The sequence below is a fragment of the Nannocystis exedens genome (assembly GCF_002343915.1).
Classification (GTDB): Bacteria; Myxococcota_A; Polyangia; order Nannocystales; family Nannocystaceae; genus Nannocystis; species Nannocystis exedens.
This window is the reverse complement of the sequence record NZ_NETK01000001.1, coordinates 9009782-9067452: the sequence shown is the minus strand read 5'-3', so window position 1 is coordinate 9067452 and position 57671 is coordinate 9009782. Positions and strand designations below refer to the sequence as shown.

Genomic DNA, 57671 nt, shown 5'->3' with positions numbered 1-57671 from the left:
CGGCCCTTCGCCCTTCAGCACGGGCCGCCCCCCGCACAGATCCGAGCGTGCAGAACTACCGCACTCCGCTCCTGCCTCGGGTTCGATCGTCGAAGCGGTCCCAGGGATATGGATGAAGCGCGCGCAGCGGCGGGATCCATCGGCTCGCCAGCTGGTTCATGCGATCCCAGGTCATCCGTATTCGCTGGCTCCGTCGCCGCAAGGCGAAGTGCCAGGACCGGATCACCTGGGTGCGGAAGCTGTCGAGGCGCTTGATGTTCGTGGGGACGGCATGATACGCGAAATAGCCGCTGACGACGCTCCTGAGCCATCGCCCTTGCACGGGCACGGGCAGGTGGCGCCGTTGGTGGAGAGTCTCGCGCACCGTTTTGAGCTTCGCTCGCATCCGCTTCCTCGAGATTCGTCGGAGCAGCAGGAATTTCCCCGCCCTCGACTTCCCGCAGATATGCGTGAAGCCGAGGAAGTCGAAGGTCTCCGGCTTCCCCTCCCCGCGTTCCTGATGGTTCGCCGCGGCATGTTTGCCGAAGCGGAACAACCGAGTCTTGTCGGGGTGGACTTCGAGTCCGAAGCGACCGAGACGCCGCTCGAGGTCGGTCCGGAACCGGACCGCGTCGGCCTCGTGCTGGAACCCCAGCACGAAGTCGTCCGCATAGCGCACGACGATGACCTCGCCCCACGCCACACGTCCTCGCCATTGCTGTACCCACAGGTCGAGCACATAATGCAGGTACACGTTCGCCAGGAGCGGCGAGATCGTCGCTCCCTGCGCTGCCCGGCTGAAAACGCCAGAAGTTTGGAGCGGATTCGCACCCGGGGTACTTGTGCAGGCGGAAGACCACCATGGCACGGACGGCTTCCAGGATCCTCGTCTCCGAACGACAGCGGCGCATCCTCGACAAGCTCGAGCGGAGCCACAAGACCCCGCAGCAACTGGTCCCGAGGGTGCAGATCGTGAAGTTGTCCGGGCAAGGCGTTCCGAACAACGAGCAGGCGGTGGAACTCGACATGGGACCCGAGGCGATCGGCCGATGGCGACACCGGTGGCGGAGTCGCCAAGCTGAACTGGCCGCTGCGGAGGAGAGCGGCGTCAGCGACCTCGAGCTCGCGCGCTTGATCCTCAAGGTACTTGCGGACGGACCGCGGACGGGCGCGCCGCCCCGATTCGAAGCACATCAGGTGGCACAGATCTTCGCGTTGGCGTGCGAGCCCCCGGAGAAGAGCGGCGTTCCCTTCAGCCACTGGACGCCGGGAGCGCTCGCACAAGAGCTGGTGAAACGAGGGATCGTCGACTCGGCTTCCGCCGCCAGGTCGGCCGATTTTTAAAGGGAGGCCGACATCCGGCCGCACAGGGTCAAGTACTGGCTGCGAAACACGCCCGCGGACCCGGAGCGCTTCGCCGGGGAGGTCCGGGCCATCTGCGAGCTCTACGAGCAGGCGACTGTATTGGCTCAGCGTGAATGCAACCGAGGGAGGTGCGGCTTACGGACTTGCGGGTGGGCAGGTCTGGTTGGGATGATGGTGGGTTTGGTGTCGGCGAGCAAGTTCTCGGCGTTGACGGCGGAGCTCTCGAGCGGCCTCGAGTTTGCGGTCGCGTTCGACGAAGATCGCAGCTTCGCGGCCGGCGAGCTTGTCGACCGGCGCAATGTAGCCGATGGCACTGTGGAGGCGGCGGGCGTTGTAGTGCTCGACGAAGTCGGCGGTGACGCGACGGGCCTCGTCGATCGTCGATGGCGCTGCGGGCCGTAAGGCCGTGGACTTGAAGGTTTTGTGCCAGCGTTCGAGCTTGCCGTTGGACTGCGGGTAGCCGGGTGAGATCCGGACGTGGGTCATGCCGGCGACGCGGATGAACTCCTTGAAATCGCGGGCGATGAACTGGGGGCCGTTGTCGGTGACGATGCGGGGCCGCGCCCCGGGGAACAGCTCCCGGGCGCGCTGCAGGATGCACTCGACGTCTCGTTCGGTCATCGACTCGCGGAGATCCCAGTGGACGATGTAACGGCTGTAGCCGTCGAGCACGCTGCACAGGTAGTAGAACGTGCCGGCGAGGTTGATGTAGGCGATGTCGACGTGCCAGTGGCGGTGCGGGCCGTCAGGCTGCTGGAAGCCAGTGCCCTTCTTCGAAGGACCGCGCTGCCAGCGATCGAGGCGGCCAGCGGCGCTCAGGACTCGGTAGACGGTCGCCGGGCTGACGGCGACGATGTCCTGGTCGAGCATCATGTAGGTCAGCCGTCGGTAGCCCTCGAGTGGGTGCTTGTCGAAGAAGTCGAGGATCGCCTGGCGCTCGGCGTCGAGGATCCAGTGGTCGCGCGGGATCTTCCCGTTGTGCTCGTTGGCCTTGCCGTACCGCTCGCGCCAGCGCGTCAGCTGCGACCGCTGGATCCCCAGCCACCCCGCGAAGCGGGCCGGCGCCAGCTCGGTCTTCTCCGACCAGTCGGTGACGAAGTCGATCACCTCGTCCCGCGTCTCATGGGGCACCCAGCGGCCGTTCAGAGCTCCCCAAGCTCTTTTTTTAGGTCAACCAGCGCCTCCGACAGCTCGGCGATCACCGCGTCCTTCTTGACCAGCTTCGCCTCGAGGTGCTCCACCTTCTCGCCGAGCTCGCGCTTGACCGTCTCCGCCGGCGTCGTGCGAGATTCGACGAACACCTGCGGCGCGCGCTCAAATAGCGCCCGCTGCCAGCCGTAGAACACGCTGGGCTGCAGCTTGTACTTCTCGCACAGGTCCGACACGGGCACCTTGTCGAGGTGGTGCTCTCGCAGGATCTTGGATTTCTGCTCGGGGGTGAAGTGTCGGCGTTCTTGCTTCTTCATGCGGGCCTCCTGGCCACGCCTCTCCTCTACCAAAACTCAGGCCCGTTGCGGGCCAGCCGAGGCAGTACACGACGACTCTCCACGAGCAGGGCGTCCATCTCATCAGCTGTGACGAGAAGACCGGCATCCAGGCGCGCGAGCACGCTCAGCCTGCGCTCCCGGTGCGGCCCGGAAGGATCGAGCGCATCGAGTACGAGGACGTCCGGCACGGCACGCTCTGCCTGACGACGAATCTGGAGATCGCCACCGGGCACATCGTGAGCCCGACGATCGGCCCGCGCCGTACCGAGCAAGACTTCGTCGACCACATCGCGCGCACGGTCGACGGCGATCCCGACGCACGCTGGATCTTCGTTCTCGATAATCTTAACACCCACAGCTCGGAGGCCCTGGTACGATTCGTCGCCTCCCGCTGCGGCCTCGACGTGCCCCTCGGCGCCAAGGGCGAGAGCGGTGTTCTGCGCACGATGGAGACGCGCGCGGCGTTCTTGTCGGACCCGTCGCATCGAATCCGGTTCGTCTACACGCCGAAGCACTGCTCCTGGCTGAACCCTCACAGAACACCGAATTGGGCCAGGATACGCGGGGGCCGGGGTTCGGGGGTGTTCTGCGAGGGGCTTAGGAGATTCCCTCTTCGAATCACTTAAGCGCGCGCGCGGCGCCGCCGGATTGTCCCCTGGGACTTTTGAGAATTGTCCCCGGGGGACATCGCTCGCTTCCGGGGCCGCGCCGGCCCGTCACGCGCTCGTCTCGCTGGCACGTGGCCTGCAACCCCAGGCTGCGGAGCCCACAGAATGATGTACACACTGCGATTCGGTCACCCGAGAGTCTCGCTATTGTTGCTGTCCACCTTCGCAGTCGCCGGGTGCCCCGACCCGACGGCGACGACCGAGCCGGCCACCGCGGGTGATGACACCGTGGGGAGCGATTCGACCACGGACGAGCCCACGCCGGGGACCGACGGTCTCGCCTCGAACACCGCCGACACGCCGACCTCGACCAGCGCGCCCTCGACGAGCGCTCCGGTCGACAGCTCGAGCGGGACCAGCGAGGACTCGACGAGCACGACCGCGACGGCTTCGACCGCGAGCGGCTCGACCACGAGCGCCTCGACGTCGACCGGCGACAGCACGACCGGCGACAGCACGACCGGCGAGGCGAGCACGACCGGCGAGGAGAGCACGACGGGCGAGGAGGGCACGACCGGGGGGATCGTCATCGACGTCGAGGAGACCCACTGCTCCTTGCAGGACGGGATGCCGAACTTCGGCTTCTGGCTCGGCATGAAGGCAGTCGTCGCGGCGGACCTCGATGGCGACGGCGACGACGACATCGCCGTGCGCGCTGGGCCGACCGGAGTCGCCCCCTTCAGCGGCATCGTCGTGCTGGGAAACCTCGGCGGCGGCGAGTACGCCCAGCCGGAGACGTACAAGGGCGCGTCGAGCTCCTCCGGGACCTCGTACAGCGATTGGTCGCTGGTCGCGGCCGACTTCGACGGCGACGACCGGCCCGAGCTCGCCGTCGCCAACGGCATGGACAACTCGATCGTCGTGTTCCCGAACCTCGGCGACGGCAGCTTCGGCGAACCGACCTTCTACTGGGGACCGGCGTGGCCGGAGTCGCTGGCCGTCGGCGACTTCGACGGCGATGCGGTGCTCGACCTCGCGGTGCTCGGCTGGGATCACAACGTCACAGTGCTGTACAACCAGGGCGACGCCACCTTCGTCGCCGGCGCGCCGGCGCTGACCGGCACCAACGTTGGCATCAGCTACTCGTTCGCGGTTGCCGACTTCGACGGCGACGGCAGGTCCGACGTCGCCGTGACGAGCAAGATCGAGAGCACCCTCGTCGTCATGCGCAACCTCGGCGGCGACCAGTTCGACACCACCACGATCCCGACAGCGGCAGAGCCGACAGTGGTGATCGCCGGCGAATTCGGCGGCGACGACCGGCCCGACCTCGCGGTGGCCGACGGCGACGGCGACGGCGTCGGCGTCCTGCTCAACCAGGGCGACGGCACGTTCGGCCCCGAGGTGCGATGGTCGCTCGGCTCGCCCACGGACCCGCAGATCTTGAGCGCGGCCGATCTCGACGACGACGGCCTGCAGGACCTGGTCGTCGGCCAGAACCGCCGGGTTCGCACCCTCTACAATCAAGGCGGGGGCCAGTTCCTGCTCGACGGCTCGTACTACGGAGGTACGGGGCTCAACAGCCTCGCCACCCTCGACATCGACGGCGACGGCCGACGCGACATCCTGGCGTCGAACAGGGACGAGCGGTCGCTGCAGCCGCTGCTGCAGCAGCAGGACGGGAGCTTCGAGCGGCTGCCGACCACGTTCCCGCTCGGCCTCGGCCTGTTCGGCCTGCCGCACTTCGCCATCGCCGACCTCGACGCCGACGGCGACGCCGACATCGCCGTAACCGGCGACGAGCAGCACACCCTGCTCAACCAGGGCGCGGGGCAGTTCGAGCTCGCCAGCAGCAACGAGCTGGGCGGCAAGCGCCCGCAGGTCGGCGACGTCGACGGCGACGGCCGGCCCGACCTCGTGCTGTGCAGCGACAAGACAAAGTCGGTCCGGGTGCTGCGCAACCTGGGCGACGGCAGCTTCGCCGGCGCGGCGTATCCGGTGCCGGTGGGCACGTACTGCCAGCTCTTCGCCCTGGCGAACCTCGACGGCGACGCCGCGCTCGACGTGATCGTCGATGCGGACAACAGCGTCGTCGTCCTGCGCAACAAGGGCGACGGCACGTTCGCCCCCGCGGTCCAGAGCGTCAACTACAAGGCGCGCGACTGGAGCATCGTGGACCTGAACGGCGACGGCCGGCGCGACCTCGTCACCGTCGAGTACGTCAACGAGGATATGGCCGTCACGCTCGCGCGCAACATCGGCGGCGGCAAGTTCATCAAGGAGGCGCTGTTCACCCCTGACGAGACGCTCTCGAGCCTGGTCGTCTTCGACCTCGAGGACGACGGCGATCCGGACGTGGTCGCCGGCGGGGAGAACGTGGCGCACGTGCTGCGCAACGACGGCGCCGGCAACCTCGAGCTGCAGGACACCCTCGGCGTCGGGCTCCCGCCCAGCGCGTTGATGACCGCGGACCTCGACGGCGACGGCCGGCTCGACGTGGTCGCCGCGGCCTCGCGCCAGGCCTACGGCGTGCTGCTCAACCTCGGCGAGGGCGAGCTCGCGCCGGTGAAGCGCTACCCGGCCAACGGGTTCGGCCTCGGCTCGCCGCTGCCTCCCAGGTTCACGACCGCCGACGTCGACGGCGACGGCGCGCTCGACGTGGCCTTCGGCGGCACCGCCCTCGGCTACGCGCTGAACAAGGGCGACGCCAAATTCGGCTCGTCCGCGACCTACACCACCCCGGACATGCATCAATTCGCCGCTCAGGATCTCGACGGCGACGCCAAGGCCGACTTCGTCTACACCACGGAGCGCGGCGTCCACGTGGTCCTCAGCACCTGCCGCTGACGGCGGCAGGTGGCCAGGGCGCGGCGCCCGTGTGGAATGCATGGACGGTCACAGCGCGACGAAGCTCCAGTCACATGTCTCCAAGACCAGGTCGACGAAGGCGCGGACCTTGGCCGAGACCAGGCGGGCGCTCGGGTAGACGAGGTGGATCGGCTGCGGCGGCGGTTCGAACTCGACCAGGACGACCTCGAGCTCGGCGTGGGCGATCGTCGCGTCGGTGCTGTTGGTGGCCAGGACCGGGCGCAGCGCGACGGGGTGCGGGCGGCCGGCGACGATGAAGCGCCGAGCTCCCTTTCGAGATCGACGGAACATCATCAGGACGGGGATGGATGATGCGACGGATGCGTTGGATCGGAGGGTGGAGTTCAAGATTGTGGGATGTTGAGGATCATGCAATTTCTGCGGGCGCGCACGTGGGTCGGGGTTCGTTTTCCGGGCAGGGCACACGGGTCCATGCCGCACCGTCGTACTTCAGCAGGTCGTACTCGCCGACCGACCACAACCGGCCCGCGCCGGTGCGCAGCCGGTGTGTCGTCGCCTTGCCCGGCATGCCGTGCCGACCGGCACCCATCCATGGAGTGACGACTCGAGCAAGCCCGTCGGCGACCGGGTCGCCGCGAGGAACAATCGGCCCGCGTACTCGGCCACATCCCACAGATTGCCGGTCACGGCCGGATCGCCTCGGTTCGACCACCCATCCCTGTGCCCTTGCAGAATGGTCCCCTCGGCCCCGACGATCACGATCTCGCCGTTGGACAGGCAGGCGGTCGAAAACAGGTTGAGGTTGGTGGTCGAGTCGACGACGCTCTAGTCCGGATTTCTCACCACGGGAAGGAATTCCGGCCGCACTTCCCGAGTTCGAGCGGGTGTGAAACGATTGCTGACCACCCAGGGGTACGGCCGGAACACGACAAGGTGTATCCGCACCGAGTTCGATTTTCAACCGGCCGGGCGGAGGCGTGTCGAGGCCGCCTTTGACGGCGGACGGGTCAGCTCGGACGGGGGCCTGCTGTTGCTGCGGGAGCTGACCAAGAGTTCAGGTGTGTTTCGGGACTTCGCGGCCTGCTTCCGGGACCACCGCGACCCGAGCCGCATCGAGCACACCGTCGAGGAACTGCTCGCGCAGCGCGTGCTGGGCCTGCTGTGTGGTTACGAGGACCTGAACGACCACGACGTGCTCCGCGACGATGCCTTGCTCGCGCTGGCGATAGGCAAGGCCGATCCGACCGGCGAGCAGCGCAAGCGGGTGCGCGACCGGGGCCATGCGCTGGCGGGCAAGAGCACGCTGAACCGCCTGGAGCTGGCGAAGCCCACGGTGGCCGGCGACGAGCGCTACAAGAAGATCAGCTACGACGACCACGGCATCCAGCGCCTCTTCGTCGACACCTTCCTGGCCGCGCACGATCGGCCGCCCGCCGAGATCGTCCTCGATCTCGACGCGACGGACGACCCCGTACACGGCAAGCAGGAGGGTCGCTTCTTCCACGGCTTCTACGACAGCTACTGCTACCTGCCGCTGTACGTCTTCTGCGGCGACTTCATCCTTGGCGCCGCGCTGAACACCGCCGACAAGCAGCCAGTCAGCGGCGCGGTCGAGGAGCTCGAGAGGATCGTCAGTCAGATCCTCGCTCGCTGGCCGGCCGTCCGGATCATCGTGCGCGGCGATTCCGGCTTCTGCCGCGACGAGGTCATGCGCTGGTGCGAGGACAACGGCCTCTTCTTCGTCCTCGGCCTGCAGAAGAACTCGCGCCTGATCGCCGAGCTCGAGGACGAGATGAAGCAGGCCCGCGCCATCTCCGAGCAGACCGGCAAGGATGCGCGCGTTTTCAAGGACTTTCGCTACGAGACCAACAGGACGTGGTCGCGAGAGCGCCGGGTGGTCGGCAAGGCCGAGTACACGACGGACAAGGAGAACCCGCGCTTCGTCGCCACCAACCTCTCGCATGACGAGTACGACGCGCGCTCGCTCTACGAGGACCTCTACTGCGCTCGTGGGGACATGGAGAACCGGATCAAGGAGCAGCAACTCGGCCTCTTCGCCGACCGCACCAGCGCCCACACGCTGCGCGCCAACCAGCTCCGCCTGTGGCTGTCGTCCGTCGCCTACATGATTCTCAACGAGCTCCGCCGGATCGCCCTCGCCGGCACCGAGCTCGCCCACGCCCAGGTCTCCACGATCCGCACGCGGCTGCTCAAGATCGGCGCCATCGTCACCGCCTCGGTCCGCAGGCTCCGCGTCTCCCTAAGCTCGGTCTTCCCGCTCCAGCACGTGTGGTGGCGCGTCCTCGAGAACCTTTACCGTCATCACGTCATGAGACGCTGACGGCCTCGACATCCGTCACTCAAAGGGCGCGCCGCGCTGCGCGCCGGGGCTCGTCTGTCCTTATGCGCAGGTCACCCCAAACGCGCAGCCGGCTTTGTAATCCATCTAACAGCTCGATCTCGCGCCAGCAGTGGGACGTAACGAGCGCACCTCCCGGCTCACGTCGACGGCGTCCAACACCCTTCCACCAAGCCCCCTGACAGGCGCTTGGCGGGCCCCCACCCATCCGTGGTGAGAAATCCGGACTAGCGCCTTCCCGTCGAAGTGCGCTATGACGCCGTCCATCCCGATCGCATGCAAATCGTCCTCGGCCGGGCCGTTGATGTCGAGGAAGCCGTGCCGAGCACCCGGCACCAATCCTTGTTCGAATGGAACCCACTCGTCGCCCGTCAGCTTGTAGATCTGGGAGCCCCAGCCGCAAGCGAATACGCTGTCGCAGATAGCTCGGATGCGCGACATCACACCGCGATCGCTGGCCCCGAGGATCTCCACGTCAGTGTACTCGCCGCAGATCGAATCGAATTCGAAACTTACTCCGGCTCCGCCCGAAGAGCGGACCCAACCGTTTCGTCCCAGCCCGAACACTTGGTTGCGGGCCATCGAGAAGGCGAGGCAAACGACGAAGTCGTGCTCGACATCATCGGACGCCCATCCATCATCGAACCGCCAGAGGACCCGCGACGTGGCCACATCCGGCGCGTCGACAAAGCCAGCCGCGAACGCCGCCGTCGATTCGTCGATCACAACGCCGTCAGCGAAGAACACGACCTGCTCGAAGGCCGGTTTCGCCGTGTCGAAGTTTGCAGGGTTGCTCATGTGCTTGTCACTTTCGTTTCCTGCTTCTGGACTCGGAATCGGAAGGTCCCGTGTAGCGGCTTTGCTCGCTCGCCTGGCAGGTCGGCTCGTCGGGAGGAATGTTGGCGCCCTTCTCGTGGTAGTTGTCGACCTGCTTCTTGATGCATTCCTCATCACGCGAGCCGAGCTCAGCCCGGCCTGGCACGCACCCACGCGTCGAGCGCGTCGAGCGTCCGCGCCGTCCGCTCGCCGGCCGTCGCGAGCGGCGGGCGAGCGAGGCGCGCCAGTTCCCACGCGCGCGTGCGGTCGCGGCCCTGGCCGTCCGGGCTGTCCCACAGCGCGCGGGCGAGGGTGAAGCGCAGCTCGGCGAGGTCTACGGGGTCGCCCTCGCGGGCGCCGCGGATCGCCAGCGCCCGCTCGAGCAGTGGCACCGCCGCGACCGGCTTGCCCTCCCCGATTAGCGCCTTGCCGAGGGGCAGCAGCGCGGCCGCGATGTCCGGGTGATCCGGGGCCAGCGTGCCCTCGTACACGGCCAGCGCGCGCTCGAGGCCGGCGCGGGCCTCGTCGTGGTGCCCCTCGGACGTTGCGACGTGGCCGAGCCGGACCTGGACGTCGGCGACACGGCGGCTGTCGGGGCCCCTGCTCTTCTCCCAGATGGGCAGCGCGCGTGCGAAGTACCCGCGCGCCTCGGCGAACTTCCCCTCGGCGAACGCGACATCGCCCAGGCCGAGCAGCGGGATCACCACGTGCTCGGAGCCCGTTGCCTTCTCCATGATGGCGAGCGCGCGCTCATGGTACTGCCGCGCCTCCGCGAATTTCCCCTCGAGCGTCGCCATGTTGCCGAGGTAACAGAGCGAGTCGGCGAACTTGCTGTGCTCGGGGCCCAGCCCTTTCTCCGTGATGGCGAACGCGCGCTCATGGTACCCGCGCGCCTCCGCGTAATGGCCTATCGCCGCCGTGATCTCGCCGAGATTGTGGAGGATGGTCGCCACGCTCGCTTGATCGCGCCCGAGCGAGCGCTCCTGGTTGGCGAGCGCGCGCTCGTAGTAATCGCGGGATTCGTCGAGCTTCCCCTCGGCAGACGCGAGTACGCCGAGGTGCAGCAGCGCGTTGCCGACGTCGGGGTGGTCGGGGCCGAATGCCGCCTCGGAGACGGCGAGCGCGCGCTCCAGGTGACGGTGCGACGCCGCATACGATTCGGTGGCGATGCCGAGCCCGACCAGGCTCCTGGCGACGTCGGGGTGGTTCGGGCCGAGCGCCCGCTCCTTGATTGCCAGCGAGCGCTCGTGGAACACTCGCGCCGCGTCGCGGTCGCCTGTCGCCAGGGACAAGTTGCCGAGGTTGGCGAGCGTCGTCGACGTGTCGGGGTGATCGGGGCCGAGGACCTTTTCGCGCAGCGCGAGCGCGCGGTCCAGCAACTCGCGCGCCTCCACGTACTTGCCGTCCTGCCACGCCAGGGTGCCTGCGTGGTGGAAGTACAGCCCCCGGAGCTCGTCCGACGCCGCCGCGCGGGTCAGCGAGTCGGCGTGCTCGCCCCAGCGCCGGCCGTCCTGGAAGCGAGCGAGACGGACGCCCACGACTTCGACCAGCCGCGCGGCCGCAAGCGCGGCCTGCGAGGTCATGCGCGAGGCGATCGCCGCGTGGAACGCCTCCGCGAGCCGTTCCTCCGCGTTCTTGAAGTCCCCGTCGCGCGCGAGCAGCGAGCCCCGGCGCAGCAGCGCCCGCGCGCGCAGCGGCTCGTACGCGAGAGTTTCGGCGGACAACGCCACCTGCTCGGCGACCACGAGGCCGTCGCCGATCTTGCCGGCCCGCTCCATCGCCTCGGCCTCAACCAGGCGCTGGTCCAGCGCCGCCACCTTCAGCGCCGTCACCGGGTCCTCCGGCGGCCGCACCTCGGCCGTCAGCGCTTCCTTGTCAGCGCACCGCTCGAGGCGCGGCAGGCCGAGCACCACCGACACCGCCTGCTTGACCACCGTCGCGTCCGCGGCCGCGAGCTGATCGAGCGTCGTGCGCACGTGGGCGAGCCGATCGTCGAAGCAGGCCATGCGCAGGTCGAGCAGCTCGCCCGACTGTTCGCCGCGGCGGGTCGCCTCGCACGCCTCGGTCCGCATCGCCACCCAGCGCTCCGTGTAGTCGTCCAGCAGCGAGCCGACGCGCTCCCAGGTGTCTTGCGCGTAGCTGACGTTCTTGCCGACGATCGCGCGCTCGATCGCGGCGCGGCGGTCCATGTCCCAGATCCCGATCAGCCTGTCCGCCATCCCAGCGCAGGCGCGGCCGTCGGCCTGCATCGCCGCGAACCCGCTGTACACGCCGAAGCCGAGCAGCACTGCCGTGACCCCGCCGAGCGCCCGCCGGCGCCGGCCCGGCAACGGGTCGTCGGCCAGTGCCGCCAGCAACGCCGGCATCGCCGGCCAGCGCCGCTCTCGCTCGGCGGCGAGCCCGCGGACCACCGCGGCGCGCAGCCAGCCTGGCACGCTCCCTGCGCGCGACGGCGCGCGCAGGCGCCCGTGCGCGACCGCGGCCGCCAGCTCCGCCAGGCTGTCGCCCGCGAACGGCCGCTCGCCGTACAGCGCCTCGTACAGCGCGACACAGAAGCTGAACTGGTCGGAGTGCGCGGTCGCCTGCTCGCCACGCAGTTGCTCGGGGGACATATACGCCGGGGTCCCGAGCAGCGTGCCGGTGTGGGTCAGCGGCGCCGCGAGCACGCCGTTGCTCGCCACGAGCGCGTCGTTGGGCGCCGTGCGCCCGTCGTCGGGATCGCCGTCGTCGGTGCGCGCTATCCCAAAGTCCATCACGCGCACCCGGCCGTCGGCGCCAATCATCAGGTTGTCCGGCTTGAAGTCGCGGTGCACGAGTCCCTTCTCGTGCGCGTGCGCCAGCCCGCGCCCGGCCTGCTCGAACACCCGCACGATCTCGCGCCAGCCGCGGGTCTCCGCGCGCAACCAAGCGCCGAGCGTCCGCCCCTCGACGAACTCCATCGCCACGAACACACGGTCGCGATGGATCCCGACGTCGTGCACCGCGACGATGTTGCCGTGGTTGAGCCGCGCGAGCGCCAACGCCTCGCGGTGCAGGCGGATCGACGCGTGCATCAGATCGGCGCCCGCGTGGGCGCGCGGCCGCAACAGCTTGAGCGCGACCTTGCGGTCGAGCTCCGGATCGTAGGCCGCCAGCACGATCCCCATCCCGCCGGCGCCGAGCTTGTATAGCACGATGTAGCGCTTAATGATTGTGCCGCGGTCGGGGTCCGCGTCGTGCTCACCCCGCCGCGGCGCCTCTTCGCCGGTGCGTGTGTCGTCGCTCGCCGGAACCCCCCCCGTCGACAACGCAAGCCGCGGCGGAGCGTCCGGTGGGACAGTCTCGTCGCTGTTGGAGATCATCGCCCGGCATGATAGGAGACCAGCGCGGCCGCTGTCGAGGTCGCCGCCTTACCCTCGCGGGTCGCCACGGCCTTCGTCATCTCGGCGACGAGCTCGCGTGCGTCGAGATCGTTCCAACGGACGAACGCGTGGCGTCGCACCTCACCCTCTTGTCCGCGAGGCCCGCCGCGAACATCTCGAACACCAGGGGCCCCGCGGGAGTCATGCCCCGTGCGTCGGTGAGCGCCAGTCGCCGCCGCCGAAATGTCCACTGGGACTTTTGACGAATGTCCCGGGCGCTTTCTCGCAGACGGACGTCTGCCGCTCGACAACAACGTGAGCGAGCGGAACCTCCGCCGCGAGGTCCTCGGCCGAAAAACTGGCTGTTCCTCGGCAGCGACGAGGGCGCCCGCACCAACACGCTCTTCGTGTCCCTCCTGGCCAGCTGCCAGCTCCACGGCATCCAACCCTGGGCTTACCTGCGCGACCTCCTCTGCGTCCTGCCGTCCTGGCCCAGGAGCCGTGTCCTCGAGCTCGCTCCCGCCTTCTGGAAGCAGACCCGCGAGCACGAGGACGCTCAGCAGCGCCTCGCCGCCAACGTCTTCCGCGCCGTCACGCTCGCCGACCATGCCCCGCCGGTGTAGTCCGGGCCAGCCGCGCCGTGTCGGGTAGGGAGACCGCGAGGTCCTGAGACTTGCCGGGCGCTCGGCGGCGCCCGTGTGAGCACCTCGCGGCCTCCCCCCGCAGATCCGCACGTGCGGAACTACCGCATCCGGCTCTTCTTGCCAGAGGTTCGCTGCGTGTACACGGAATGCACAACCCGCGGCGGAGGCATGGGGAACCTCTTCAAAATCCCACCGTAGAACCCCTCCCAGAGGACATAGCCCTTCTGGGAGCGCCTGCAGAGGATCTTCCACCACACCCTCTCGATCACGTAGCGCAGGCGCTTCAAGGCCGAGCCGTTCCCGGTAATTCCGTAGTACGAGTCGAACCCCTTGAGCTTGGCGCCGATGCTCTTGGCGTGATGGGTCAAGGTCTCGCGCATGTGCTGGCGAAGCCTCTCAGCGATCGCCCGTACCGTCCGAGTGAAGCGCGACCTCATCGTGGCTCGCTTGACGACCATCCCGGCGCTCCTGGACTTCCCCCAATCGTGGGTGAAGCCGAGGAAGTCGAACGACCTCGTCGTTCCTGGGCTGCGCTCCTCTACCCCTCCATCGCGCGAACGGCGGAATGGCAAGAGGCGGGTCTTCCCAGGGTGCAGGGTCAGGCCGTAGCGAGCGAAGCGCTGCGCCAACGCCACCTGGACCCTCCTCGCGTCGTCCTTGTGCTCGAAGCAGATGACAAAGTCATCCGCGAAGCGGATCAGAAATGCCTCGCCGCGCATGCGCGGCAGGACTTCGCCGACCCACCACTTGTCGAGCACCTCGTGCAGGTAGATGTTCGCCAGCATCGGTGAGATCACGCCCCCCTGCGGGGTGCCCACATCGCTACGTCGCACGACGCCGCCCTCGAGCACGCGCATTGAGCCACTTGCCGACGAGGCGCTGGATCACCCCGCAACTCACCCGTTTGCTGAGCAGATCCCGGCAGATTTGATGGTCGAGGGTGTCGAAAAAGTTCTGGACGTCGACGTCCAGCACCCATCCGATCCTCTTTTGCATGAGTCCCTGCCACAGGTCCTCGAGCGCCTGGTGCGCCGAGCGCCCCGGCCGGAAGCCTTACGAGAAGTCGTAGAACTCCTGCTCGTAGATCGGCTCCAGCACCATCGCCACCGCCCGCTGAAGGACCTTGTCCTCGTGCGTCGGGATCCCGAGCGGCCGCATCTTGCCCTCACCCTTCGGGATCAGCACACGCCGCACCGGCGGGGCTCGATAGGTTCCCGCCTTCGCGGCGTCGAGCAGCCGCTCGAGGTTGGCCTCGAGGTCCCGCTCGTAGTCCTTGGCCGTCGTACCGTCGACTCCCGCCGCCGCGTCCTTGCGCGTCACGGCGTGGGCCGCCTTCAGCCACTCGCGGTCGATGTTGTGCGCCAGCGTCCTCAGCGCCGCGCCCTGGATCTGCCTCGCAAGTTCCGCTATCCGATCTTGTTTCGTTGAGATGCGGATGGGTTCCGATGTTCCCGGCATCTTTCCCTCCTCGGTTCTCTGGCAAGGCGCCCCCTTCCCTCCGCCGGGTCCCCGTGGGGCGGGTTCCCCTGCTTCTCCGGTACTACGAGGCGCTCCGACGTCCTGCTGCCCTTCCGGCTCGCGCTGTGGTTGCCCTCGCCAGGGGCTCGACCTTGATCTTTGACAGCCCGAGTGCGTGCAGACTCATGCGGCCGACTTCCTGCGCGACGCCGAGGGGTCGGACAAGGCATCCGCCAGAACGCGAGACCGACGTGGTCCCGTGCCCTTCGGACACGCGCGCGGCCGCGGCCCGGCGGCAGCGGCCGGCCGGCGGGGAGCAGCGCCGCTCGCTATCGGAGCTCGACTCGGAATCGAACATCGCCGCCCGGACGGCAGCGGGCTCCAGGCCGCGCCTCTCAGCCTCGACGCGGGATCCGGCGCGTGAGTCCGCCGCGGCGCTGCCGCGGACGTCGTGGTGGTATGGTCCCGAGGGCCATGCGCGCCGCCCTCGCCCTGCTCGCACTGCTCGCGTGTCAACCCGCGTCCCCGCCCGCGCAGATCTGCGGGCCGACGACGCCCGCCCCGAAACCCGCGGCGGCCTCGAGCGCGAAGGTCACCATGCGCGTGCGCCCGGGCCTGGTCGACGGGCCGCTGCAGGGCCGCCTCCTGGTCCTGCTGGCGGCCGGCGGCGAGCAGGAGCCGCGGTTCATGGTCGGCGACGACGACCACACGGCGCAGGTGTTCGGGCTCGACGTCGAGGGCTGGCCTTCGGGACAGCCGATCGCGCTGGCCGGCGACGTCGCCGGTTACCCGCTCGCCGACTGGGCCGCGCTGCCGGCCGGGGAGTACCGCGCGCAGGCCGTGCTGCACCGCTACGAGACGTTCCGCCGGGCCGACGGCCACGTGGTGTCGCTGCCCCCCGACCGCGGCGAGGGGCAGCAGTGGAACCGCGCGCCGGGCAACCTGATCTCCGCCCCGCAGCATGTCCGGATCGAGCCGGGCGGCGCGACCGAGCTGGCGCTCGAGCTCGACCAGGTGATCTCGCCGCTGCCGCCTGTGACCGACACGCGGCTGCTGCGACACGTCGAGCTCGAGAGCCCGCTGCTCACCACTTTCTGGGGGCGGAGCACGAAGCTCGGCGCCCGCGTGCTGCTGCCGGAGGGCTGGGACACACACCCCGAGGCCCGCTATCCCCTGATGATCTACCACTCGCACTTCGGCCGTGAATTGGCCGGCTACCGCGAGACGCCGCCGGATCCTGGGCTGCCGCCGGTCGACCGCGAGGGCCTCGCGCGCGAGTGCCCGAACGGCCACGGCCCCGCGTGCGCGCGCCTCGGCTACGAGCGCATGGTCCAGGAGGCAGGCTATCGATTCCACCAGCAGTGGACCGGACCGGACTTCCCGCGCGTGATCCTGGTGCAGCTCGAGCACGCGAACCCGTACTACGACGATTCGTACGCGGTGAATTCCCAGAACCTCGGGCCGTACGGCGACGCGATCACCCACGAGCTGGTCCCGCATCTCGAGCAGCAATTCCGCGGCCTCGGGGCATGGGCGCGCGGCCTGTACGGCGGATCGACCGGCGGCTGGGAGGCGATCGCGGCGCAGGTGCTCTACCCCGACGAGTACAACGGCGCGGTCGGCAATTGCCCCGACCCGCTCGACTTCCGCGCGTACGTGACGATCGACATCTACGCCGACGAGAACGCGTATTACGCCGTCGGCCCGTTCCGCCGCACGCCGCGGATCGGCTCGCGCCGCGCCGACGGCACCGCCCGCAGCCTGGTCGAACAGGACAACCGCCTCGAGCTCGCGCTCGGCACCCGCTCGCGCTCGGGCCAGCAATTCGACATCTGGGAGGCCGTGTACTCGCCGGTCGGCCCCGACGGCTATCCCCGCCGGATCTTCGACAAGCAGACCGGCGTCATCGACCGCGAGGTCGCGGCCCACTGGCACGAGCACTACGACATCGGCCACATCATCACCCGCGACTGGGCCCGGCTCGCGCCCAAGCTGCGCGGCAAGTTGTGGCTCAACACCGGCGACATGGACACGTACTACCTCGAACGCTCGGTCCGCCTGATCGAGGCGCGCATGCGCGAGCTCGACCCACCGCCCGAATGGCACGTCGCCTACGGACACGGCGACGGCCACTGCTGGAGCGGCGACCGCGACCACATGAACTTCGAGTCCCGCCTCACCTATCATTCACGCTTCATCCCACTGCTCGTCGACCACTTCCTCCGCACCGCCCCACCCGGCGCCGACACCACGAGCTGGCGCTACTGACGGCCGCGCCGGGGGCCGCAGCGGAGCTCGGCACGTCCCCGCCCGGCCGGCGGGCGTGATGGAGCCGCCCACATTGCTCGTAATGGTCACTCCCGTGCCCACACAGAGATCGGCCGTCGTCAAGAGCCAGCATGCGGCACCGACGCCGACGCCGGAGACCCGGCATCGACGAGCCCATGGCGGACCATCGCCTCGAGCGCCGCGTGGACGACTCGGCCACCGAGACAACTCGTGCGAGAATGCGCCTTCAATTTGTCGTTTGACGGGGACCAGTGGCCGATCCAAATGAGCGGACGCGGCCATTCATCCGGCCTGTAGAATAGGAGCGAAAATGGAGTTCAGAATCGAGAAGTGCGGCGCGATCGATCTCGCCCGGTTGGGGCGCAACATCGGGACAGGCGTCGTAATCAGGATCGACGGACGCATCGACGCAGGCGGCGGCGACAATCGGCTGCTTGCCCGTCCCAACGACGCTGCCGGCAGATACAGGGGCTTCGCCAGCATGAGCGGAGACGCGGCGACGAGCGAATGGGAGCAGACCGGCCTCTACCTCGGTCGGAACGGGTGGGGGCTCGACGCGCACTTCTCGATCTCGTTGATCCTCTCGCTGCTGCCCGACCGGAAGCGCACCGCATTTGCGATATCGACCTTCGCGCATGCGGACGAGAGGGTTCTGGGGTATCAATCTCACGGCTTTTGGGCCGACACTTCGACCCCGATCAACTTCATCGGGTTCTGGACCGTCGGGCCTGGTCGCGCCGTGCTCGAGGCGAGGGTCGACATCCCGGAGAACCCGTAGCATTAGGCGCTCACCGCGCGGTGACGAGGAGCGAGGCCGCGCGCCTGCCGACGACTCGCCATCGGCGCCCGAGGTCCGACGCAGCGGACGCGGCAGCGCGTGTGCGAGCAGGTTTTGCGCTGCCCCGCTCGTCGCCTCACACGAGCGGACAGGTATTGTGAGTACGGTTTGCGGCACGCTCGCTCGGCGTCCGGCACACCGGTTCCTGGCCGCGGTGCCTCCGCATCATCGTCCGCCATGAATCGTCCCCACGACGAGACGGCCATCGCCCGGCCCTGCGCGAGACCGCGTGCTCGATTTGCAAATGTGTTCATGAACCCTTGGGAGAACGAGGGGCCGCACCGCCGTCTCTTGCCCGCTCGCCGCCGCATGCACGCAAGATCGCGTGTTCGTGCAACGGCGTCCGTGGGGCCACGCGCTCTTCTCTCGCCGAGGACCCCTCATGATCCGTTCATCGCCAGGCCTCACGCCGCTCATCCGCCCGATGACGCCCGAACCGACCGAGGTCGCGGCTCTCGTGGACGCCGACGCTGGCAGCACGACCGTCGCGGAAGCGCTCGTGCAATGTCTACAACAGCTCGGCGTGAGGCAGGCGTTCGGGGTGGTGGGCGCCGCAATCGCACCGTTCTGTGAGGCGCTCGCGCGCAGCTCCATCGATTACCTGCATTTTCGGCACGAGGCGGGCGCCGCATTCGCGGCCACCGAAGCCTCGCTGGCGAGCGACCGCCCGACGGCGGTGTTCGCAACCACGGGTCCGGGGCTGACCAACGCGCTTACAGGAATGGCGGCCGCGCGCGCCGAAGGCGCCACGGTGGTGCTTGTCTCCGCGAGCACCTCGCCTCAGCAACGCGGCCGCCGCGCGGCGCAGGAGACGCATGGGTCGGCAGGGCCGGTGCCGGGCTTATGCACGGCCGGCGCGCTGTTCCACTACGCGCTCACAGTGGAGCACGCCTCGGAGCTGCACGAAGTTTCGCTCCGGCTCATGTGCGGCGTGGGGCGCGTCGACGGCTTCGTCGCGCATCTGAGTCTGCCGGTCTCCGTGCAGGGCGCCGCGGCGCCCGACGCCCTGCGTGTGGGCTTGGCGTCGTGGCACCCGCCGATGGCGACCGACGCGGCGATCGACCAGTGCTTGCGTCTTTTGGCGCGCTCGCCCTTCGTGATCTGGGTCGGCTACGGGGCGCGGCGCGCGAGAGACCTCGTGTGTGAGCTTGTAGACCGTTCGGGGGCCCTCGTGATGTGCTCGCCGCGTGGCAAGGGCATCTTTTCCGAGCGCGACCCGCGATTTGTCGGAGTCACCGGCATGGGCGGGCACGCCGAGGTCGAGAACGTCCTGCGCGAGGTTGCGCCGCAGCACGTCCTGGTGCTCGGCACGCGAATGGGCGAAGGGTCGTCGTCGTGGTCCGTAGACCTGGTGCCCGCGGGCGGCTTCGTGCATGTCGACGTCGACCCGGACGTGTTCGGCGCGGCGTACCCCTGCGCGCCCACGATGGCAGTGCAAGCGGAGATCGGCGCGTTCCTCCGCGCGCTGCTGGCGGCGTGGCCCGCGGATGCCGAGCCGGCGGCGCCGAGGCTGTCGCGACGCGGCGAGTGGGTGATGGACCCGGCTCACGCGCTCGTGGGCGCGGTGCGTCCGCGCGTCCTCATGGCCGAAGTCCAGCGCGTCGTGGTTGACCGCAGCGACGCGCTGATCCTGGCCGAAAGCGGCAACTCGTTCGCATGGGCGAACCACTGCCTGCAGTTCGAGGAGCCGGGTCGGTATCGCGTGAGCCCGTCGTTCGGCGCGATGGGACAAATGGCAACAGGCGTCGTCGGAGCGGCGCTCGGGCGCGGCGGCAAGGCTGTCGCACTCGTAGGCGACGGAGCGATGTTGATGCTCAGCGAGGTGAGCAGCGCCGTGCAGTACCAAGTTAGCGCAGTATGGGTCATTCTCAACGACGCTCGCTACAACATGTGCCACCAGGGGATGCGCGCCGCGGGATGGGAGCCGTTCGGGACGGCCATCCCGCCGACGGACTTCGTCACGCTGGCGCGCGCCGTGGGGGCCGACGGCGTGCGAGTCGAGCGTGAGCCGGAGCTGCGCGCAGCGTTGGAGACGGCGATGCAGACGCGCGGGCCGTTCGTGGTGGACGTAAAGGTCGCAGTCGATGAGGTCGCGCCGCTCGGTCGGCGAAACACGACGCTCTTCGGTGCGCCCGACTCGTGATACGTGACCATGCAGGAGAGAGCCATGAACGCACGCGCAAGGTTGAGATCGATCGCCGTGGCAGTCCCGGACGCGGCGCGCCGCAACGACTACTGGCGCTCACGGTACCCCGATCTCGTCGCTGCCGCCGAGCGAGAGTTCGTCGACACGCCGTGGCGCGCCGACGACACCTCCGACGCCTCGCGCGTCTTCGACGAGGAGATGCGGCCCTACCTCCGCGATCCGTTCCGCGGTGCAAAGATCCGTCGCGTGCTGGCACGCGGCGAGACGGTGCTGGCGCTCGAGTGCCGGGCGGCCCGCGGCGCACTCGAGTGCGCAGGGGTAGCGACGCGCGACATCGACCTGCTCATCGCGTCGTCGTTCCTCCCCGACCAGGTGGGGATCGGGAACGCGACCTTCCTGGCCCGCGAGTTGGGGCTCCACAGCGCAGCATGGAACCTCGAAGCGACGTGCTCGAGCGCGCTTGTTGCGCTGGAAACGGCGTGCGGCCTCATCGTCGCGGGGCAACGCCGGCGCGTGCTGGTGGTGACCTCGTGTAGCTACTCGCGCACGATCGAGGACCACAACGTGCTGGCGTGGACGGCCGGCGACGGCGCGAGTGCATTCGTCGTGGAGCGCGCCGACGCCGGCGACGGACTGCTCGGGTTCCACACCATGCACACGGGAGCGACCTGCGGAGCGTTCGCCTACGAGCTCGCGCTCGACTCGGGCGGCGCGCCCACGGTGAAGATGACCGCGAGCCGCGCTGCCGGCCGCGTGCTGCGCGAGACATCCGGGCACTACGTCCGCATGTGCTGCATGAAAGCACTTCAGGCCGCCGGCGTCGAGACGCGCGATGTCGACCTGCTCGTGTGCAACACGCCGACCGCGTGGTTCGCACGGTTCGCTGCGCGCGTGATGGGGATCGACCCGGTACGCACGGTCGACACGTTCCCGCTCTACGGCAACGTGGGCCCCGCGCTGTGGCCGGTGAATCTGCATCATGCGGCGGCGACGAGGCGCCTTCGCTACGGTGATCTCGTGCTATTGCATTCCATCGGCAGCGCCTCGGCCGCGAGCGCGGCGGTACTCCGTTGGGACGACGTGCGCGTGGGACCAGCACCCAGGCCGGTTTGACGGGGCCGGCCGAAGGAGCAAGCCCCATGGTCGCGGGGCAGAATCGCCAGCTTGTCGTTCAGGTACATGACGACGAGCTGGATCCCCGGCTCGAAACTGCGGCGACGGACAGATCGACGGCGACGAGGCGTGCGACGACGGCAACGTCGACAACAGCGGCGGCCGAGCAACAGCACCTCGCGGCGATGACGGTCGCCGAGTGGTGCGCGGCCTGAAAAGCGAGCGAACGGGCGCGCCGTGTGCGGGAGTCGACCCTGGCTACCCGAGAGAGAGCTCTGCGGTGCCTCTGCGCCGCCCGAGACGCATCAGGGAAGCCGTTGGGCGAAAAGCCCGTCAAGGACTTCCGGGCGACAGACTTCGACTACGTTCGCTCCGCCCTCTCCGAGTTGAGGTCGAGCACCGCGAACGTCTACCTGCGCGTCATGCGACATTGCCTGGAGGTTGCTCGCAGTGCGTCGAAGTGACGGAGCCTCCGCGCGAGCGCGCGCATCTGGACGAGGAGGAGGCGGAAGTGCTGTGCCAGGCGCCGCTCGACCTCCCCCATCGCCTGGTGGTGCTCCTCGGCCTGGACGCGGGTCTCCGCGCAAGCGAGATCGCCGGCCTCCAAGTCAGGGACATCGACGGCGACGACTTGCATGTGCGCCGCTCCGTCTTCGCTGAGAAGCGCAAGCGCATCGTGTACCCCACCAAGTCGGGCCGAGAGCGGGTCGTGCCCATGTCCCCGCGGCTCGCCGCGTGCGTGCGAGAGGCGGCGGACCTCAGCACGGACGAGTGGCTACTCCACAACAAGTTCGGACAGCCCGCGACTCGGCGGACCGTGACGAACTACCTCTACACCGCCGCCAAGCTGGCAGGGCTCGAGCGCCGCGGTCCACACAGCCTGCGGCGCTCCTTCGCCACGCACGCGTTGCGGGCTGGCGCCGATCTCAAGACCGCGCAGGAGCTGTGCGGGCACGCGTCAGCGCGAACCACGGAGGTTTACCTGCACGGCAGTAAGCGCACTCGGCGCGATGCGATCGCCAAGATGTCCGCCCGCCGGACGAGCCTGGCCACCGAGAGTGGCACAAATCTGACACAGCCGCGGGCGACGCGAGGCGGCCGCGACGAAGGCGAGGCCGACCTCGCGCAATCACAGGCGTTTCAAGTTGTGCCGTGGGTCGCGAGCCACGTGTGCATGAACGGCACGCTGGCCTCCCAGCCCTCGCGCAGCTGCTTCTCGAGCGAGCTCTCGATCAGGCCGCCGACGCCGAACACCTTGGCCTCGATGACGAGGTCGGCGATCCGGCGCACCTTGTTGTCACCGATCGGCTCGATCCGCAAGGTGCCCTCGTTGCGGACCTTGTCGGCCAGGGCGCTCGGGGTGACCTTCCACGTCCAGATCTTGGTCGCGCGGTCGAGCTTGCCGTCCTCGACGTAGCTGAAGTTGGGCCCGACGAGCTTGGCGATCGGCCCCGGCAGGTTCAGCTTCGGCGTGCCCTTGACCTTGCGGGTCACGGTCGTGTCGGTCTCGCGTTGCTCGAGGATGTCGTAGCCGGAGAACCCGAGCCCCTCGAGGTACAACTTTTTATTGTACTCCTGGTCGAGGAAGACCCGCCAGAAGGTGTCAGCGTCGCAATTGATCTCGTGGACGAGCGTGAACTTGGACATGACGTGAGCCTTTGCTGCTGCTGCGCGCCGGACTCTAGCAGCGCGCCAGGCCTGCGGGAAGCGCAGACCCACGCAGGCGGCCCGCGGCGGCCACACTGGACGGCCCCGACCTACGGCCGCGTACGACGGACGAACAGCCCGGCCAGCCGCGCGCCGACGACGTCGGGGCGGCGGTCGCCGTCGATGTCCGGAAACCCCACCACATCGAGGGGCAACTCCGCGACGGTGACCTGGGCGACCCCGTCCTCGCCGCGCAGCCACACGTGTGTGCCCTGCTCGTCGGCGATCGCGAGGTCGTAGCGGCCGTCGCGGTCGACGTCGGCGACGCGGCGGAGCACCGCGCCCGCGAACGACTCGCGTTGAAGCAGCAGCGATCGGCGCTCGGGCGCGCCGCGGTCGTGGCGGTAGATCGAGTCGCCGTCCTGCGTCACCAGATCGACGCGCCCGCCGGCGTCGGGCGGGCTGAACATCGCGTGCTGCCCGGGCAGCAGTTCGGGGGCCGACCACGCGCCGTCGGTTTCGGCCAGGACGATCGAGCTGACGCCCGCGCCGGCGTCGCGGATCAGGACGTCGACGTCACCGTCGCCGTCGACGTCGCCGACCTCGAGCGTCGAGTACGTGGAGGCCTCCACCTCGGCCACGTCGACGAACGGCGCGAACTGCAGCGGGCCGGTCCCGCGGGCGATCGAGAGGAACGCCTGGTTCATCATCAACAGCGCGACCAGATCGGGCAGGCCGTCGCGATCGACGTCGGCGACCGTGACCGTCTGCACGTAAGCATCGGGCGGCTCGGTGAGGACGAACGGAGCCTCGCGCGCGTCCGGGCGGAGCGGATAGACCAGGACGCTGTCCGGCGAGACGACCGCGAGGACCTCGAGGTCGCCGTCCATGTCGAGGTCGCCGACGGCGAGCGAGCGGCCCTGGCTCCCGTCATTGATCGCCCGACCGCGCGCCAGCGGATCGGCACCGGCGCCCCACAGCACCCCGACCCCGCCCACGAAGTCGCGCGACGCGGTCACCACGTCGTCGCACCCGTCGCCGTCGACGTCGGCGAACACGAACTCGTACGGCTGCCCGAGCAACCCCGTGCCGCGGGTCACCACCGGACGCGCGACCGAACGCGAGAGGTGCGTGGCGATCCCCGAGCGCGACAGCGAGACCACGTCGAACTGCGCGTCGGTGACCGCGGCGAAGGCCCCCGCGGTGCCCTCGACGAAGCCGTTGCGCACGCTCTCGGGCTCGAACGTGCCGTCGCCGCGCCCGCGCTGCGAGTAATAGGCGTCGACGATCGCCGTGGCGATGTCGAGCCGGCCGTCGCCGTCGAGATCGCGGAGCGTCTGCGGCGGCACGATGGCGGGCAGGACCGTCGCCGCCGCCGCGCCGCTGCCGAGGCCGGACACGACCACGCCCGCCTGATAGACGCCGATCACCGCCTCGACCGCGCCGTCGCCGTCGACGTCGCCGACGGCGAACCCGCCCGGTCGGAACAGTTTGACGTCGAGCCCCGTCAGCGCCACGAGGTCGTGCGTCGCGGCGACGACGAAGCCCGGGCCATCCGGCACCATGTGCGCGAGGACGGCGGTCTCCTCGTCGCGCGCGTACATCAGCAGCTCGTCGACGCCGTCCTCGTCGAAGTCGACCGGCACGACGCCGAACACGTCCTGCCACGGGCCCAACGCGAGCTCCTCGGCGACGCTGCCATCGGCGGCGAAGCGCAGCAGCGACGCCCCTTTCCCGTCATACGCCCCGCTCGTGTCGTGGACCGAGAGCGCCACGATCGCCGCCGGCGCGCCGGGCCCCGCCCGCAGCGGCACCAGCTTGTACGGCAGCACCGCGGCCGGATGCGACGGACGCAGCGCGTACGAATCATCGGCGCCCCCCTGCACCAGCCACACGCTCGACACGTCCGACACGAGGATGTCGACGCGGCCGTCGCCGGTGACGTCGGCGATCGCCATCGCCATCGGCTCCACCTCGAGCTCGTACTCGGCGACCCGCTCGAGTCCTCGATCGGCGCGACCGTGCAGCACGAACAAACGACCCCCGGACACCGCCGCGACGTCGAGCAGCGGATCGGCGTCGAGGTGCCCGGTCGTCACCGCGCTGGTGTAGAGGCTGCTCTGCAGCGTCGGGTCGCGCCAGATCTCGACCGCCGCGCCGCCCGTGGCGTACTCGCTGCGGAGGACGACCCCTCGCCCGCCGACCAGCAGCCTGCCGTCGACGCTCTCGCCGACCCAGCTCGCCGCACCGATCACCGTCTCGTCGAGGCGGCCGAGCCACGTCGAACCCTTGCCGAACCACGTCGCGAAGCCGAGCTCGGACGGCACCGTGACGCCGAAGAAGCCGCTCGCGGCCCTGGGCCCGACGACCAGCCCGCCGCGCACATCGTCGTCGTCGCCGGCGAGCGGCAGCGCGGTCGGGCTCGAGAAGCGGCCCTGGCCGTCATTGCGGTGGACCAGCACTTGCCCCGGACCGGCGCGCGTGAAGGCGTCGAGGTCGCCGTCGCCGTCGTGATCGCCGAGGTCGATCCACAGCATCGGCCCCGCCGCCGGGCTGGCCACGGCTGCCCGCAGCCCGCCGTCACCTGTCCCGAGGAACACCTGCAGCGCCTGGCCGGCGTCGACCACCACCACGTCGAGCCTGTCGTCGCCGTCGACGTCGCCCGTGTCGAGCTGCAGCGGATGCATACCGGCCGGCAGCTCGCGCATCGTCCCCGTCGCCGGATCGATCACCGCGATCACGCCCGCCTCCGGGACGGTCGCCACCAGCTCGGGCGCGCCGTCGCCGGCGAGGTCGGCGGCCACCACCGCCGCCGGCTGGTCGCGCAGGAAGACCTCGCGGCGGCGCTCGAGCCGGCCCGACGCGTCGGCGGCGAACGTCGCCACCACCGGCGGCTCGCCCAGCGCCACCGCCAGCTCGCCGGGCAGCGCCGCGATCGCCAGCGGCTCCTGGCCCGGCAGGGACAGCATCGTCCGCTGGCCTTCGGGCCAGGCGACCGCGAGCTGCTCGGCGGCGCGATCGAGCACGACCAGCTCGCGCTCGCCGTCGCGGTCGAGGTCGACCTCGACCGCCTCGTCGACCCGCGCCGAGACCCCCTTCCACTCGCCCTCGCGCGCGCACAGCCGCGCCAGCGGGCCGCACGGCCCCTCGTCCCCGCCGCACGTCGTCGCCGCCAACGCCAACCCGACCACCCCCGCGACGGACGAACACCGACGCGAGAGAGGCGCGGAGGCAGGTCGACGGCGACGCGGCCGCATGCCGGCCCAGCATACACCGCCACCGACGAGCCCGTCGCCTGCGCACGCGCCGCAGACGATTTCGGCGGCCCGTCGCGGGGTTGCGGGCAACACCCCCGCCACCCGCTCGCGGTCGCAACGGCCGCTCGGGCGCCTCGACCCCACGGCCGCCCCCCCCGCTGCGCATGATTTCGCCGGCACCTTCGGACATGTCCCTCAGGACATGTCACTCCGCGCTCGGCTCGCTACGTCCGCCAGGATCGACCCCGGCGCGTCCGCAGCTTTGAGTTCACCGCCGACTCGCGCTTCGCCCGCGGCAACGCGCGCCCGACCGCGCCGGAGCGAGGCACCGCCCGGCACCCTTGCCCTCCCGGCAGGTCCGCCGTCCGTCAGCCCCCGCGTCCGGCCCCGCCGCGGCCGTCTTTGACCGCGCGCGCCGCCGCCGGTACGCTCGCCTGCCCGCATGATCGAGCCGAACCTCTTCCCCGGACACCGCGTCGTCGTCAAGGAGCTCGCCGAGGATCCGGCCGAGGCGATCGAGCATCACATGTCCTTGGAGCCAGTCGACCCGCCGGACCCGCGGCGGCTCGGGGACACCGACGTGATCATCCGGATCCGCAGCGCCGCGGTCGGGTGGGTCGATCTGCTGATGACGAGCGGCCAATATCAACACATGCCGCCGCTGCCTTACACGCCGGGGCTCGAGTACGCCGGCGAGGTCGCGTGGCTCGGCGCCGCTGTCCCTCCCGAGCAATTGCAAGTCGGCGATCCGGTGCTGGTCGACGGCCTGCTCAGCGGCCCGCGCTCGGTCGGCGCCTATCAGGCCTACGGCGGGTTCGCCGACTACGCGGTCGCGCCCGCCGAGGCCGTGCGCCGCCTGCCCGCCGGCCTCGACTTCGATCAGGCCTGCAACCTGCTCGGCAATTACGAGACCGCCTATCACTGCCTCGTCGCCTGCGGCCAGCTCCAGGCCGGCGAGACCGTGCTGATCCACGGCGCCTCCGGCTCGACCGGCCTGGCCGCCGTCCACGTCGCCAAGCTGCTTGGCGCCACCGTCATCGCCACCGGTCGCTCCGACGACAAGCTGGCGGAGGTGAGGGCCCAGGGCGCCGACCATGTCATCAATTGCAAGAACCTCGACGGCAGCCCCGGCGTGCGTCGCTTCCGCGACGAGGTCAAGGCGCTCACCCGCGGCCTCGGCGTCGACGTCGTGCACGACGGCGTCGGCGGCGACATCTCGCTCGAGAGCCTGCGCTGCGTGAAGTTCGGCGGCCGCTTCTTGATCGTCGGCTGGGCCGCCACGCCCGCGGTCGCCCGGGGCAAGGGTCAGCGCGGCGCCCCGAACGCCAACATGCTGCCCACCAATCTGATCATGATGAAGGGCCTCACCGTACGCGGCTGTCCGACCGTGCTGTCGACCCTGCACGACCCGTCGATCCGCGCCCCGCGGCTCGCCACGATCCTCCAATGGGTCGAGGAGGGCCGGATCCGTCCGCACGTGTCGCGCGTGTTCCCGCTGACCGCGTTCAAGGAGGCCATGCGGGCCAAGTGGCGCGGCGAGATTGTCGGCGGCTGCGTCCTGCGGCCCTGAGCGCGCAAGGTCCGCGGCGAGCTCGGCCGATCGTCGCCGTGCCGGCGACCTCGGCCGTGGGAGAATCCCAAACAACGCATTGGCGGCGAAGCTCGCCCGATCTCGCGGCTTGCGCGGGGTGGCCGCGCTGCTACCGTGGATGGAATCATCGGTGCGAATGCACGAGGCGGGAGACCGCCACGAGCCTCGTCGCATTGGCGCCACCGCCGCCAAAACGCTTCAAAAAGCCTCCTAGCGGGGTCTTGTGCGGGTCCGCGCGGCGGCGACCGGGCTCATCCCGGCAAATGTGAATCGATGAGCTTGCACTTCCGGCGATGCGGTGCATGCCCTCAGCGCCGCTTGCCCTGGCGGGCCGCCGGGCGGGCAACGAAAACGCATCACCCCGATCGACACAGGGAGATTCTCATGCGACGACACAATCATGCCCAAGCGTGGGCCATTGCGGGTGCGGCGCTGAGCGCCGCGGTCGCCGCCGGCGCCTGCAACAGCGAGCGCGAGCGGACGGCCGATCGCGCCCCGGTGCAGCAGGCCGAGCGCGCCCCCATGCCGCTGCCGAACACCGACGTCGACCAGGTCAAGGAGCACCCGGCCTGGTACTACGACAAAAAGGTCCGCGTCACGGGCGAGATCGACGAGATCTACAGCAACCTGGCGTTCAGCCTCGAGGGTACCGGCTGGGCGTTCGACGACAACATCACGGTGTTGACGAAGAAGCCGGCGGACCCGGCCGCGTCCGCGACCTTCGCCAAGGGCGACGAGCTGATCGTCAACGGCACCGTGCGCCGCTTCGTCGTCGCCGACATCGAGCGCGACCTCGGCTGGGACCTGGCCCCGGAGGTCGAGATCAAGCTCAAGGAGCGCCCGGTGCTGGTCGCCGAGTCGGTCCGCAAGATCACCCCGGAGCAGGCCAAGGCCGCCGCCGAGGTGATGAAGGGCGACGTCGAGACCGTCACCGAGATCCTGGCCGTCACCGACCAGAAGTCGCTGCACGGCAAGAACGTCGACCTGGACCGCGAGAAGGTCCAGACGATCGTGGGCAAGGGCATGTGGATCGGCCCGAGCACGAGCGAGAAGGTGTTCGTGATCCCGAAGGAGATGCCGAAGGACGTCGTCGCCGGCGACTTCGTCTCCGTCTCCGGCGAGCTCGAGGAGGTCCCCGCCAACGCGATCGAGACGTGGAACCTGCCCAAGGAGATGGCGAACGACCTCGGCAAGTTCGTGTTCATCGACGACGCGCGCGTGCGCGAGATCGCCGACGACGATCAGCGCCGCAACTGAGGACCGAGGCCGCCGTGGCCCGCCGCGATTCGCCGCCGCTGCACACCCCCGACGGACGATACATCGTCGTCCGCGGCCGGTTGTGGCGCGCGGCGAATCCGTCTTTGGCGGCCGACGTCCGCGAGGCCCTGGTGCGCGCGCTGATGACGGCGCGCCGCGACGTCCGGCGCGCCAGGGCCGACGGCGACGCCGAGGCGCTGCGCGCCGCCCGGGCGCGGGTGCACGCCGCCAAAATCGGCCTCGGCGAGCGCGGGCCGGTGTGGTGGACCGACGGCGCGCCCGATCTCGGCCGCCACGAGGTCCAGGGTACGCAGTACGCCGAATGGTACCGCGCGCAGGAATCGTCGCTTGCGCGGCCTGACGACCCGCCTATACAAATACCAGGAGTCACGTAAAAGACCATGCGGAACGTTCTTCATCGCTACTTCTTCGCCTTCGCGTTCGTGCTCGGCGCCGGCCTGGCGGCCTGCGGCGACGACAGCAGCGGCGCCACCAACCTCGAGATCAGCGCCAGCTGCAAGTCCTACTGCGACAAGGCCCGCGAGTGTGACGAGGACGTGTCGGTCGACGAGTGCGTCAACGACTGCAAGGACCGGATCGGCAACTGCATGGCCGACGAGCAGCGGGAGACGCTGGACGACCTCGATTCGTGCGCCTCGGACGCGTGCGGCGAGTTCCCGGCGTGCACCGTGGGAGCGGGGTTGCAATGCACGTTCGGACTGTGAGCGCCGGCCCCGGAACCCCCGGCCCCGGAACCATCGACCCCGCGGACCCGGGCCAGCAGCCGCCCGACCCGCGGGGGCCACGCGAGGACCCGACCCCGCCGCCGCAGCAGGATCCGCGCCCGACCCCGCCGCCGCGCGAGGACCCGACCCCGCCGAGCCCGCCGGAGATCGATCCGCCGCCCACCGAGCCGCCGCGCATCGACCCGCCGCCGGACAGGCCGCCGACCGAGGATCCGCCGCCCATCATCGCCGGAGCCAGCCATGCCAGCCCCGGCCCCTGACCCGCACGACCCGCTCGCGCCCCGACCGGACGACCCATGGTTTTTCCGGTGGCGCCGCGGCGGCCCGCGATCGGCGTATCGCCGGCCGCTGCGGCTGACGGCCGCGATGCTCCTGCTCGCTTTGGTCGCGGTCGCGGTCGTGATATTGCTGCGCTCGCCGTGAATCGTCGCGGTCGCTGTGCAGATTTGCGCGTGCCGCAGTCGCCGACCGGTGGCATGTCCATGCGCATGACACAAGACGATTCCGTCACCGCCGTGGGTCCGATGCCCACCCCCCCACGCGTCGGCGCCTGTTGGGGCTCGATCTTCGCGGGCACCTTCATCGCCGTCGGCGCGTGGCTCCTCCTCCACCTGCTCGGCATGGGAATCGGCCTCACGGCCATCCAGCCGCACGAACCCGGCTCGCTCCGCAGCGTCGGCATCGGCACGGGGGTCTGGACGCTCATCGCCCCGATCCTCGCGCTCTTCGTCGGCGGCCTCGCCGTCGGCAAGCTCGCCCGGCCGCTCGATCGCGCCGGTGGCGTCATCCACGGCGCCGTCCTGTGGGCGCTGGCGACGGTGGCCTCGATCACCCTGCTGTGGATGGCGCTCACCGCGATCATCGGCGGGGCGGTCTCGGCGGGCGCCAGCGTGGCCTCGGCCACCGCCGGCAGCGCGGTCGCGGCCGTGAGCGGCGGTGCGGGCGCCGAGCTCACGCCCGAATCGCTGGGCCTGTCGACCGACGATCTGCTGGCCCCGGTCAATCGTCGCCTGCAGAGCGAGGGCAAGCCGGCGATCACCGGCGACCAATTGATGGGCGCCGCGAGGAACGCCCTGCGCACCTCGGTCCGCGAGGGTCGTTTCGACCGCCAGCTCGCCGTCAACGCGCTGGCCGAGAACACCGCGCTCTCGCCGGCCGAGGCCGCCGACATCGCCGACCGGCTCGGGCGCGGCTACGACGCCCGCATGCAAGCGTTCGCCGACACCGCCCGGACGCGCGCGCTCGAGGCCGCCGAGGGCACCGGCAAGGCGCTGCTCGGCCTGTCGCTGGCGATGGTCCTGGGCCTCGGCGCGGCCGTCGGCGGCGCGCTGGTCAGCGTGGTTCTCCACCGGCGGCAGCTCGCGCGCGCCAGCCGGCGCACGTACGAGCGCATCGAGTGACGTCGACCTCGATCACGACGATACGCGAATCACCGGTCGAGGCTCGTCCCCCGCACCGGTGATTCGCGTATCACATTCGGCACGAGCCGCGCCCGACTCACGGGGTCGGCGGGGTCGGCGACGGCGGCGGCGTCGGGCTCGGCGAGGGGTTCGGGCCTTTCGGCTTCGGCGGCTTCGGCTGCGGATTCGGCTCCGGCTTCGGCTCCGGGGCAGGCGGGGCCGCCGGCGCATCGGGCTCCGGCTGGGCGATCTTCTCGGTGCTCTTGCCCTTGTCGGGCCCCACCGACGCCTGGGCGGTGGCCACGGTCGCCGTCATCATGGCGATCCCGAGGAGCGATGCGAGGATTCGAATTCGATGTTGCATGAATGCCCTTTCTCGCCGTCGAGCTTAACCGTCACCAGCCGGCGCGCAAATTCGGGGACGCGTGGCCACGCGGGCCACGCGGCGATCGTGGGGGCATTGTGCTCGACCTCGCAGAAGCGGCGGCGACGCCTGCCGCATCGGCGGGGCGCTACGGGACGGCGCTGCGGCACACGTTGTCGATGCACACCGCGACGATCTGGTCTTTGTCGGCGGTCGCCTCGCCGTCCTCGGCGTCGGTCGACTCCGGCGCGCAGTCGCAGAACGGCTCGAACGTGCACGGCGCCGCGGCGATTGCGTACGCATCCGCCGATTGGGTGTTGACGCTGTACGCGTCGACGGTGCCGCAGCAGTCGGTCTGGTGGAACACGACGATGCAATCCTCGTCGGCCTGGCACCCCCGGTCGACGCCGGGCGCGTCCAGCGGGGGATCCTCGCACAGCTGGCCGCCGGAGGTCTCGACCCCGCTGGAGCTCGAGGTGCCGGTCTGGTCGGTGTCGGAGGCGCTCGAGCTCGCGGTCTGCTCCGGGCCGAGCGTCGTCCCCTCCGAGGTGCTCGACGTCTCCTGCGGCTCGGGTCCGGTCGACGTCCCGCTCGAGCTGCTCGACGTCTCCTCCGGGCCGAGCGTCGACGAACTGGACGTGCCGGTCTGGTCGGTGTCGGAGCCCGCGCTCGTGGTGCTCGAGCTGCTCCCGTCCGAGGAGCCCGCGCTCGTGGTGCTCGAGCTGCTCCCGTCCGAGGAGCCCGCGCTCGTCGTGCTCGAGCCGCTCCCGTCCGAGGAGCCCGCGCTCGCGCTGCTCGACGTCGCGTCCTCGGTCGAACCGTCGCTGTCGGAGTCGGTCGCGGAGTCGAAGTTCGGGTCGCCGAGGAGCTTGGTCTCCAGGGTGCATGCGCCGAGCGTCAGCGCGGCGAGGGGAAGGATGCTCAGGAAGTTCAATGTCATGCGTGCCTCAGTGACCGGTGAATGTCCGCGCCCCCGCGCTTTCGTTGGACCCGCGGCGAAAAAATCGGATGTCCGTTCGGACATATGGCTTCAGCGCACGCCGCAGGCCCGGCGCTCCCGCTCCGCCGAGAAGATGTCCGTTCGGACATGTGGCTTCAGCGCACGCCGCAGGCCCGGCGCTCCCGCTCCGCCGAGAAGATGTCCGTTCGGACATGTGACTTCAGCGCACGCCGCAGGCCCGGCGCACCCGCTCCGCCGAGAGCGAGCCGGGGTGCGCGCGCAGGAACGCCGCCGCCTCGGTCGCCCCCTCGGTCCGACCCGCGGCGCACAGCGCCACCGCCCGCAGCGCCGCCGCCTCCTCGCGCAGCGCCCCGCCGGGGAAGCGCCGCTGATAGTCGTCGAGCCGGGCCAGCGCCTGCTCGGCGCTCCCGCCCGCGAGGGCGTCGTTGACCGCCCGCACGATCGCCAGCTCCTGCGCGAGCGCGTCGCCGGCCGCGCTCGCCGGCGAGGTCGGAGCCATGTCCGCGCCCGCGGTGCCCGCATTCGTCCTCGCGCCCCCCGCCCGCTCCGCGTCGCGCGCGCTGGGCCCATTCGCCGCCCCCGTGGTGCCCGCATGCTTCGGGCCGCCCCCCGCGTTGGCCCCATTCGCCGCCCCGGCAATGCCGCCACTCGTCGGACCGCCCCCCGCGTCCCTCGCGCTGGCCCCATTCGCCCCGCCCGCGCCGTGCGTCCCCGCGTTCGCCGGGCCGTCGCCCGCGGTCTCTCCATGGGCGGGGCCGCGGCCCGGGCTCGCGTTCGCAGGCCCGACCTCGATCGTCGCACCGCCCGCGCTCGCGGGACCGCGACCTTGCGGGCCCGCATCCCTCGCCTGCGACGGATCGGGGCTCGCCGCGCCGGCCGTCGGCGTCGCGCCGTCGATCCCGTCGCTCGCGCCCGGCCGCTGCAGCGGCGGCTCGGTGTCCGCGGCCGGCTCCGGCGTCGCCTCGTCGGTCGTCGCCGACCCGCGCCGCCCCCTCGTCGTCACCGCCCCGCTCGCGGCATCCTCGGCGGACTGCAGCGCCGCCGCCGAGCGCGCCGCCTCGGCGTCGGCGTCGAGCCGGCGCGGCGACAGCCTGAAGGCGATCGCCAGCGCGGCCGCGACCAGCCCGACCACCGCCACGCCGACCCATTGTCGGGAGGCGCCGCGCCGCCGCAGCGGCACGACCTGCGCCTCCTCGGCCGCGGCCGCGCTGCGCCGCACCGCCGCCAGCAGGCGCTCGGTGGCGGCGGGCGACGGCCCGGCGTCGCGACGGTAAGCGGCCAGCAAGGCGCGAGCGCGCGGATCGAGTTCGTCAGCCATGGGGACCTCCCGCCGCGCCGTGCAAGGCCGCGACGAACGCGGCGAACCGCGACCTCGCCGCGCGCAGCCGCGTGTACACGGTGTTGACATTGAGATCGAGCGCCGCGCTCACCTCGTGCGCGCGCAGGCCCTCGATCTCGAACAGCTCGAAGACCACCCGCTGCTCCGGGGTCAGCGTGGCCAGAAATTGCGCGACCGTCGCGGCGGCCTGCGAGCGCTCGAGCCACTCCGCCGGCCCCTCCGCCGGCCCGGGCTCGGGCACCTCGGCGTGCCGCCGCTGCCGCCGCTGATCGCCGCGCCGCCGGTTGCTGGCGATCCCCCGGGTGATGGCATACAGCCAGGTCGTGATCGCCGCGCTGCCGTCGAACTCCGGCAGGCGCCGCAGCACCACCAGGAACACCTCGTGGGCCGCGTCCTCGATCTCCGGCTCGGGCACGCCCAGGCGCCGCAGGTTGCGCCACACGAAGCCGACGTGCTCGCGGTAGACCGCCTCGAATTCCCGATCGGCGGCGGACGCCTGGGCGGACGGTTCGTCGGCGAGCGGGCCTGGCATGGCGGCGGCGATCATGCGCGCCGGCGTTCATGTCCGGGCCCGACGAAAATCGTTGGGCCCCCCGCTCACGGCAACCTCACCTCGACGCCGGCGGTCGCGGTGGCCCCGACGGGCGCGCTGCAGCACACCTCGCCGCGCTGAGCGACCTCGAAGCGCACCCGCGTCAGCATCACCAGCAGCTCGGCGCCGAGGGTCAGCGCCACCCGCGGCGCCACCCGCACGTGCAGGCTCGGCCCCGCGGTCGCGGCCGCCCACGCCGAGGTCGCGCGGTACGAGGCCGCGAGTTCGCCGATCCCGCGGCCGCGCATGGCCCCGGCGGCGACCCCGGCGCACAGCGGCGCCTCGACCCGGCCCTTGCCGACGATCCCGCAGCCCTGCAGGCCGGTGGCCGCCAGCCACATCCGCCCGCCCACGCGCTCGTCCTCGGCCGCCGGCAAGTCGCGCGGCAACCAGAAGCTCTGCGTCAGGACGACCGCCCAGCGCCGCCCGCGCAGCCCGAACGCGGCCCGCAGCAGCGCCGAGACGCCCGGCAGCGCGCCGGCGCCGATGCCCGCGCCGAGCCCCAGGGTGCCCTTCAGCGTCAGCCGCCGACGATTGGGGGCTGACGCCCCCGATAGCGTCGCCCGCCGCGGCGACGCGCCCGGCAGCTCCGGCTCGAGCTCGCCGGCGTCGACCTGCGGCGCCTCCTCGAGGCCCGGCCCGCTCCCCGACCCCCCCGGCGCCCCCGAGCTTCCCGCTCCAGCCGGCCCGCCCCGCTCCCCGGCCCCGCCGGCCCCGGCCCCGCCGGCCCCGTCGCGCTCTCCAACCCGGCCGGCCCCGTCGGCCCCGCCGGCCCCGTCGTGCTCCCCGGCCCCGTGCTCCCCGGCCCCGTGCTCCCCGGCCCCGCGTTCCCGGGCCCTGCCGGCCCCGCCGCGTTCCCCCGCCCCGCCGAGCTCCCGGAGCCGGGCTCCTGGCTCGGCGTCGTCCCCTTGCCTCCCGGCGCCCCCTGGACCCCGGGCGCCTCCTCCGGTCGCGGAACCGCCGGGCTCCCCTCCTGCAGTTCCGGCGCCGCCGCGATGGCCGTCAGCAGCGCCGCCGCCTCGGCCAGCGCCTCACAGCGGTCGCCCTCGAGGCGGCGGTGGCCCTGCCCGTCGCGGGTGGTGATGGTCGCGTCGAGGCGCCAGCGCCCGGCCGGCAGTCGTTCGACGCGCAGGCTCACCCGCGGGGCCTCACCGGTGCGGGCCGGCGCCTGCGCCAGCAGCCCTGCGATCTGCGCCTGCACCCACGCCTGGTCCGGGCAGCCCGGCGGCGCCTCCCAGCGGACCTCCGGCATCACCGGCCCCGGCGCGGGCGGAGGCCCGGGCGCGAGGAGCAGCGCGGCGCAGGTCGTGAGCGCGAGCATCGGCGGCGCAGACTAGCCGGCCTCGCCCGCGAACCCAACCCCGAAGCGCAGGCGACAATTCGCGCCCGCGCTGTCGACAATGCCGCCCGGGCTCGGCCGCGAATGCTGCCACCCGCCGGCGCCCGCGACGATGCGGCCCGACCGAGCCTACCGCGCTCGCCGAGCCGAACCGGGCGCGAATACTGCCACACGTCGCCAGGACCCGCTGCGATCGATCGAACATCCTGCCAGCGCCGGCCACCGCCCGCTCGGATGTGGACCCCACATTCTCCTGCCCGCTGCCGCCCCGCCGAGGCGAGTCGACCCGACCGCTGCCGCCCATCTCTCCACACGTCAATGCGAACGACCGCGACTGCCGCCCCCCCCATACGTTTACACGTGCGACGGACCGCGCCGCCTATCTCCCGCCGACACGCTCCTCGATGCGAGTCGATATTCTGCCGCCGCCCCGCTCACCCGTGCCAATCGGCCCCCCTTCCACGACCGCCGGCACGCTCCCCCATGCGAAATCGGCCAACCTTCCGCCACGCTCCCCCAGGTTGAATCGGCCGCTCCTCGCCGCACACGTTGCCCCCACGAATCGGCGGCGAGTCCTGCCGCCGTTTACGTCGCGCCCGCCCGGCTCCGGGTTCGTGCGCATCGCGGGCATGCTCGCCGGTTGCGCCGCGCCATGGAATTGGCCGATGCTCGCGCCCATGCGCCCACGCATCGCCCGCACCTCGCTCCTCAAACCCGCCCTGCTCGGCAGCTCCGGCGCCCTCGCGCTGTGCGGCCTCCTGGCCTGCGGCGACGCCGGTTCGGCCGCCAGCGACGGCGACACCCGGGCCACCACCCAGGGCGAGACCGGCGATCCGGAGTGCGGCGACGGCGAGGTCGCGGGCAGCGAGGTCTGTGACGATGGCGCCGACAACGGCGTCGGCGGCAAGTGCAAGGCCGACTGCAGCGGTCTGGGGGTGGCCACCGTCGAGGGCGACGCGATCCCGTTCGACGCCAGCCCGAACGGGCGGATCGCCGGCGCCGAGGTCTCGATCCTCGAGTTCCCCGACCGCACCGTCACCACCGGCGCCGACGGCAAGTTCAAGTTCGAGGGCCTGCCGGTCGGCGCCGACATCACCCTGACGATGACGCACCCCGACTATCACCCGATCCAGACCGGCACCCACGTCCTGCCCGAGGAGGGCCTGCAGCGGATCACCTTCCAGGCGGTCACCCACGCCATTTACGACGCCCTGGCCGCGATCGTCATGGTCACCCCGGACGACAGCAAGTACTGCCAGATGGTCACGACCGTGACGCGCGTCGGCAAGTCGATCTACGACGAGGGCGCCCACGGCGAGGCCGGCGTCGTCGTCACCCTCGACCCGCCGCTGCCGGCCGAGAACGGCCCGATCTACTTCAACTCGAGCGTGATCCCCGAGCCCGGCCTGACCGAGACCAGCGACGACGGCGGCGTGCTGTTCGTCCAGGTGCCGCCCGGCGAGTACACGTGGACGGCGACCAAGGCCGGCGCCGAGTTCCGCCAGGTGCGCATGAAGTGCCGCGTCGGCTGGCTGGTCAACGCTGCTCCGCCCTGGGGCCTGCAGCGGCTGTGAGCCGCCTGCCTGTCCTTTCGGACATCTGGCGCCGCCGCGCTCGTGCTGCCGCGGCGCCGCCGTCGTCGACGCGCGCTGCGGCTCACGCCTCCTGCAGGAGGTTCGCCTCGGCGGCCTGCGCCGCCTCCTCCTCGCCGAGCTCGCGGTGGGCCTTGGCCAGGTTGCGCCATGCAGGGGCGAAGCTCGGATGGATCTCGAGGTAGCGCTCGAGGTGGTAGATCGCGGGGCGCCAGCGTCCGAGCCGGACCAGCGCGCTGCCGAGGTTGCAGTGCGCCGGGCCGTGGTCGGGGTCGATCAGGAGCGCCTCGCAGAACGCGTTCACGGCCTCGAGGTCGTCCTCGATCGCGTTGCCGTACTGAAAGTGGACGTCGGCGTCGCGGCTGTTGCGCCCGCGCAGCGCGGCGAACTGCGCCAGCCCGTCGGCGTCGCGGTCGAGCGCGTGCAAGATCCGGAATCCTGTATTGAAGCCCCTGGCGAAGCTGCAGCGCGGCCCGAACAGGCGCTTGCCCTCGCCCAGCCGGCGCAGCGCGTCGTCGTCGAGCGCCTCGGGGTCGTCGCGGTCCTGGGTGGACACGCCGATGGCGGTCAGGGACGGCCGCGCGGCCACCAGCGCCGGGAGCACCGCGGCCTCGTTCGGGCCCCAGAAGCCGAGCTCGGTGATCTGCGCCGGCACGGCCACCGCGGCCGCCGGATCCATCGTCCGGGAGCTCTCCCATCCGAGGCGCCGCAATTGCGGCAGGCGGGCCTGCTTCAGCGTCGCCAGCACCTCGGCGTCGGGCTCGTGGTGGCCGGTCATCACGCGGATCCAGAGGCTGGTCAGCGCCGGCAGATCGAGCCCGGCGAGCGACGACGACGGATCGACGTAGCACTCGAGCACCAGCTCGGTCGCGTGGGCGAGCGCGTTGGCGGCCGCCACGACGCGCGCCGAGTTCTCGCGCTCGTCGAGGATCTCGCCGGTGTCCGGGTCGACGTTCTCGCCGTTGAGGTGAAATCGCGTGACTCGCAGCGGCTGGCGGTTCGCCGCCTCGATCCACGCGTCCGTCCCGTCGTCGAGCAGCAGCTCGATCTCCTCGAGCTGCCCCAGCGCCGGAGCTGCGGCGATCTCGGGCCACAGCGCGACCGCCTTGCTGCACTTCAGGGTCACTCGCCGGACCCAGCCGTCGAAGATCGCCACCTCCGCGTCCTTCGGCAGCGGCCCGAGCAGCTCGGCGCGGGCCTGCTTGAGCAATTGCTGCCCGCGCTTGACCTGCTTGGCGTCGAACTCGACCTGGCCTCTCGTGGCGAGGAAGCTGAGCAGCTTCGCGTGCTTCGGTCCGACCGGGTCGCCGGCGCCCGGCGTGGATGTGCTGGGATTCGACTTCGATTTCGTCATTGCGCTCGCGGGGGAATGGGGGGTGTCGCGGCGGTGCGCGGGCGATCGGCGGCACCGCGCGGGGACGCTAGCACGGCCCCGCGACCGCGATGAAGCGAGTCTTGCCGCGCTCGACCGATCGCCTCGGCGCGACGACCTCGACGCCCGCGCCGCGCCCTCAGGGATGCCATGGTCGTTGCATCGAGGAATTATCTCGAAGCGAACCCTCGACCGCTGCGGCACAGCGACGGAGGTCGCGACGACGGTCGCTCGCCGCTGCACGACCGGTCGACGGCCGAGCTCCGCCTGCCCGGCGTCGTCCTCGACCTGTCGCGCGCCGTCCCGCGGCGGGAAGGAGATCGCCACGCGACCAGCGAGTGGTTCGCGGAGGGCAACCGCCGCGCCTGGCTGCGGGGACAGGTCCGTGCCGGCCCGCGCGAGCAGGCGCCTCGATCCCGTACATGTCCCGAAGGGCACCTCGGCGCCGCGCCGGCCTCACTTCGGCGCCAGCGCCTGCGCGATCCGCTTGATGTGCGCGCGGGCGAAGCGGCAGGGCGGGTCGTCGTCTGTGGCGACCGGCCATAGCAGCTCGAACGTGCCGAGCGGGACGGGGAACGGCAGCGGCGTGGTCCGCAGGTGCGGCCGGACCAGGCGGATCTGCTCGGCCACCAACATCGGCACCGTCGCCAGCATCGCCGTGCCGTCGATCAGCGCGCCGAGGTTGGCGAACGACGAGACCGAGCAGCGGATGTTCCGCGTCTTGCCGAAGTAGTCCTCGATCACGCCGCGCAGGTCGCCGTTGTAGGACACGATGACGTGCTCGCGGGCGAAGTACTCGCGCTCGCTCAGCTTGCGCAGGCGAGCGTGGCGCGGGTCGAACAGGCAGGTGAAGCCGCCGGAGAGCAAGGGCTCGCGCCGGATCGACGTCGGCAGCTCGTCGGCGACGGTGACCGCGGCGTCGAGGCCCGCGGCCAGCGCGGCCGCGATGGTGCGGAACTGGACCGGGATCGCCACCACGCGCATGCGCGGCGCCTCGGCGGCGAGCACCTGCAGCAGGCGGGGCAGCAGCCACTGCTCGGCGGAGTCGGACATCCCGAGCCGCAGGGTGCGCTCGCTGGTCGCCGGGTCGAACGAGGGCACCGCCAGCGCCGCGTCGATCAGGGCCTGCAGGTGCGGCTGCACGCCCGCCCGCAGGCGCTCGCCGCGGCTCGTCAGCACCAGCCCACGACCGCTGCGCACGAACAGCGGCGCGCCCACGGCCGTCGTCAGCCGCCGCAGCGCCGCGCTGACGGCCGGCTGCGTCAGGTACAGCCGCCTGGCCGCCTCCGTCACGCTGCCGACCTCGGCGACCACGGCGAACACCCGCAGCAGGTTGAGGTCGAGGTCCCGTCCATAACTGTTGTTCATGTGTCGTATACATCCTATTCACTGGGAACATAAGGCGCCAGGGGCTACGTTACGGCCCATGACGACCCGGACAACGAAGCTCGGTACGCACGGACCTGACGTCTTCCCGCTCGCTCTCGGCTGCATGGGCCTCGGCGCCGGCAGCTGGTACGGCGAGCGCGACGACGCCGAGGGCATCGCCACCATCCACGCCGCGCTCGAGCGCGGCGTCAACCTGCTCGACACCGGCGACTTCTACGGCATGGGCAAGAACGAGCTGCTGGTCGGCCGGGCGATCGCCGGCCGCCGCGACCGCGTGCTGCTCAGCGTCAAGTACGGCGGCCTGCGCGGGCCCGACGGCGCCTTCCTCGGCGTCGACACCAGCCCGGCCGCGACCAAGAGCGCCCTGGCGTACAGCCTGACCCGCCTCGGCGTCGACTACATCGACATCTACCGCCCGGCCCGCCTCGACCCGCGCGTGCCGATCGAGGACACGATCGGCGCCCTGGCCGAGATGGTGAAGGCCGGCTACGTCCGCTACATCAGCCTGTCGGAGGTGGGCGCCGAGACGATCGCCCGCGCCGCCGCGGTGCACCCGCTGTGCGACCTGCAGATCGAGTACGGCCTGGCCAGCCGCGGCCCCGAGGCGACGATCATCCCGGCGCTGCGCGCCCACGGCATGGCGATGACGGCCTACGGGGTGCTGTCGCGCGGGCTCCTCACCGGCAGCAAGCCCGCGGGCGACGACATGCGCGCCCACCTGCCCCGCTTCACCGGCGACAACGCGGTCAAGAACCAGTCGCTGGTCGAGGCCCTGCACCGCCTGGCCGCCGCCCGCGGCGTCTCGCCCGCGCAGCTCGCCATCGCCTGGGCGCGGGCCAAGGGCGCCGCGCAGGGCGTGACGGTGATCCCGACGATCGGCTCGCGCACCCCGCAGCAGATCGAGGACAGCATCGCCGCCCTGGCGATCGAGCTGACCGCCGCCGAGGTCGCGGCGCTCGAGACCGCGGTGCCGGCAGCCGCCGTGGCCGGCGAGCGCTACCCCGCGCCGATGATGGCCCACCTCGACAGCGAGCGGTAGGCGTCGCGCGCGGACGCTCGCGGGCGCGCGGCGACGCGTCCGCCGGCGCTCGCCCGAACGCCGCTCGCCCGCGGAACCGCGCCGAAACGCCCATTTTCCGCGGTCGCAACTTTCTCGTGATCGTCCGGGGCTGCGTCGACTCTACCGGCGCGAACCGTCGCAACCCCCGCGTCGCGACCCCCTATCCACGATCGCCCCCCCTATTCGCCATGTTCACCGCTCGCTCCATCCCAGTCCGCTCCTCCGTTCGCCGCTCGCGGATCGTCCTCGCCCTGCCCGTCGTCACCCTCGCCACGCTCCTGGGCCTCGAGGCCCGCGCCGAGGCTGCCTGCGCCTGTACGCCCACGCCGGGCAGCGGTCAGGTCACCGTCTGGCAGCACGCCGAATTCACCGGCGAGTGCTGCACCCTGACCGTGGGCGACTATGCCGACAGCGCCAGCTTCAAGCTGAGCAACGACAGCATCTCCTCGCTGAAGGTCGGCCCTGGCGTGCGTGCCGTGCTCTACGAGCACGGCGGCTTCGCCGGCCGCGAGGCCACCTACGAGGCCTCGCAGGGCTACGCCCACCTCCACGAGGTCAGCGACGAGACCTCCTCGATCCGGATCGTCGCCTCCGACCCGCGGGTGCCGTATTACTACGAGGGCAACTACCCCTACGACGACGAGAACGAGTGGTCGAACCAGGCCCAGGGCCTCGCCAACGACGGCGTCAACTGGTACGTCACCCAGACCGGCAGGGTCTCGCGGATCCCCCTCACCTGCGATCTCGCGGACGCCTCGTGCATTCATGAGACCCGCTCGATCGCGGAGGTGCGGGCCGCGTTCGGCCTGCCGGGCGGGTACGACCATTTCGGCGACCCCGACCATCACGCCGGCTACCTGTTCGTCCCGGTCGAGGGCATCGCCGCCGGCCTGCCGCCGATCGTCGTCGCCCTCTCCACCCCCGACCTCGCGCCCGTCGCCTTCGCCTCGGTGTACGTCACCCCGGGCGCCTACAACTCCGCCTGGGTCACCGTCGATCCGCGCGACGGCTCGCACCTCTACCAGGCCGGCGGCACCCTCGACGCCACGCGGGGCGTTCGCTCGCACCGCATCGACTGGTCGCGCCTCCAGCTCGGGCTCGACGGGTTCCTCACCTACGAGGACAACATCCTGCTCGAGGACCACGACGGCGACCCGCTCACCCTGTACACCCAGCAGGGCGGGGAATTGCTGACGAACGGCGTCCTCTTCCTCACCAACTCGAAACCGGGCGGCTCGGGCGCCGGCCTGCGCGCGTTCGACCTCGAGACCGGCACGCTCCTGGCGCGGGCCGGCAGCAACTACGGCCCCTTCGACTTCGAGCTCAACGACGCCGACTCGAGCCTGGGCGACGAGGCCGAGGGCATCGACTTCCTCGGCATCTCCCCCGCCTCGGGGGTGCCGGGGATCCCCGAGGGCGCGCTCCACGTCCTGATGGTCAACGTCGACATCGACCGTGATAACGCGTTCCTCAAGCACTACAGCTACTTCTGCGACCCCACCGACGACACCCCGTACTGCGCCCAGCACTAGTGCTGCGACCGTAAGGTAGCGATCCGAAAACGATGCGCGAATTTGCGCTCTGACCTGGAACGTGATCTACGGGTGCCATGAGGCAGAAGAAGCCGCGGCCCCGGTTCCCCGGACTCAAGCTCAAGGACGAGGATCGAGAGCTCCTGCGCCGAAAAGCCCGGGAGCGGCTCACGGTGCGGACCTGGAAGCGAATTCGCATGCTGCAGTTGCTGGACGAGGGGAAGACGCTGGCGGCGACGGCGGCAGCGGTTGGATCGGCGGTCCCCTCGGTTCGGCGGGTTGGAGAGCGGTATCTCGCTGCGGGCGTCGAGGTCGCGCTCAAGGACGCGAAGCGACCGGTCCCACCGCGGAAGCTCGATGCTCGGCAAGAAGCCGCGATCGTCGCCATGGTCTGCGGGCCACCTCCTGAAGGACGCGCTCGGTGGACAATCATGCTCATCGTCGAGGAGTGCATGAAACGCAAGCTCGTCGACCAAGTCGGCCGGGAGACGATCCGGGTGTTGCTGAAAAACCACGCGCTCAAACCGTGGCGGGAAAAAAATGTGGTGCGTTCCTCAGATCGACGAGGAGTACGTCGCGCGGATGGACGACGTCCTCGACACCCTGGCGCGACCAGCCGACGCGTCGGAGCCGGTCGTCGCTCTGGATGAACGACCGGTCGTGCTTCGAGACCCCGCTCGACCTGGCCGGCCAGCCTCACCTGGCCGCATGGCCCGTCAAGACTATGAATACGTGCGGCGCGGAACCGCAAATGTCTTCTGCATCGTCGAACCCAAGGCAGGGCGCCACCTGACCTATGCGACGCCGAACCGCACGGCGAAGCAGTTCGCTCGGGCTCTCCGCAAGATAGCTCAACGATATCGTTCGGCGCGGACAATTCACCTCGTCATGGACAATCTTAACACCCACCGCCAGAACTCGTTATGCACCGCTTTCGGCGATGACGCGGGGCGCGAGCTTTGGAGCCGGTTTACCGTGCACTATACTCCCAAGCACGGGAGTTGGCTCAACCCTGCCGAGAACGAGGCGAGCTTATGGTCACGTGAATGCCTTGGACGGCTTCGGATCGGCTCTCTCTCCGAACTGCGCCGTCGAACGTCTCTGTGGAACAAGGACGCCCACCGCCGGCGGCGGAAGATCACTTGGCGGTTCACCAAGGAGCAAGCCCGAGCGGTGTTCAGAATCAGCCAGATCACTACGTCGCGGTCGGAGCACTAGCTAGCCGCGGCAGGCGGTAACACGAATGAAGAGACATGCTCACCCGAGCATGTCTCTTCATCGTCCTCACCGACAGCCGCGAAGGATAGCGCCGCTCACCCGAGCCCGACGGCGCCGGTGCAGTAGACCGGGTTGCCGAAGGTCGTCGCCTCGATCCCCATCGCGTTCATGCAGCCGACCCACAGGTTGTTGTGGCCGACCTCGCCGGGCACCTGCAGCCAGCGCCCGGGCCGCATCGCGCCGCCGGCCTTGCCGGCGAGGACGTAGGGGATCTCGTGGCGGTCGTGGTCGTTGCCCTTCTGGTGCTCGTTCACCCAGATCAGCAGGGTGTTGTCGAGCACGGTGCCGTCGCCCTCCGGGATCGCCTTGAGCTTCTCGATCAGGTACGCGAACTGTTCACAATACCAGGTGTTGATCTTCGTCAGCTTCTCCTGCGCGTCGGCGTCGCCGTCGCCGCGGTGGGCCAGCTCGTGGTGGCCCTCGGGGATGTCGAGCCACGGGAACGGCTTGGCGGTGGCCGAGTTGGTCCACATGATCGAGGCCACGCGGGTGAGGTCGCAGGCCAGCGCCATCGCCAGCAGGTCCATCTGCAGCTTGCCGGTCTTGGGGATGTTGGCGACCTTGAGCGGGTCGGCGACCTCGCCGAGCATCGGCGGCTCGCAGGCGCCGCCGAGCGTCCCGCCGGTCTCGAGCCGCATCTCGATGTCGCGCACCGCCGCGAGGTGGGCCTCGAGCTTGATCCGGTCGCTCGCGCCGACCTTCTTGATCAGCCGCTGGTAATCGTCGGCGACCGCGTCGAGGACGATCCGCCGCTCGGCGACCCGGCGCGCCTGCGCCTCCGGGTCGCTCTCGAGGTCGCCGAAGAGCCGGGCGAACGCCGCGGCCGGGTCGTTCTCCGGCGGGATCGGCTGGGCCGGGCCGCGGTACGAGATCCGCGAGCCGACGTTGGCGCCGTACACGTAGACGCCGAGCTCGAGCGAGCGGAACTTGGTCTCCAGGCCGACGACGTCGGCGATCGCCTGGTCGACCGAGATGCCGTCGGCCCAGCCGGCCGACAGCCCGGCGTCGCCGGGGAAGTCGCCCTCCTGCAATTCGGTGGCGGTCAGCGACTGGCCGGTGCCCTTCTGGTGCGCGTCGCCGGGGCCCTTGTAGGCCGACAATTCGTCGACCCCGTCGAGGACGAGGATGTCCTTCTGGTACGGCTCGAGCGGCTTCAAGATCCGCGGCAGCGTGAACGACGACTCGCTGCCGCTCGGGCGCCAGTGCTGCATGATGGTGCCGTTCGGCGTCCAGAACACGACGAAGCGCTTGGGCGCGCCGCTGCCGGCGCGGAGCTGCTGCGGCCCCGCGGCGAGGTCGCCTTGGCAGCCGCCCATGATGTCGAGGAGCGGCAGCGCGAGGCAGGCGCCGCCGACGCCCTTGAGCACGGCACGACGGGACAGGGTGGATTTCTTCACGGCGACTCTCCTTCGCCCTCGGGGGCGCGGCGGTACAAGAACGCGTCGGTCTGGGTGAGGTGAATGATGAGCTCCTGGATCCGGCGACCCGAGCCGGCGAAGCCGGCGGCCAGCTCGGCGAGCGTGCACGCGTCGGCCTCGGACTCGGCGCGGCCGTAGGCGTAGCGGAACCATTGCAGGGTCATGCACGCCTCGGTCTCCGGCGACTCGACCAGCATCGCCGCCAGCTCCGGCACGCCGTCGAACTTGCCCTTCGTGGTCGAGCCGACGATCTCGCCGGTGGCGTCGATCGGCTGCCCGGCCTCGCTGGCGCGCCAGCGGCCGATGCCGTCGAAGTGCTCGAAGCCGAACCCGATCGGGTCCATCATGCTGTGACAGCCGGCGCAGCTCGGGTCGGTCGAGTGCTGCTTGAACCGCTCGCGCGTCGGCAGGCTGGGGTCGACCTCGGGCGGGGTGATGTCGACGTCGTCGGGCGGCGGCGGCACGGTCTGGCACAGGAGCCGCTCGCGCACGAACTTGCCGCGGTGGATCGGCGAGGTCTGGTTGGGCTTGGCCAGCACCGACATCAGCCCGCCCTGGGTCAGGAAGCCGGACGCGTTGCCGTGCTCGAGCTCGACCTTCTCGAACGAATCACCGCTCGGCCCGGCGACGCCGTAATAGTCGGCGAGCGGGCCGTTGAGGAAGGTGTACGGCGCGAGGTACATGGTGTCGAGATCGCCCGGCCCGTCCCAGATCACGTGATCGAGGAACGCCTCGGCCTCGGCGCGCAGCAGCGGGCGCACCTCCGGCGTGAATTCGGGGAAGACGTCGCCGTCCTTCTCGAGCTCCTCGACCCGCCGCAGCTCGAGCCACTGGCCGTGGAAGTCGCGCACCGACGCGCGCGCGCGCGGGTCGGCGAGCATGCGCTGCGCCTGGCCCGACACGTCGGCCGCGCTCGCCAGCCGGCCCTCGCTCGCGGCGGTCAGCAGCTCGCTGTCGGGCATCGTGCCCCACAGGAAGTACGACAGGCGCGACGCCAGCTCGTACGGCGTCAGCCGCCGGACCCCGGGCGAATCTGCCACCGGCTCGCCGAACTCCACCCGGTACAAAAAATGCGGCGACTGCAGGATCGTCGTCGTCACCAGGCGGATCGCCGTGGCGAAGTCGAACTCCGTCCGCGCCGCGTGGTACACCGCCATCAGCGGATCGACATCCTCGGACTGCAGCGGCCGGCGGTAGGCCCAGCGGCCGAAGCCCTGCACGAACGCCTGCGCGCACGCGTCCTCGCCCTCGGCCGCGACGTCGCAGCCGCCGAGGGAGGCCGGCAGGTCGGCCGTCTTCGCCGCCGCCAGGGCCTCGGCCGCCGCCAGGTATTGCTCGGCCAGGAGCGCCGTCACGACCAGCGCGTCGGCGTTGTTGTTGAAGCCGAGCGCCTCCTCCTCGGCCGGGAACTCCTGCGCCGGCCGGCTCTCGTCGCCCAGCAGGTCGCGGACCGTATTGTCGTATTCGCGCCGGTTGAGCCGCCGGATCGGCGACGGCCCCGGTTCGATCGCCGCGCAGGCTGAACCCCCATCGCCGGTGGTCGGCTGCGTCCCCTCGCTGTCGCCCGCGTCGCTCGTCGTCGACGTCGACCCGTCCTCGCTGCTCGCGTCGGGCTCGCAACCACCAGCCGCCGCGGCTGCGAGCATCGACGCCATGATCCATCTCGTCCACATGACCGCTCTTTGGAACGCCTCGCCCGCAAAGAACGTGCGCTCGAGCATCGGCGGCGGCGGAGACCTCGCCGGACAGGCGTACGCGAGGCCGCCCCTCCGCCGATTCGCCGGCGACCTCGACCGCGCGGCGCCCGCCTCGGCGGAAGCCCGAGCCGTCACACCGACTGCCATGATTTCGCCCCTCGCCGACCGTGACGGGGATCGCAGCCGACGCGCGCCTTCGCGTCGGCGCCGGCGGCCCGCGCATTGCGAGCACCGGGGTGATTCGCCCGATCGGCGCCATCCCGCGCCGACGATCCGCCCGCGTCGGCCTCGGCGGCCGCGACGGACCGCACATTCGCCGCGCGCCCCTGCCCGCCCCCGCGGCGCCCGTCACCTCGGCGCGGGCGCGCCCGGAGCGGGCGCCGCCGGCGCGGCTGCGGGCCTGGCTCTTTGTCCCGGGGCCAGCTTGATGATGAAGGCCATCGAGAACAAATGATTGTTGTTGTCGGGGTCGCGCGGGCGGACGATGTACTGATTGAGGTAGCCGAACTCGACGCGGACCGCCCTGGCGTCGTAGGCGAGGCCGACGAAGATCCGGTTCTGATCGAAGCCGGGCTCGGTATACGCGGTGCGGGTCAAGTGGAAGAAGAACTCGTCGTAGATCAGGAGCTGCCAGGGCGCGTCTTTCTTGAAGTTGACGGCCAGGCGGAGCTGCTGGCGGAACCGGTGGGCCCAGCGGCTCATGCCCATGGTCTGCGGCACGCCGTCGATCACGTCGTCGCTGCCGAGGCCGTGGGTGCGGATCCGGTGCTCCACGCGGTTGCGCCAGTTGATGTCGAAGCGGCCCTCCACCGCCCAGCGCAGCGTCAACTGGGTGTAGGCGCGGTGCTCGTCGACGTTGCGGGCGCGCGCGAACACCGGGTCGTCGAAGTAATCGGGCAGCCAGATGTACCCGACGAACAGCCCGCCCCACTTGGCCCACATATAGCCGATCGCCGGGCGCACCACGACGAACGTGTTGGGGTTCTGCCGCGTCTCGACGACGTGCCCCGCCATGTCCCTCACGTATTGCAGCGGCGAGTTCATCCGCCGCAGGTGGAAGTCGAGCGCGAGGCGCAGGCCCCTGGCCTTCGCGTCGAGGTTGATGTCGAGCATCACCTGATTCCACATCCCCAGGTCCGGCTCGGGCGGCGTCGTCGCGCGCGCCCGGCCGGCGGCGAGCAACGCGGCGACGCCGACGGCGAGCGGGAGCAGGCGCGAGGAGCGGCGAATCATGGCAGCCCCGGCACGGGGCCGACCAACAAGGCCCGACCCCGCCGCGACGACCGGGACATCGCGCGCAATCGCGCCGGCGGCCCGCCGCAGACCGGTGATTCGCCAGAGCCGCCAGCTCCTGCGCAGCCGCCGCAGCGCCCTTCGGGCGAGCGAACGGCACGTCTCACGCGCCGCACGCCGCGCCGCTGACACGAGCGAATACTGTCACTGAGGCGACGGCGACGGGCGAGCTCGCGGGCTCGCCTGCAGCTATTCCAGGCCCAGCAGCTCGAGCAGCTGTTCGCGGTCCGTCAGGCCCGCGATCGCGCCCACCTTCTGCCCGTCCCTGAAGACCATGCAGGTCGGGACGGAGCGGACACCGTACTGCTTCGGGGTCCCGGGAGAGTCATCGATGTCCAGCACGCCGACCCGGACTCTGCCGGCGAAGTCGTCGGCGATCCGTTCTACGATCGGGAGGAGCGCCTTGTTGAGTTCGCACCAGACCGCCGAGTAATCCACCAAGACGGGGATCGGCGACTGGAGGACCTCGCTGGCGAAGTTCTGATCCGTGAACGTGAGTAGATTCGGGCTCGACATTCGTCGTCTCCTTCAGGCACACGCGTGGCATGCATCCACCGGCATGACCACGCGCGGCTCACCTGGTTCGGCAAGGTACACGACGCGAACCGACCCGGCAAGCGCGACCCTTCGCGCCGGCGGCCGAGGTCGCGCGGGCGCCGGGGGTTCCACCACACGATGGGCGCCCACGCGGCGCCCGCCCACGACGCATTCGCCCGGCGTGAACGCGCACCCCATCAATTCATCGTTGCGCCGACGCGACGGCCCCGGGATACTGCGCCTCGTCTTTGGATACGCACCCTCGCGCAGATCCGCGCGAGGCACGAGGAGTTTCGCATGACCACGTACAGCATCTTCGGCGCGGGCCCTGGCGGGCTCTACACGGCGTGGCGCCTCGCCGACAGCGCCGCCGCCGGTGACACCATCGAGTTCTACGACTGGGGCCAGTACCGGTTCGGCGGCGACGACAACGGTACGCGCGCGGCCGCCGGCCGGATCTGCACCTACCATTACCAGAACGACCCCCGCAACGCGTACATCGAGGTCGGCGGCATGCGCTACCTCGAATGGGACGGCACGCCCGACGGGAGCGGCCACCGCCTCGTCACCACCGTCATCGATCGGGTCGGCCTCACCGGCGAATCGGTGCCGTTCCGGACGACCACGAACCCGCTGTTCTTCCTGCGCGCGCGCAACTTCTACTCGAACGACATCGACCGCAACCACCCTGCCCCCTACAACACCGCCGACGGGCTGTCCGCGCGGCCGCCCGACGACGCGCTCGCGTACGTCGCCGGCGCGGCGATCGACCCCGCGCTGAAGCCCGACACGCGCGCCAGGCAGTGCGCCTTCTACCGCTCCGCCCGGCTGCCCGCGACCTACACCTCGCACGTGTTCCAGCCGCGCCAGCGCCTGCGCGACATCGGCTACTGGAACCTGCTGGCCGACGTGCTCGGCAACGAGGGCTACGACTACGCCGACGACGGCGGCGGGTACACCTCCAACGTGATCAACTGGAACTCGGCCGACGCGCTGATCTATAACGGCGAGTTCGCGCCCGGCGGCAGCTTCAAGACCCTGAAGACCGGCTATTCGAGCCTGTTCGCCAGGATGTTCGAGCGGGTCCGCAGCGCCTGCGCCGAGCGTGGCGTACGGTTCGAATGGCACCCCGGCGAGCGCCTCCACTCGATCACCGCCCCCGGCGGCGTCGTCACCTACCGCACCGCCTCGCGCGGGCGCCCCGACCACCCCGGCCCGGCCCGGACCACCGATCACGCGTTCCTCGCCCTCCCGCCGCAGTCGCTCGACCTCGTGGCCGACGCCTCGCGTTACGCGGGCGTCGAGGGCGACGTGCTCAACGCCGGCAAGGTGCCGCTGTACCGCGAGTCGGTGATCAAGCAGCCCTCGTACAAGATCGCCATGTTCTTCGCCCGGGAATGGTGGAAGGACAGCCGCTTCCCGCCGCACCTCGTCGGCGACGGCGGGGCCACGGAGAACGTGTTCGGGCCGACGATCACCGACACCGCCCTGCGCCAGATCTACTACTTCGGCGACAACGGGGCGAACAAGGACAGGCCGGTCTATGGCCTCCTGGCCAGCTACGACGACGAGCGCTTCGTCAAATTCTGGGCCGAGCTCGAGCTCGGCCCCGAGGTGGATCGCGAGATCCCGCGGACCCGCGACCTGCAGCCGCTGCACGGCCCGCGGCGGGCCACCGCGTCGATGGTCGGCATGCTCCGCGCCCTGCTCGCGCGCGTGCATTACGGCCCCGACGCCGACGCCAGCAGCGTGCCCGAGCCGCTCGAGACCGTGTTCATGGACTGGGGTCTGAACCCGTTCGGCGCCGGCTATCACGCCTGGGCCGCGCACTACGACATCTGCGACGTCATGCAGCGCGTCCGCAAGCCCAGCCTGCTCACCGACGGCCCCGACGCCAGCATCTACATCGTCGGGTCGGCCTACTCCAACGATCAGGCGTGGGTCGAGGGCGCGTTCTGCACCGCGGAGTCGGTGCTGAACGACTTCTTCGGCCTCGCGCCGCTGATCGATACGAGCACGTATCCGCTGATCTGCGGGTGCGACGGGCCCGCGGCCGCGTCCTGACCGCGTGGCGCGCGAGCGCGACGCGAGCGCTCGCAGGACGGTCCGCCGGCCTCGCCGTCGAACCGTCGACCGCAGGCGCGGACGTCTCGTGATTCGACGCGGCGAGCCGTCGCCGGCTCGCCGTCTCGCCTCAGCCCGACAGGCGCTGGAAGATCCCGGCGCGGGTCGTGCTGAAGTCCGAGAGGTCGGCCTGATACGCGGTCTTCCCCGTCGTCGCCAGGTCGACGAGGACGCGCCCGAACAGCGGCGTGTATTTGAAGCCGCGCCCGCTCGCCATGCAGAACAGGGCCGCGTTGGGCCAGAACTGCTCGACCTCGGGCGCGACGGGGATCCGCCCGAGGACCATGTCGCCGTCGGGGCTCATCGAATACAGGCAGGCCTGCTCGAGCGTCGGGTGGTCGATGTCGAGGACCCCGGGCTGGAGCAGCTCGCGGAGGTGGGCCTGGATGTCGCCGATGAGCCGCGGGTCGGGCACGCGCGTCGCCGCCGCCGGGTCGGTGAAGGTGGAGTATGTATAATCGGCGCTGATCTTCAGCCGACCGGTCGTGTCCGGCGTGAAGCCGACGTCGGGGAAGCCGTAGAACAGGCGGTCGGCGTCGGTCTTCGTGTTGCCGAACTCGTACCAGATCGGCCAGTGCACCGACGAGCCGGCCGCGCGCGGGAAGTAGGCGAGGCTCATCTGCCAGATCGACCACGCGGCCCCGGCCTTGCTCGCGGGCGCCAGGCCGAATTGGGCCAGGAGCCCGCCCAGCCACACCCCGGGGCACAGCACCAGGTACGACGCGTGGTATCGGGCGCCGTCGTCCGTCGTCACCACCCAGTCGCCCGACAGCTCGCACGCGATCGACGTGACCAGGCCGACCGCCGTGCTCACCCGCCCCGTCCGGTCGGCCAGGCCGCGGACCACCTGGAACGCCCGCTGGACGTTGATCGTCGCCCCGTTGTTCTGCACCAGCCCGACGTACGGGACCCCGTCGGGGGTCCGCAGCGCCTCGGGGCGAAAGATCGGGTAGCGCTTTGCGATCGCCGCGGGGTCCTCGAGGCTGTCGTAGGGGATCCCGAGCTGATCCATCGAAGCCGCGATGTCGTGGATGTTGCCCTCGAACGTCGAGATGTCGGGGTTGCCGAAGAACAGCAGATCCTGCTCGGCGAGGATCGGAGCCCCGCCGACCTGCTGCTCGAGCTCGTGCCACATCGCGTACGCGGTCTCGACCAGGCGCACCCGCTCCTGCTGGCTGTAGAGGATCCGGAACATGCGCTCCAGCCCGCGCGAGCTGCCGAAGTCGTTCGGCCCGCCGGTCGGAGGCACAGGGAAACGGTCGATCAGCGTGACCTTGAGGCCCCGCCGCGCCGCGTGGTACGCCGCCGACAGGCCGATGGTGCCGCCGCCGACGATGAGCATGTCGGTGTTGTGCTTCAAGATGAAAACCTCGATTCGCGACGGAGTATCGGCGCCGCGTCCTGTCGACGCAATCGGGCGTGCCCGTGGTCGAGTTCGCACCCCGCCGATAATGCGCAATCCGCGAATACGCCGTTCGTGCCCGGCTCTCGCGGATCTTTCGATCGACACGCGCGCGAATACGTCGAGCCTGCCGCGAGCCCGACGCCCGCATGGGCGCCCGCCAGCCGCCCGCCCACGGCCCGCGGGCGCGCGAGCGCCCCGGCCCGCAGCGACGATCTCGGCGACGGCGCGCCGCGGCGAAGCTGCCGGGCCGAGCGCTGCGGGCCGTCCCGATCGATCGCCGGCCCGCCGCGACCGCGACGTCCGCCGCCGCGAATTCGTCGGGCCGAGGCACGAGCCGAATCACCGCACCGATGATTCGCGCGACGTCCGGGCGCCCCCCCCCCGAACGGCCCGCGCGGCGCATCAATGCTTCGGCGGCGGCGGGACCGGAGCCGGAGCCGGCCGCGCGGGCGCGTGCTTGTCGTGCCTGCCGTGGCCGAGCTTGATGATGAAGTTCAGCGCGAGCACGTGGTTCAGCTGGTCGGAGTCGTGGAGCGGCGCACGTACTGGTTGATGTAGCCGACCTCGACGCGCACCGGCTTGGTGTCGTAGCCGAGGCCGACGAACGCGCGGTTCTGGTCGAATCCGCGCTCGGTGGTGAAGGCCGTCTCGTTGAGATGGAAGAAGACCTCGTCCCAGACGATGAGCCGCCACGGGGCGTCCTTCTTGAAGTGGACGGCGAAGCGGACCTGGTGGCGAAACCGGTGGGCCCAGCGGGCTCGGGCCGAATCCTGTCGGCGCCGGAGATTTTCCGCCGCCAGACGCCGTCTCGCGGGCTGCGGCGCCGGCGCGAAGGTGTCAGGTCGAGTTTGCAGAACGAAGGCTTTATTGTCACACTTGGTGACAAACGTCGTCGAGTTCGCGCCACGAAACTCGTGATTTTGCCCGCGGGCAGCGCACCTCGCGGTCCTGAGCTGCATTCCGACGCGCAATAGGGCGTGTCGCGGGAATGGCACCCACGAATCGACGCGTGTCACCGAGTTTTTGCGACACGCGTCCGCCGCCGAATCACCGCAGAGCGTCCGCCGCGAACGCGATCGCCGGCGCCGCGGCGGCGTCGAGGTGACCGGCGAACACGTGATCGCTGCCGGGGACCTCGACGAGCCGCACCGCCTCGCCGCTCGCAGCAGCCAGCGCCCGCACCTTCTCGATCGCGCCCCAGCCGTCGCGCGTCCCGTGGACCAGCAGCAGCGGCCGCCGCAGCTCGCCGAGCCAGCCGAACTCGAACACGTCGACCGGCAATCCGAGTCCCACCATTCGCGTGACGCGAGGATCGCCGGCGCCGACCCGCAGCCCGACCCACGCGCCGAACGAGAACCCGATCAGCGCGACCTCCTCGTGGTCCCGCGCCGCCCGATCAATCGCCGCGCGCACGTCCTCGGCCTCGCCGTCCCCGCCGTCGAAGCGCCCGGCGCTGCCCTCGACCCCGCGGAAGTTGAAGCGCAGCGTCGACACCCCGGCCGCGTGCAGCCCGCAGGCGATCCGGTGCAGCACGCGGTCGTACATGCTGCCGCCGTACTCCGGGTGCGAGTGGCACAGCACCGCGACCCGGCGGGCCCCCGGGAGCGCGCGATAGATCGCCTCCAGAGGGCCCGCCGGGCCGCGCAGGACGCTCGCCTCCCCGCTCACGGCACCTCGCCGCGGGCGAGCATCGCCGCGATCTCCCGCCGCCGCAGCTTGCCGCTGGTCGTCTTCGGCAGCGAGCCCGGGGCGACCAGGGCGATCCGATCGACCGTGACCCCGCGCAGCTGCAGCGCCGCGTCGAGGCGGGCGCGCAGGTCTTTTTGTTCCTGTCCTTCGAGCCGTGTCTCGACGACCAGGTACGCGACCTCCGTCTCGAGCTCCGGCTCGCGTACGCCGACCGCCGCGACCCCGCCCGCGCGCACGCCCTCGACCTCCGCGGCGATGTCCTCGATCACCGACGGGATCAGGTTGAGCCCGCCACGGATGATGATGTCCTTGCAGCGCCCGGTGACGAACAGCTCGCCGCGGTCGACGAAGCCGAGGTCGCCGGTGCGCAGCCAGCCCTCGGCGAGCGCCTCCTCGGTGGCCGCGGGGTCCTTGTAGTAGCCCTGCATCAGCGTCGAGGCGCACACGCGGATCTCGCCCACCCGACGCTCCGGGAGCGGCTCGCCGGTCGCGTCGACGATGCGCACCTCGGTCTCCGGGATCGGGCGGCCCACCGCCACCAGCTCGAGCGCGTGCGGCTCGTCCGACGGCGTCGCCGCGCCCTCGCGCTCGAGCGTCGCGCGATCGACCCGCAGCACCCGCGTCGGCGCCAAGAGGCGCGGGAAGCTGACCGCCACCGTCGCCTCCGCCAACCCGTAGACCGGGAAGAACGCCTCCGCGCGGAAGCCCGTCGGCGCGAACGCGTCGGCGAACCGGCGCAGCAGCGGCGCCGAGATCGGCTCGGCGCCGACCATCGCGCACTCCCACGCCGACAGGTCGTAGCCGGCCGCGATCGCCTTCGGCGCCAGGCGCAGCAGCATCGCGTAGGCCGACGGCGGCGCCGCGCAGATCGTCGCCTTGAACCTCGCCATCGCCTCCAGCCACACCAGCGGCCGCCCGCGGAAGTCGAGCGGCGACATCATGTGGGCGGTAAAGCCATTATAAAACGGGAACAAGAGCCCGCCGATGAGCCCCATGTCGTGGTGCAGCGGCAGCCACGACACCGCCATCGAGTCCTCGCGGCTCGGCAGCACCCGGCTCATGCACGCCAGGTGACGCACCAGCCGCTCGTGCGTCAGCACCACCCCGCGCGGCTTGCCGGTGCTGCCGCTGGTCAGCTGGATCAGCGCCGTCTCGCCCGCGAACGAATCGGGGTGCGGGAGGTCCTGGGCCGGCTCGCTCGCCGTCAGCTCCTCGGCGACGTGCACCGGCAGCCCCGCCGACGTCGGCGCGAACGGGGCCAGCGCCGCCGACAACACCAGCGCGCGCGCGTCGAGCCGGGCCGCGGTGTCCTCGAGCTGGGCGATGAAGCCGGCGACGTCGGTGAGGCGGAACGGCAGCCCGACCTGGATCGGCACCGCGCCGATCGACCACGCCCCGAACAATGTCAGCACCGCCGATTCGACGTCGGTCACCAGCATGAGCAGGTGGTCGCCGGGGCGGACCCCGCGGGCCCACAGCCCCGCCGCGGCCCGGCGGGCCCCCTGCCAGTAGCCCGCCCACGTGTACTCGCGCCAATCGTCGCCGCTCGCCCGGCAGCGCAGCGCGGTCGCCTCGGCGCGGCTGTCGGCGCGCGCCTCGAGCATCCCTGCCAGCGTCCGCGCGCTCACGACCGCCCGCCCTTCTGCGCGATCGGCCACGCCCCCGGGTCGACCGTCGGCGCGCCCTTCGTCGCCAGGATCATGTACTCGAGCGCCGTGCGGCGGGCGAAGCTCATGCGCGCCACCGTCATGTACTGCTGCAGCACCGCGGCGAAGCCCGGGGCCATGGCGTCGATCGTCCTTCGGTGCTTGCGCACGTTGTCGATCCAGTGGGCCAGCGTCTGCGCGTAGTGGCGGGTCAGGTCCTCGACGTGGAGGATGTCGAGGCCGGCGCGCTCCATCAGCTGCAGCTCCTCGGCCAGGCCGATCAGGCGGCAGTAGCCGAGCGCCTCGACGAAGATGTACTCGGTGGCCGCGCTGTCACGATCGCCGCGCGGCTGGACCGGGAAGTAACAGTCGGAGATCAGCACCCGTCCGCCGGGCTTCAGCACCTCGCCCACCATTTGGTGGACCGCCGGGCGGTTGTGCATGTGGACGATGCTGCCGCTGAACAGCACCGCGTCGAACGATTCGGGCCGCAGGTTCAGGTCCTCGACGTGGCACACGTCGATCTGCACGCGGTCGGCCACGCCCCACGCGCGGGCCCGGCGGAGCGCCTCCTCGCGCTGCTGCGCGCTCAGGGTGATGCCCTGGAACACGCCCTCGGTGTGCTGCGCCAGGTACAGCAGGTTCGAGCCCCAGCCGCAGCCGACGTCGAGCACGCGCTGGCCCGGCCGGATGTCCAGCTTCGCCGCGATCCGGGCGTACTTGCGGGCCTGGGCCGTCTCGAGGTCCTCGCCCGCGTGCTCGTACACGCCCGTCGCATAGGCCAGGCGGCTGTCGAGCACCAGCGAGAAGATCTCGGGGCTGTGTTCATAATGGGCGGCGACGGCCTGGCGCTCGTGTTCACGCTGGTCGGCGGCGCTGCGGAGGTTGGCCTCCCGCTCGGCGCGGGTGTGGGCGACGCGGGTCACTGGCCACCTCCCGCCTGGCGCGCGGCCACCTGGCGGGCCACGAGCGCCGCCACCTCGCGCACCGAGCCGAACGGCGCCGCCCCGGGCGCGGCGAGGTCGGGCATCGTGATGTCGAACGCCTCCTCGATGCGCACCATCAGCTTGATGAGCCCGAGGGAGTCGATGCCGAGCTCGCCGCCGTCGACGCGGGCGTCGAGCGGGATCGCGGCCGCCGGTTGACGCACGCTCTCGGCGATCAGCGCCCGCACGCGGGCGAGGATCAGGTCATTGTCGATGATTCCGTCCACGATAAGATCTCCGGTAATTGGGCCGTCCTCGCGGTGTATCGCGCGAGGGCGGCGCCCCGTCATCGAGGGCGACCGGGATAGCGACGCCGCCTTGCCGCGGGATCGCCGGGCGCGCGTGAGCATCCGCCGCGAAGCCGGTGAAACCGCGCAGACGGCCTCCCACGGCCGCTCGGGGCCTCTCAGGGGGCGCGGGTCCGCGGCCGCCGACCGGGCCGGGCCCGCGTCGGCCGGCGCGCAGGCGCGGCGCGTCACAATGTGCACACCCGCGATCGTGGCGTGAATCACCAATGTCGACACTCGCCGCGCTCCGTCGGCTGCGCCGCAGCTCGCCCGGCGCTGCGGCGGCCGGACGCCCTCGCCGCGGGCGCCCGCCCCGCGCGGCGCGCCCGGGGCCCGCGTGCGCCCACTCGCACGCCGCCGGGCCCCGCAAACCGCCGTATGGCCCTGTGCGGGCCCTGGCGGGCTTGAAGCAGGGGGGCGCGCTCGGTACACCAGGACCATGACCGAGGCCAAGCCCGCGCCGCAGCCGATCTTCCGCAAGGACTACCGCCGCCCCGATTACACCATCGACCGGGTCGACCTGCGGTTCGAGCTCGGCGAGGACGTCACGCGGGTCCACGCGACGCTGACGGTGCGGCGCATGGACGGCACGCCCGAGGGC

General features: G+C 70.9%; 50 protein-coding genes and 2 pseudogenes (1 of these 52 cut by a window edge). 24 read left to right on the top strand and 28 right to left on the bottom strand.

Annotated elements, in window-relative coordinates:
• Positions 1-55 precede the first annotated feature (55 nt).
• On the bottom strand, positions 56-847 hold the full coding sequence (locus NAEX_RS35545; RefSeq protein WP_256254112.1) for a reverse transcriptase domain-containing protein: 792 nt from the start codon (positions 845-847) through the stop codon (positions 56-58).
• Here NAEX_RS35545 and NAEX_RS53330 point away from each other — a divergent pair.
• Positions 841-1323, top strand: a complete 483-nt coding sequence (locus NAEX_RS53330; protein ID WP_143141335.1) for a helix-turn-helix domain-containing protein — start codon at positions 841-843, stop codon at positions 1321-1323. The two genes, NAEX_RS35545 and NAEX_RS53330, sit on opposite strands and share 7 nt — an antisense overlap.
• Before the next feature lie 156 nt (positions 1324-1479).
• Here the strand turns inward: NAEX_RS53330 and NAEX_RS35540 are convergent, their stop codons facing one another.
• Positions 1480-2475 carry an IS3 family transposase gene (locus tag NAEX_RS35540; RefSeq protein ID WP_211302334.1) on the bottom strand — a complete coding sequence of 332 codons (996 nt, stop codon included), beginning with the start codon at positions 2473-2475 and terminating at the stop codon, positions 1480-1482.
• Between the two features lie 11 nt (positions 2476-2486).
• The gene (locus NAEX_RS35535) at positions 2487-2810 is read right to left on the bottom strand and encodes a transposase (RefSeq protein ID WP_096325681.1); all 324 of its coding nucleotides are present in this window, start codon (positions 2808-2810) and stop codon (positions 2487-2489) included.
• Positions 2811-2911: 101 nt separating this feature from the next.
• Between NAEX_RS35535 and NAEX_RS35530 the strand changes: the two genes are divergently transcribed.
• Positions 2912-3457 carry a transposase gene (locus tag NAEX_RS35530; RefSeq protein ID WP_211302612.1) on the top strand — a complete coding sequence of 182 codons (546 nt, stop codon included), beginning with the start codon at positions 2912-2914 and terminating at the stop codon, positions 3455-3457.
• A gap of 189 nt (positions 3458-3646) precedes the next feature.
• Positions 3647-6286 (top strand): FG-GAP repeat domain-containing protein, encoded by a 2640-nt coding sequence (locus NAEX_RS35520; RefSeq protein WP_143141591.1) that lies wholly within the window; start codon positions 3647-3649, stop codon positions 6284-6286.
• 48 nt (positions 6287-6334) lie between these two features.
• On the opposite strand, the gene NAEX_RS35515 is transcribed toward NAEX_RS35520, so the two are convergent.
• Positions 6335-6601, bottom strand: coding sequence for a type 2 periplasmic-binding domain-containing protein (locus NAEX_RS35515; RefSeq protein WP_096331910.1), 267 nt, complete (start codon positions 6599-6601; stop codon positions 6335-6337).
• 565 nt (positions 6602-7166) lie between these two features.
• Between NAEX_RS35515 and NAEX_RS35510 the strand changes: the two genes are divergently transcribed.
• A complete protein-coding gene (locus NAEX_RS35510; RefSeq protein WP_143825755.1) occupies positions 7167-8609 on the top strand; it encodes an IS1380 family transposase in 1443 nt (480 codons plus the stop codon).
• Positions 8610-8714: 105 nt separating this feature from the next.
• Here the strand turns inward: NAEX_RS35510 and NAEX_RS35505 are convergent, their stop codons facing one another.
• On the bottom strand, positions 8715-9425 hold the full coding sequence (locus NAEX_RS35505; protein ID WP_100793527.1) for a hypothetical protein: 711 nt from the start codon (positions 9423-9425) through the stop codon (positions 8715-8717).
• Between the two features lie 167 nt (positions 9426-9592).
• Positions 9593-12616: a tetratricopeptide repeat protein gene (locus NAEX_RS35500; RefSeq protein WP_170136275.1), complete on the bottom strand. Its 3024-nt coding sequence runs from the start codon at positions 12614-12616 to the stop codon at positions 9593-9595.
• A gap of 411 nt (positions 12617-13027) precedes the next feature.
• Here NAEX_RS35500 and NAEX_RS54765 point away from each other — a divergent pair.
• Positions 13028-13108 (top strand): annotated as a pseudogene (locus tag NAEX_RS54765) (hypothetical protein); the annotation flags it as partial.
• An 83-nt stretch (positions 13109-13191) separates the two neighbouring features.
• On the top strand, positions 13192-13407 hold the full coding sequence (locus tag NAEX_RS51225) for a transposase domain-containing protein (RefSeq protein ID WP_170136274.1): 216 nt from the start codon (positions 13192-13194) through the stop codon (positions 13405-13407).
• A gap of 119 nt (positions 13408-13526) precedes the next feature.
• On the opposite strand, the gene NAEX_RS53325 is transcribed toward NAEX_RS51225, so the two are convergent.
• The 3 genes from NAEX_RS53325 to NAEX_RS53315 form a co-directional block, all read right to left on the bottom strand.
• Positions 13527-14285 carry a reverse transcriptase domain-containing protein gene (locus NAEX_RS53325; RefSeq protein WP_245913873.1) on the bottom strand — a complete coding sequence of 253 codons (759 nt, stop codon included), beginning with the start codon at positions 14283-14285 and terminating at the stop codon, positions 13527-13529.
• The gene (locus NAEX_RS53320; protein ID WP_245913872.1) at positions 14251-14403 is read right to left on the bottom strand and encodes a hypothetical protein; all 153 of its coding nucleotides are present in this window, start codon (positions 14401-14403) and stop codon (positions 14251-14253) included. The genes NAEX_RS53325 and NAEX_RS53320 overlap by 35 nt, the downstream gene beginning before the upstream one ends.
• Before the next feature lie 78 nt (positions 14404-14481).
• Positions 14482-14886, bottom strand: a complete 405-nt coding sequence (locus NAEX_RS53315) for a reverse transcriptase family protein (protein ID WP_245913871.1) — start codon at positions 14884-14886, stop codon at positions 14482-14484.
• 474 nt (positions 14887-15360) lie between these two features.
• Here NAEX_RS53315 and NAEX_RS35485 point away from each other — a divergent pair, with 474 nt between their 5' ends.
• The 5 genes and pseudogenes from NAEX_RS35485 to NAEX_RS54760 form a co-directional block, all read left to right on the top strand.
• Positions 15361-17154, top strand: coding sequence for an alpha/beta hydrolase (locus NAEX_RS35485; protein ID WP_143141443.1), 1794 nt, complete (start codon positions 15361-15363; stop codon positions 17152-17154).
• 331 nt (positions 17155-17485) lie between these two features.
• Positions 17486-17953 carry a lipocalin/fatty acid-binding family protein gene (locus NAEX_RS35480; RefSeq protein ID WP_096331905.1) on the top strand — a complete coding sequence of 156 codons (468 nt, stop codon included), beginning with the start codon at positions 17486-17488 and terminating at the stop codon, positions 17951-17953.
• Positions 17954-18395: 442 nt separating this feature from the next.
• Positions 18396-20156: a thiamine pyrophosphate-dependent enzyme gene (locus tag NAEX_RS35475; protein ID WP_096331904.1), complete on the top strand. Its 1761-nt coding sequence runs from the start codon at positions 18396-18398 to the stop codon at positions 20154-20156.
• 24 nt (positions 20157-20180) lie between these two features.
• Entirely contained in the window at positions 20181-21272 is a 1092-nt protein-coding gene (locus NAEX_RS35470) for a 3-oxoacyl-ACP synthase III family protein (protein ID WP_170136273.1), read from the top strand.
• Between the two features lie 112 nt (positions 21273-21384).
• A pseudogene (locus NAEX_RS54760) lies at positions 21385-22257 on the top strand (tyrosine-type recombinase/integrase); the annotation flags it as partial.
• A gap of 155 nt (positions 22258-22412) precedes the next feature.
• Here NAEX_RS54760 and NAEX_RS35455 read toward each other — a convergent pair.
• On the bottom strand, positions 22413-22919 hold the full coding sequence (locus tag NAEX_RS35455) for a DUF2505 domain-containing protein (protein ID WP_096331900.1): 507 nt from the start codon (positions 22917-22919) through the stop codon (positions 22413-22415).
• Positions 22920-23029: 110 nt separating this feature from the next.
• Positions 23030-26110: an FG-GAP repeat domain-containing protein gene (locus NAEX_RS35450; protein ID WP_170136272.1), complete on the bottom strand. Its 3081-nt coding sequence runs from the start codon at positions 26108-26110 to the stop codon at positions 23030-23032.
• 508 nt (positions 26111-26618) lie between these two features.
• Between NAEX_RS35450 and NAEX_RS35445 the strand changes: the two genes are divergently transcribed.
• The 6 genes from NAEX_RS35445 (at position 26619) to NAEX_RS51220 (ending at position 31170) form a co-directional block, all read left to right on the top strand.
• The gene (locus tag NAEX_RS35445; protein ID WP_096331898.1) at positions 26619-27746 is read left to right on the top strand and encodes an NADPH:quinone oxidoreductase family protein; all 1128 of its coding nucleotides are present in this window, start codon (positions 26619-26621) and stop codon (positions 27744-27746) included.
• A 405-nt stretch (positions 27747-28151) separates the two neighbouring features.
• The gene (locus NAEX_RS35440) at positions 28152-29024 is read left to right on the top strand and encodes a hypothetical protein (RefSeq protein ID WP_096331897.1); all 873 of its coding nucleotides are present in this window, start codon (positions 28152-28154) and stop codon (positions 29022-29024) included.
• 14 nt (positions 29025-29038) lie between these two features.
• Positions 29039-29419 carry a hypothetical protein gene (locus tag NAEX_RS35435; RefSeq protein ID WP_096331896.1) on the top strand — a complete coding sequence of 127 codons (381 nt, stop codon included), beginning with the start codon at positions 29039-29041 and terminating at the stop codon, positions 29417-29419.
• A 6-nt stretch (positions 29420-29425) separates the two neighbouring features.
• Positions 29426-29749: a hypothetical protein gene (locus tag NAEX_RS35430; RefSeq protein ID WP_096331895.1), complete on the top strand. Its 324-nt coding sequence runs from the start codon at positions 29426-29428 to the stop codon at positions 29747-29749.
• Positions 29746-30030, top strand: coding sequence for a hypothetical protein (locus NAEX_RS35425; RefSeq protein WP_096331894.1), 285 nt, complete (start codon positions 29746-29748; stop codon positions 30028-30030). The genes NAEX_RS35430 and NAEX_RS35425 overlap by 4 nt, the downstream gene beginning before the upstream one ends.
• 264 nt (positions 30031-30294) lie before the next feature.
• Entirely contained in the window at positions 30295-31170 is an 876-nt protein-coding gene (locus NAEX_RS51220; protein ID WP_170136271.1) for a hypothetical protein, read from the top strand.
• Between the two features lie 97 nt (positions 31171-31267).
• Here the strand turns inward: NAEX_RS51220 and NAEX_RS51215 are convergent, their stop codons facing one another.
• From NAEX_RS51215 to NAEX_RS35390, 5 genes are all read right to left on the bottom strand, one after another.
• Positions 31268-31489 carry a hypothetical protein gene (locus NAEX_RS51215; protein ID WP_096331891.1) on the bottom strand — a complete coding sequence of 74 codons (222 nt, stop codon included), beginning with the start codon at positions 31487-31489 and terminating at the stop codon, positions 31268-31270.
• A gap of 193 nt (positions 31490-31682) precedes the next feature.
• Complete coding sequence (locus NAEX_RS35405; protein WP_096331890.1) at positions 31683-32474, bottom strand: hypothetical protein; 792 nt, start codon at positions 32472-32474, stop codon at positions 31683-31685.
• 220 nt (positions 32475-32694) lie between these two features.
• Positions 32695-33813: a hypothetical protein gene (locus NAEX_RS35400; protein WP_096331889.1), complete on the bottom strand. Its 1119-nt coding sequence runs from the start codon at positions 33811-33813 to the stop codon at positions 32695-32697.
• Entirely contained in the window at positions 33806-34366 is a 561-nt protein-coding gene (locus NAEX_RS35395; RefSeq protein WP_170136270.1) for an RNA polymerase sigma factor, read from the bottom strand. Before NAEX_RS35395 ends, NAEX_RS35400 begins: the two co-directional genes overlap by 8 nt.
• 65 nt (positions 34367-34431) lie before the next feature.
• Positions 34432-34815 (bottom strand): hypothetical protein, encoded by a 384-nt coding sequence (locus tag NAEX_RS35390; RefSeq protein ID WP_096331887.1) that lies wholly within the window; start codon positions 34813-34815, stop codon positions 34432-34434.
• A 1627-nt stretch (positions 34816-36442) separates the two neighbouring features.
• Between NAEX_RS35390 and NAEX_RS35380 the strand changes: the two genes are divergently transcribed.
• Positions 36443-37339: a carboxypeptidase regulatory-like domain-containing protein gene (locus NAEX_RS35380; RefSeq protein WP_143141445.1), complete on the top strand. Its 897-nt coding sequence runs from the start codon at positions 36443-36445 to the stop codon at positions 37337-37339.
• 82 nt (positions 37340-37421) lie between these two features.
• Here the strand turns inward: NAEX_RS35380 and NAEX_RS35375 are convergent, their stop codons facing one another.
• Complete coding sequence (locus NAEX_RS35375) at positions 37422-38711, bottom strand: tetratricopeptide repeat protein (RefSeq protein ID WP_096331884.1); 1290 nt, start codon at positions 38709-38711, stop codon at positions 37422-37424.
• 474 nt (positions 38712-39185) lie between these two features.
• Positions 39186-40097, bottom strand: coding sequence for a LysR family transcriptional regulator (locus tag NAEX_RS35370; RefSeq protein ID WP_096331883.1), 912 nt, complete (start codon positions 40095-40097; stop codon positions 39186-39188).
• Positions 40098-40155: 58 nt separating this feature from the next.
• Between NAEX_RS35370 and NAEX_RS35365 the strand changes: the two genes are divergently transcribed.
• The 4 genes from NAEX_RS35365 to NAEX_RS35350 all read left to right on the top strand — a co-directional run bounded on the left by NAEX_RS35365 (position 40156) and on the right by NAEX_RS35350 (position 43928).
• Positions 40156-41157, top strand: coding sequence for an aldo/keto reductase (locus NAEX_RS35365; protein ID WP_096331882.1), 1002 nt, complete (start codon positions 40156-40158; stop codon positions 41155-41157).
• A 209-nt stretch (positions 41158-41366) separates the two neighbouring features.
• Positions 41367-42710, top strand: a complete 1344-nt coding sequence (locus NAEX_RS35360; RefSeq protein ID WP_096331881.1) for a hypothetical protein — start codon at positions 41367-41369, stop codon at positions 42708-42710.
• 77 nt (positions 42711-42787) lie between these two features.
• The gene (locus NAEX_RS35355) at positions 42788-43360 is read left to right on the top strand and encodes a helix-turn-helix domain-containing protein (protein WP_096325583.1); all 573 of its coding nucleotides are present in this window, start codon (positions 42788-42790) and stop codon (positions 43358-43360) included.
• Positions 43251-43928 carry an IS630 family transposase gene (locus NAEX_RS35350; RefSeq protein ID WP_096325584.1) on the top strand — a complete coding sequence of 226 codons (678 nt, stop codon included), beginning with the start codon at positions 43251-43253 and terminating at the stop codon, positions 43926-43928. Before NAEX_RS35355 ends, NAEX_RS35350 begins: the two co-directional genes overlap by 110 nt.
• Before the next feature lie 95 nt (positions 43929-44023).
• Here NAEX_RS35350 and NAEX_RS35345 read toward each other — a convergent pair whose 3' ends face one another.
• The 4 genes from NAEX_RS35345 to NAEX_RS35330 form a co-directional block, all read right to left on the bottom strand.
• Entirely contained in the window at positions 44024-45385 is a 1362-nt protein-coding gene (locus NAEX_RS35345; RefSeq protein WP_245913870.1) for a DUF1552 domain-containing protein, read from the bottom strand.
• Positions 45382-47052 (bottom strand): DUF1592 domain-containing protein, encoded by a 1671-nt coding sequence (locus NAEX_RS35340; protein WP_096333833.1) that lies wholly within the window; start codon positions 47050-47052, stop codon positions 45382-45384. Before NAEX_RS35340 ends, NAEX_RS35345 begins: the two co-directional genes overlap by 4 nt.
• Positions 47053-47451: 399 nt before the next feature.
• A complete protein-coding gene (locus tag NAEX_RS35335) occupies positions 47452-48336 on the bottom strand; it encodes a DUF2490 domain-containing protein (RefSeq protein WP_096331880.1) in 885 nt (294 codons plus the stop codon).
• A 249-nt stretch (positions 48337-48585) separates the two neighbouring features.
• Positions 48586-48912, bottom strand: a complete 327-nt coding sequence (locus NAEX_RS35330) for a thioredoxin family protein (RefSeq protein WP_096331879.1) — start codon at positions 48910-48912, stop codon at positions 48586-48588.
• Positions 48913-49230: 318 nt separating this feature from the next.
• Between NAEX_RS35330 and NAEX_RS35325 the strand changes: the two genes are divergently transcribed.
• Positions 49231-50997: a flavin monoamine oxidase family protein gene (locus NAEX_RS35325; RefSeq protein WP_096331878.1), complete on the top strand. Its 1767-nt coding sequence runs from the start codon at positions 49231-49233 to the stop codon at positions 50995-50997.
• Between the two features lie 130 nt (positions 50998-51127).
• Here NAEX_RS35325 and NAEX_RS35320 read toward each other — a convergent pair whose 3' ends face one another.
• From NAEX_RS35320 to NAEX_RS51210, 6 genes are all read right to left on the bottom strand, one after another.
• On the bottom strand, positions 51128-52417 hold the full coding sequence (locus NAEX_RS35320; RefSeq protein ID WP_096331877.1) for an FAD-dependent oxidoreductase: 1290 nt from the start codon (positions 52415-52417) through the stop codon (positions 51128-51130).
• Positions 52418-52974: 557 nt separating this feature from the next.
• Positions 52975-53478 carry a DUF2490 domain-containing protein gene (locus NAEX_RS35315; RefSeq protein ID WP_143825690.1) on the bottom strand — a complete coding sequence of 168 codons (504 nt, stop codon included), beginning with the start codon at positions 53476-53478 and terminating at the stop codon, positions 52975-52977.
• Between the two features lie 31 nt (positions 53479-53509).
• Positions 53510-54130: an alpha/beta hydrolase gene (locus tag NAEX_RS35310; protein ID WP_096331875.1), complete on the bottom strand. Its 621-nt coding sequence runs from the start codon at positions 54128-54130 to the stop codon at positions 53510-53512.
• On the bottom strand, positions 54127-55755 hold the full coding sequence (locus tag NAEX_RS35305; protein ID WP_096333832.1) for an AMP-binding protein: 1629 nt from the start codon (positions 55753-55755) through the stop codon (positions 54127-54129). Before NAEX_RS35305 ends, NAEX_RS35310 begins: the two co-directional genes overlap by 4 nt.
• A 20-nt stretch (positions 55756-55775) precedes the next feature.
• Positions 55776-56723, bottom strand: a complete 948-nt coding sequence (locus NAEX_RS35300) for a class I SAM-dependent methyltransferase (RefSeq protein WP_096331874.1) — start codon at positions 56721-56723, stop codon at positions 55776-55778.
• The gene (locus tag NAEX_RS51210; RefSeq protein WP_170136269.1) at positions 56720-57010 is read right to left on the bottom strand and encodes an acyl carrier protein; all 291 of its coding nucleotides are present in this window, start codon (positions 57008-57010) and stop codon (positions 56720-56722) included. Before NAEX_RS51210 ends, NAEX_RS35300 begins: the two co-directional genes overlap by 4 nt.
• Positions 57011-57509: 499 nt before the next feature.
• Between NAEX_RS51210 and pepN the strand changes: the two genes are divergently transcribed.
• Positions 57510-57671: the 5' portion of an aminopeptidase N gene (gene pepN / locus NAEX_RS35290; RefSeq protein ID WP_096331872.1), read on the top strand. The gene runs 2484 nt beyond the window's last position; only the first 162 of its 2646 coding nucleotides appear in the window; the start codon lies at positions 57510-57512; its stop codon lies off the right edge, out of view.

Excerpts from the sequence above, each read along its gene's own strand:
- NAEX_RS53315 (WP_245913871.1), bottom strand. The coding sequence starts at position 14,886 with ATGCCGGGAACATCGGAACCCATCCGCATCTCAACGAAACAAGATCGG.
- NAEX_RS51220 (WP_170136271.1), top strand. The coding sequence starts at position 30,295 with ATGCCCACCCCCCCACGCGTCGGCGCCTGTTGGGGCTCGATCTTCGCG.
- NAEX_RS35370 (WP_096331883.1), bottom strand. The coding sequence starts at position 40,097 with ATGAACAACAGTTATGGACGGGACCTCGACCTCAACCTGCTGCGGGTG.
- NAEX_RS35330 (WP_096331879.1), bottom strand. The coding sequence starts at position 48,912 with ATGTCGAGCCCGAATCTACTCACGTTCACGGATCAGAACTTCGCCAGC.
- NAEX_RS35350 (WP_096325584.1), top strand. The coding sequence starts at position 43,251 with ATGTGGTGCGTTCCTCAGATCGACGAGGAGTACGTCGCGCGGATGGAC.
- NAEX_RS35475 (WP_096331904.1), top strand. The coding sequence starts at position 18,396 with ATGATCCGTTCATCGCCAGGCCTCACGCCGCTCATCCGCCCGATGACG.
- NAEX_RS35485 (WP_143141443.1), top strand. The coding sequence starts at position 15,361 with ATGCGCGCCGCCCTCGCCCTGCTCGCACTGCTCGCGTGTCAACCCGCG.
- NAEX_RS35325 (WP_096331878.1), top strand. The coding sequence starts at position 49,231 with ATGACCACGTACAGCATCTTCGGCGCGGGCCCTGGCGGGCTCTACACG.
- NAEX_RS35340 (WP_096333833.1), bottom strand. The coding sequence starts at position 47,052 with ATGCTCGCAGCCGCGGCGGCTGGTGGTTGCGAGCCCGACGCGAGCAGC.
- NAEX_RS35400 (WP_096331889.1), bottom strand. The coding sequence starts at position 33,813 with ATGGCTGACGAACTCGATCCGCGCGCTCGCGCCTTGCTGGCCGCTTAC.
- NAEX_RS35505 (WP_100793527.1), bottom strand. The coding sequence starts at position 9,425 with ATGAGCAACCCTGCAAACTTCGACACGGCGAAACCGGCCTTCGAGCAG.
- NAEX_RS35470 (WP_170136273.1), top strand. The coding sequence starts at position 20,181 with ATGAACGCACGCGCAAGGTTGAGATCGATCGCCGTGGCAGTCCCGGAC.
- NAEX_RS35365 (WP_096331882.1), top strand. The coding sequence starts at position 40,156 with ATGACGACCCGGACAACGAAGCTCGGTACGCACGGACCTGACGTCTTC.
- NAEX_RS35395 (WP_170136270.1), bottom strand. The coding sequence starts at position 34,366 with ATGCCAGGCCCGCTCGCCGACGAACCGTCCGCCCAGGCGTCCGCCGCC.
- NAEX_RS35445 (WP_096331898.1), top strand. The coding sequence starts at position 26,619 with ATGATCGAGCCGAACCTCTTCCCCGGACACCGCGTCGTCGTCAAGGAG.
- NAEX_RS35535 (WP_096325681.1), bottom strand. The coding sequence starts at position 2,810 with ATGAAGAAGCAAGAACGCCGACACTTCACCCCCGAGCAGAAATCCAAG.
- NAEX_RS53325 (WP_245913873.1), bottom strand. The coding sequence starts at position 14,285 with ATGCGCGTGCTCGAGGGCGGCGTCGTGCGACGTAGCGATGTGGGCACC.
- NAEX_RS35405 (WP_096331890.1), bottom strand. The coding sequence starts at position 32,474 with ATGACATTGAACTTCCTGAGCATCCTTCCCCTCGCCGCGCTGACGCTC.
- NAEX_RS35515 (WP_096331910.1), bottom strand. The coding sequence starts at position 6,601 with ATGATGTTCCGTCGATCTCGAAAGGGAGCTCGGCGCTTCATCGTCGCC.
- NAEX_RS35305 (WP_096333832.1), bottom strand. The coding sequence starts at position 55,755 with ATGCTCGAGGCGCGCGCCGACAGCCGCGCCGAGGCGACCGCGCTGCGC.
- NAEX_RS53330 (WP_143141335.1), top strand. The coding sequence starts at position 841 with ATGGCACGGACGGCTTCCAGGATCCTCGTCTCCGAACGACAGCGGCGC.
- NAEX_RS35430 (WP_096331895.1), top strand. The coding sequence starts at position 29,426 with ATGCGGAACGTTCTTCATCGCTACTTCTTCGCCTTCGCGTTCGTGCTC.
- NAEX_RS35380 (WP_143141445.1), top strand. The coding sequence starts at position 36,443 with ATGCGCCCACGCATCGCCCGCACCTCGCTCCTCAAACCCGCCCTGCTC.
- NAEX_RS35375 (WP_096331884.1), bottom strand. The coding sequence starts at position 38,711 with ATGACGAAATCGAAGTCGAATCCCAGCACATCCACGCCGGGCGCCGGC.
- NAEX_RS35335 (WP_096331880.1), bottom strand. The coding sequence starts at position 48,336 with ATGATTCGCCGCTCCTCGCGCCTGCTCCCGCTCGCCGTCGGCGTCGCC.
- NAEX_RS35455 (WP_096331900.1), bottom strand. The coding sequence starts at position 22,919 with ATGTCCAAGTTCACGCTCGTCCACGAGATCAATTGCGACGCTGACACC.
- NAEX_RS51215 (WP_096331891.1), bottom strand. The coding sequence starts at position 31,489 with ATGATGACGGCGACCGTGGCCACCGCCCAGGCGTCGGTGGGGCCCGAC.
- NAEX_RS35440 (WP_096331897.1), top strand. The coding sequence starts at position 28,152 with ATGCGACGACACAATCATGCCCAAGCGTGGGCCATTGCGGGTGCGGCG.
- NAEX_RS35355 (WP_096325583.1), top strand. The coding sequence starts at position 42,788 with ATGAGGCAGAAGAAGCCGCGGCCCCGGTTCCCCGGACTCAAGCTCAAG.
- NAEX_RS35360 (WP_096331881.1), top strand. The coding sequence starts at position 41,367 with ATGTTCACCGCTCGCTCCATCCCAGTCCGCTCCTCCGTTCGCCGCTCG.
- NAEX_RS35480 (WP_096331905.1), top strand. The coding sequence starts at position 17,486 with ATGGAGTTCAGAATCGAGAAGTGCGGCGCGATCGATCTCGCCCGGTTG.